47 protein-coding genes (1 of these 47 running past the window's edge) are annotated in these 57,671 nt (G+C 44.2%); 20 read left to right on the top strand and 27 right to left on the bottom strand.

The features are described 5' to 3' along the window. Positions 1–343 carry the 3' portion of a glutamate--cysteine ligase gene (gene gshA, locus Q4486_RS12050; RefSeq protein WP_303519589.1) on the top strand. Its footprint begins 1,262 nt before the window's first position, so only the last 343 of its 1,605 coding nucleotides appear in the window; its start codon lies off the left edge, out of view; the stop codon is at positions 341–343. 71 nt (positions 344–414) lie between these two features. Here the strand turns inward: gshA and fliL are convergent, their stop codons facing one another. Further along, positions 415–819: a flagellar basal body-associated protein FliL gene (gene fliL, locus Q4486_RS12045; RefSeq protein ID WP_067863081.1), complete on the bottom strand. Its 405-nt coding sequence runs from the start codon at positions 817–819 to the stop codon at positions 415–417. Between the two features lie 263 nt (positions 820–1,082). Between fliL and rsd the strand changes: the two genes are divergently transcribed. Together rsd and Q4486_RS12035 are read left to right on the top strand one after the other, a co-directional pair. Then, the gene (gene rsd / locus Q4486_RS12040) at positions 1,083–1,556 is read left to right on the top strand and encodes a sigma D regulator (RefSeq protein WP_303418193.1); all 474 of its coding nucleotides are present in this window, start codon (positions 1,083–1,085) and stop codon (positions 1,554–1,556) included. Positions 1,557–1,566: 10 nt separating this feature from the next. Beyond that, a complete protein-coding gene (locus Q4486_RS12035; RefSeq protein ID WP_303519586.1) occupies positions 1,567–2,544 on the top strand; it encodes a WD40 repeat domain-containing protein in 978 nt (325 codons plus the stop codon). Between the two features lie 86 nt (positions 2,545–2,630). Here the strand turns inward: Q4486_RS12035 and Q4486_RS12030 are convergent, their stop codons facing one another. Both Q4486_RS12030 and Q4486_RS12025 read right to left on the bottom strand, forming a co-directional pair. Beyond that, on the bottom strand, positions 2,631–3,344 hold the full coding sequence (locus Q4486_RS12030) for an FKBP-type peptidyl-prolyl cis-trans isomerase (RefSeq protein WP_303418197.1): 714 nt from the start codon (positions 3,342–3,344) through the stop codon (positions 2,631–2,633). 174 nt (positions 3,345–3,518) lie between these two features. Next, positions 3,519–4,001, bottom strand: a complete 483-nt coding sequence (locus Q4486_RS12025; protein ID WP_303519584.1) for a TIGR02444 family protein — start codon at positions 3,999–4,001, stop codon at positions 3,519–3,521. A gap of 22 nt (positions 4,002–4,023) precedes the next feature. Here Q4486_RS12025 and Q4486_RS12020 point away from each other — a divergent pair, with 22 nt between their 5' ends. Beyond that, positions 4,024–5,964 (top strand): ATP-binding cassette domain-containing protein, encoded by a 1,941-nt coding sequence (locus Q4486_RS12020; protein WP_303519625.1) that lies wholly within the window; start codon positions 4,024–4,026, stop codon positions 5,962–5,964. 54 nt (positions 5,965–6,018) lie between these two features. Here the strand turns inward: Q4486_RS12020 and Q4486_RS12015 are convergent, their stop codons facing one another. After that, positions 6,019–7,326 (bottom strand): HDOD domain-containing protein, encoded by a 1,308-nt coding sequence (locus tag Q4486_RS12015; protein ID WP_303418201.1) that lies wholly within the window; start codon positions 7,324–7,326, stop codon positions 6,019–6,021. A 122-nt stretch (positions 7,327–7,448) separates the two neighbouring features. On the opposite strand from Q4486_RS12015, the gene ggt reads away from it, so the two are divergent. Beyond that, the gene (gene ggt, locus Q4486_RS12010; protein ID WP_303519583.1) at positions 7,449–9,200 is read left to right on the top strand and encodes a gamma-glutamyltransferase; all 1,752 of its coding nucleotides are present in this window, start codon (positions 7,449–7,451) and stop codon (positions 9,198–9,200) included. A 12-nt stretch (positions 9,201–9,212) separates the two neighbouring features. Here the strand turns inward: ggt and Q4486_RS12005 are convergent, their stop codons facing one another. From Q4486_RS12005 to gmk, 3 genes are all read right to left on the bottom strand, one after another. After that, positions 9,213–11,348 carry a bifunctional (p)ppGpp synthetase/guanosine-3',5'-bis(diphosphate) 3'-pyrophosphohydrolase gene (locus Q4486_RS12005; protein WP_303418205.1) on the bottom strand — a complete coding sequence of 712 codons (2,136 nt, stop codon included), beginning with the start codon at positions 11,346–11,348 and terminating at the stop codon, positions 9,213–9,215. A gap of 125 nt (positions 11,349–11,473) precedes the next feature. Continuing rightward, entirely contained in the window at positions 11,474–11,686 is a 213-nt protein-coding gene (gene rpoZ / locus Q4486_RS12000) for a DNA-directed RNA polymerase subunit omega (RefSeq protein ID WP_303418208.1), read from the bottom strand. Between the two features lie 62 nt (positions 11,687–11,748). Continuing rightward, positions 11,749–12,363, bottom strand: coding sequence for a guanylate kinase (gene gmk / locus Q4486_RS11995; RefSeq protein WP_303418210.1), 615 nt, complete (start codon positions 12,361–12,363; stop codon positions 11,749–11,751). 252 nt (positions 12,364–12,615) lie between these two features. Between gmk and Q4486_RS11990 the strand changes: the two genes are divergently transcribed. From Q4486_RS11990 to Q4486_RS11950, 9 genes are all read left to right on the top strand, one after another. Beyond that, complete coding sequence (locus Q4486_RS11990; protein WP_303519582.1) at positions 12,616–14,001, top strand: peptidoglycan DD-metalloendopeptidase family protein; 1,386 nt, start codon at positions 12,616–12,618, stop codon at positions 13,999–14,001. Positions 14,002–14,240: 239 nt separating this feature from the next. Beyond that, positions 14,241–14,444, top strand: a complete 204-nt coding sequence (locus Q4486_RS11985; protein WP_303418213.1) for a hypothetical protein — start codon at positions 14,241–14,243, stop codon at positions 14,442–14,444. Positions 14,445–14,561: 117 nt separating this feature from the next. Then, on the top strand, positions 14,562–15,350 hold the full coding sequence (locus Q4486_RS11980) for a putative hydro-lyase (protein WP_067863122.1): 789 nt from the start codon (positions 14,562–14,564) through the stop codon (positions 15,348–15,350). Positions 15,351–15,363: 13 nt separating this feature from the next. Then, positions 15,364–16,098 carry a 5-oxoprolinase subunit PxpA gene (locus tag Q4486_RS11975; protein ID WP_303418216.1) on the top strand — a complete coding sequence of 245 codons (735 nt, stop codon included), beginning with the start codon at positions 15,364–15,366 and terminating at the stop codon, positions 16,096–16,098. Then, positions 16,095–16,772: a 5-oxoprolinase subunit PxpB gene (gene pxpB / locus Q4486_RS11970; protein ID WP_303519581.1), complete on the top strand. Its 678-nt coding sequence runs from the start codon at positions 16,095–16,097 to the stop codon at positions 16,770–16,772. The genes Q4486_RS11975 and pxpB overlap by 4 nt, the downstream gene beginning before the upstream one ends. After that, positions 16,769–17,710, top strand: a complete 942-nt coding sequence (locus Q4486_RS11965; protein WP_303519579.1) for a biotin-dependent carboxyltransferase family protein — start codon at positions 16,769–16,771, stop codon at positions 17,708–17,710. The genes pxpB and Q4486_RS11965 overlap by 4 nt, the downstream gene beginning before the upstream one ends. 67 nt (positions 17,711–17,777) lie before the next feature. Beyond that, positions 17,778–18,629: a DUF4392 domain-containing protein gene (locus tag Q4486_RS11960; RefSeq protein WP_303418221.1), complete on the top strand. Its 852-nt coding sequence runs from the start codon at positions 17,778–17,780 to the stop codon at positions 18,627–18,629. Between the two features lie 121 nt (positions 18,630–18,750). Beyond that, the gene (locus Q4486_RS11955; protein ID WP_303418223.1) at positions 18,751–19,632 is read left to right on the top strand and encodes a LysR family transcriptional regulator; all 882 of its coding nucleotides are present in this window, start codon (positions 18,751–18,753) and stop codon (positions 19,630–19,632) included. A gap of 361 nt (positions 19,633–19,993) precedes the next feature. Then, a complete protein-coding gene (locus Q4486_RS11950; RefSeq protein WP_303519577.1) occupies positions 19,994–20,857 on the top strand; it encodes an aminotransferase class IV in 864 nt (287 codons plus the stop codon). Between the two features lie 199 nt (positions 20,858–21,056). Here the strand turns inward: Q4486_RS11950 and Q4486_RS11945 are convergent, their stop codons facing one another. Then, complete coding sequence (locus Q4486_RS11945) at positions 21,057–25,061, bottom strand: OmpA family protein (RefSeq protein WP_303519576.1); 4,005 nt, start codon at positions 25,059–25,061, stop codon at positions 21,057–21,059. Continuing rightward, positions 25,058–32,824, bottom strand: a complete 7,767-nt coding sequence (locus Q4486_RS11940; RefSeq protein WP_303519575.1) for an SdrD B-like domain-containing protein — start codon at positions 32,822–32,824, stop codon at positions 25,058–25,060. Before Q4486_RS11940 ends, Q4486_RS11945 begins: the two co-directional genes overlap by 4 nt. A gap of 1,342 nt (positions 32,825–34,166) precedes the next feature. Between Q4486_RS11940 and Q4486_RS11935 the strand changes: the two genes are divergently transcribed. The 4 genes from Q4486_RS11935 (at position 34,167) to Q4486_RS11920 (ending at position 39,640) form a co-directional block, all read left to right on the top strand. Continuing rightward, entirely contained in the window at positions 34,167–34,472 is a 306-nt protein-coding gene (locus tag Q4486_RS11935) for a helix-turn-helix domain-containing protein (protein WP_071178140.1), read from the top strand. Then, complete coding sequence (locus tag Q4486_RS11930) at positions 34,469–35,719, top strand: type II toxin-antitoxin system HipA family toxin (protein ID WP_303519573.1); 1,251 nt, start codon at positions 34,469–34,471, stop codon at positions 35,717–35,719. The genes Q4486_RS11935 and Q4486_RS11930 overlap by 4 nt, the downstream gene beginning before the upstream one ends. Positions 35,720–36,155: 436 nt before the next feature. Beyond that, complete coding sequence (locus tag Q4486_RS11925) at positions 36,156–36,488, top strand: MarR family transcriptional regulator (RefSeq protein ID WP_303519572.1); 333 nt, start codon at positions 36,156–36,158, stop codon at positions 36,486–36,488. Positions 36,489–36,499: 11 nt separating this feature from the next. Next, on the top strand, positions 36,500–39,640 hold the full coding sequence (locus tag Q4486_RS11920; protein ID WP_303519571.1) for a DUF3427 domain-containing protein: 3,141 nt from the start codon (positions 36,500–36,502) through the stop codon (positions 39,638–39,640). Positions 39,641–39,841: 201 nt separating this feature from the next. Here the strand turns inward: Q4486_RS11920 and Q4486_RS11915 are convergent, their stop codons facing one another. Then, positions 39,842–40,705, bottom strand: a complete 864-nt coding sequence (locus tag Q4486_RS11915) for a YicC/YloC family endoribonuclease (RefSeq protein ID WP_303519569.1) — start codon at positions 40,703–40,705, stop codon at positions 39,842–39,844. Positions 40,706–40,807: 102 nt separating this feature from the next. On the opposite strand from Q4486_RS11915, the gene rph reads away from it, so the two are divergent. Next, positions 40,808–41,578: a ribonuclease PH gene (gene rph / locus Q4486_RS11910; RefSeq protein WP_067863210.1), complete on the top strand. Its 771-nt coding sequence runs from the start codon at positions 40,808–40,810 to the stop codon at positions 41,576–41,578. 61 nt (positions 41,579–41,639) lie between these two features. On the opposite strand, the gene Q4486_RS11905 is transcribed toward rph, so the two are convergent. Next, the gene (locus Q4486_RS11905; RefSeq protein ID WP_303418262.1) at positions 41,640–42,410 is read right to left on the bottom strand and encodes an exodeoxyribonuclease III; all 771 of its coding nucleotides are present in this window, start codon (positions 42,408–42,410) and stop codon (positions 41,640–41,642) included. A gap of 185 nt (positions 42,411–42,595) precedes the next feature. Between Q4486_RS11905 and pyrE the strand changes: the two genes are divergently transcribed. Further along, positions 42,596–43,243 (top strand): orotate phosphoribosyltransferase, encoded by a 648-nt coding sequence (pyrE, locus tag Q4486_RS11900; protein WP_303519567.1) that lies wholly within the window; start codon positions 42,596–42,598, stop codon positions 43,241–43,243. Between the two features lie 28 nt (positions 43,244–43,271). Here the strand turns inward: pyrE and Q4486_RS11895 are convergent, their stop codons facing one another. The 16 genes from Q4486_RS11895 to fabI all read right to left on the bottom strand — a co-directional run bounded on the left by Q4486_RS11895 (position 43,272) and on the right by fabI (position 57,470). Then, a complete protein-coding gene (locus tag Q4486_RS11895; protein ID WP_303418265.1) occupies positions 43,272–43,751 on the bottom strand; it encodes a hypothetical protein in 480 nt (159 codons plus the stop codon). Further along, complete coding sequence (locus Q4486_RS11890) at positions 43,741–44,634, bottom strand: type II secretion system protein J (RefSeq protein ID WP_303519566.1); 894 nt, start codon at positions 44,632–44,634, stop codon at positions 43,741–43,743. The genes Q4486_RS11895 and Q4486_RS11890 overlap by 11 nt, the downstream gene beginning before the upstream one ends. Next, entirely contained in the window at positions 44,634–45,170 is a 537-nt protein-coding gene (locus tag Q4486_RS11885) for a prepilin-type N-terminal cleavage/methylation domain-containing protein (RefSeq protein ID WP_303418268.1), read from the bottom strand. The genes Q4486_RS11890 and Q4486_RS11885 overlap by 1 nt, the downstream gene beginning before the upstream one ends. Further along, on the bottom strand, positions 45,151–45,771 hold the full coding sequence (locus Q4486_RS11880; protein ID WP_303519565.1) for a Tfp pilus assembly protein FimT/FimU: 621 nt from the start codon (positions 45,769–45,771) through the stop codon (positions 45,151–45,153). Before Q4486_RS11880 ends, Q4486_RS11885 begins: the two co-directional genes overlap by 20 nt. Before the next feature lie 23 nt (positions 45,772–45,794). After that, the gene (locus tag Q4486_RS11875; RefSeq protein ID WP_303519563.1) at positions 45,795–46,316 is read right to left on the bottom strand and encodes a type II secretion system protein; all 522 of its coding nucleotides are present in this window, start codon (positions 46,314–46,316) and stop codon (positions 45,795–45,797) included. A 71-nt stretch (positions 46,317–46,387) separates the two neighbouring features. After that, positions 46,388–46,927, bottom strand: coding sequence for a prepilin-type N-terminal cleavage/methylation domain-containing protein (locus Q4486_RS11870; RefSeq protein WP_303519562.1), 540 nt, complete (start codon positions 46,925–46,927; stop codon positions 46,388–46,390). Then, on the bottom strand, positions 46,920–48,152 hold the full coding sequence (locus Q4486_RS11865; RefSeq protein ID WP_303519560.1) for a type II secretion system F family protein: 1,233 nt from the start codon (positions 48,150–48,152) through the stop codon (positions 46,920–46,922). Before Q4486_RS11865 ends, Q4486_RS11870 begins: the two co-directional genes overlap by 8 nt. A 16-nt stretch (positions 48,153–48,168) precedes the next feature. After that, positions 48,169–49,947, bottom strand: a complete 1,779-nt coding sequence (locus Q4486_RS11860; RefSeq protein WP_303519559.1) for a GspE/PulE family protein — start codon at positions 49,945–49,947, stop codon at positions 48,169–48,171. A 14-nt stretch (positions 49,948–49,961) separates the two neighbouring features. Beyond that, the gene (locus tag Q4486_RS11855; protein WP_303519558.1) at positions 49,962–51,434 is read right to left on the bottom strand and encodes a lipopolysaccharide assembly protein LapB; all 1,473 of its coding nucleotides are present in this window, start codon (positions 51,432–51,434) and stop codon (positions 49,962–49,964) included. Further along, the gene (locus Q4486_RS11850) at positions 51,431–52,333 is read right to left on the bottom strand and encodes an ExeA family protein (protein WP_303519557.1); all 903 of its coding nucleotides are present in this window, start codon (positions 52,331–52,333) and stop codon (positions 51,431–51,433) included. The genes Q4486_RS11855 and Q4486_RS11850 overlap by 4 nt, the downstream gene beginning before the upstream one ends. Positions 52,334–52,346: 13 nt before the next feature. Beyond that, positions 52,347–53,924, bottom strand: coding sequence for a pilus (MSHA type) biogenesis protein MshL (gene mshL / locus Q4486_RS11845; protein WP_303418284.1), 1,578 nt, complete (start codon positions 53,922–53,924; stop codon positions 52,347–52,349). Between the two features lie 12 nt (positions 53,925–53,936). Continuing rightward, positions 53,937–54,275, bottom strand: coding sequence for a hypothetical protein (locus Q4486_RS11840; protein ID WP_303418286.1), 339 nt, complete (start codon positions 54,273–54,275; stop codon positions 53,937–53,939). Beyond that, the gene (gene gspM / locus Q4486_RS11835; RefSeq protein WP_303519556.1) at positions 54,268–54,930 is read right to left on the bottom strand and encodes a type II secretion system protein GspM; all 663 of its coding nucleotides are present in this window, start codon (positions 54,928–54,930) and stop codon (positions 54,268–54,270) included. Before gspM ends, Q4486_RS11840 begins: the two co-directional genes overlap by 8 nt. Next, positions 54,923–55,522 carry a hypothetical protein gene (locus Q4486_RS11830; RefSeq protein WP_303418290.1) on the bottom strand — a complete coding sequence of 200 codons (600 nt, stop codon included), beginning with the start codon at positions 55,520–55,522 and terminating at the stop codon, positions 54,923–54,925. Before Q4486_RS11830 ends, gspM begins: the two co-directional genes overlap by 8 nt. Continuing rightward, positions 55,519–56,397: a pilus assembly protein PilM gene (gene pilM / locus Q4486_RS11825; protein ID WP_303519555.1), complete on the bottom strand. Its 879-nt coding sequence runs from the start codon at positions 56,395–56,397 to the stop codon at positions 55,519–55,521. The genes Q4486_RS11830 and pilM overlap by 4 nt, the downstream gene beginning before the upstream one ends. Before the next feature lie 302 nt (positions 56,398–56,699). After that, the gene (gene fabI, locus Q4486_RS11820) at positions 56,700–57,470 is read right to left on the bottom strand and encodes an enoyl-ACP reductase FabI (protein WP_303418293.1); all 771 of its coding nucleotides are present in this window, start codon (positions 57,468–57,470) and stop codon (positions 56,700–56,702) included. Positions 57,471–57,671: the final 201 nt, after the last annotated feature.

The following is a 57,671-nucleotide window of genomic DNA, read 5'->3' as shown; positions in this document are numbered from 1 at the left end:
ATTGCTAGAGATGCAACAAACAGCCGCTCTATTGGATGAAGCTTACGGAAGTACGAACTACGTCCAATCAGTACAAGAGCAACAAAAGAAATTAGACAATCCAGAACTCACTCCTTCAGCACAAGTGCTAAAAGTAATGCGTGAGCAAAACCTAAGTCATAGCGAATTTGTTATGCAACAAGCCAAATTGCATAAACAAACGCTCTTATCTGACCTTATTGATCAGAACATGGAAGTTAAACTGAGAGATATGCAAGGTGACTCTCTGCAAGAACAGCGTGAGATTGAAGCAACTGACAGCCAAGATTTCGATAGTTACTTAGCTGAATACATGTCAAATTAAGGGGCTATATCTTGGAATAAAAAAATGCAGGCTTAGCCTGCATTTTTTATTCTAACGAACAATATATAAGCTTACTGAACAACAAAGCTGGTAAAAAACAGGTCAGACACAAAGCTCTCGCTTTCTTCTGCAATAAGAACATCCTGTACGACTTTCAACGCTTTTTTAGCCAATATATTTTGTGCTTCAATCGTCCCAACTGTTTCATCATTTTGAGAACTTAACAAAAAGACCAAATCATTTCTGATTTGCGGCATGTGAGCATTAACCGCATGGTGTGCCGATTCACTCGAAACTTGAATTGTTACTTCGCATTTAAGAAAACGAGGTTTACCTACACCATCCAAGTTCGTTGTGAATGACTTCAATTCGATATAGTTCACATAATCTTCAACTGTTTTCTCTGTATCACCTTCAGCCCAAGCCAACTGCACAGAAAAAACCAATACCATTAATAAAGCCAGTCGTTTAAACATTTATCGCCCCGTAAAATCCAACAATATTCCGAGTATAACCCGCTCAGGTAATGCCCAACAGCCGCTCTGGAGAATATTTTCACTCAAGTACAGAAAAATAGCACTGGAACATGAAGCGACTCAATAAAAATGCGTTTTTCAGACAACGGCTGTTGCGCCTTGAAACAGCTTAGGAATATGATGGTTAAACCAAAGAGCGAAAGTATTGTTACAAACTTATTCTTATATGACTGCCTAAATTAAAGGCAGCAAAGGAGCGCATAATGTTAGAAAAATGTAAGAGCGCTAAGGAACGTTGGGGCGGTGTCAGCGAAATTATTGATAATTGGTTAGAGGGACGGCAGCGATTGATCAGCCTATTTGTCCATCTACCTGAACAACCAATCGATGATGAACTCAATCTACGTGTTCAAACCTTCTGCCAAGTAATGATGGATTACCTCTCATCTGGACACTTTGAAGTTTATGAACAGCTACTACTTGAAGGCAGTGACTTCGCTGACGGTAGTTTAGAAGAGGGTCAAGAACTCTTACCTAAAATTCAGGTAAGTACGGATATTGCCCTAGACTTCAATGATGATTTTTCGACTTTATCTGAGCCAACCGTACAGACAATCAGAGAGTTCTCTGAGAATTTATCTAAACTCGGTGAAGCATTAGAGGAACGTTTTGAGCTAGAAGATAAGATGATCGCTGTACTGCATACTTCTCATCGAGATGCGGTAGTGACTGAGTAAGGATTAAATCATGCAGCCTGTCGTAAAATCTGTTCTAGTCGCTAGTGGTTTACTCGTCCTTGCAGGGTGTGACAGCGGCGATGCACCCTCAGCATGGAAAGAGTACGCCCTCCGAGGGGCGTACACGGCAAGCATATCCACAGAAGGAACCTACAGCGTGATCGGCTCATTCGATCACGGTGGAAGTTTATGGAAACTCGACAACCACGAGCGTCTCTACAATTGGAATCATCGGGCGAATACACCTTCTATTATTGCGGCGACCGCCTTCTCTCCTGAAGAGAGCTATGCCGCCACAGCGGACCAACAGAATCTTGTTCTTTGGAGCCTAAGCACAGGTCAGGCAGAAGGGTTCTGGAGCTCTCCAGCCGAAATCATGCAAATGGATCTATCACCCAATGGCAATTATGCTCTTTTAGGATTAGCTAACCATACTGCCGTTTATTTTGATGTAAAAAGAGGTGGGGTTAAACGAACATTTCGCCATGATGCAAGAGTAAGGAGCGTCGATCTAAGTGATGATGGTTCTTTAGCATTAACGGGATCAGACGCTTACAAAGTCAAACTCTGGAGTGTTGAAACTGGCGAACTACTACAAGAGTTAACCTTAGGAAATGTAGTCGATACCGTTGCTCTTTCACCTAATAAAAAAACCGCCTTTAGTTCAGGTAGTTTGGATAAAGCGATTATCTGGGATATTGATTCAGGTAATGAAATTCATACCCTGAGCAACATCGCTAGTTTTTCTCAAAAGAGAATCAGCTATCTCAGTGCCCGTTTTTCCCCTGACAGCCAGCAACTACTCACAGGCACCGCCTCAGGTTTAGTGCAATTATGGGATGTAAACACTGGGGAAGAGTTAAAAAGCTGGAGAGTTCACCGCAGAGACGCCTACGGCCCAGTGCAAGCTGGAGTCTATGCCGTTGGCTTTGGCCAAGGAAAATATTATGCCCTTGCCTCTAATGGCATAATGAACGAACTGAAATAACGGTTCAATAAAAACACCGCGCACTGCATAACAAAAAAGGCCGCAAACAATGTTGCGGCCTTTTTTATCTATCCAAAAAGAAGAGCTTACTTAGCTTCTTCTGTTGCTTCTTCAGCTTTCGGATTAATTTCAAGTAACTCAACTTCAAAGATCAGCGTTTCGTTCGGTCCAATTGCACCGCCCATACCACCGGGTCCATAAGCAAGTTCAGATGGAATAACTAAGCGTGCTTTACCACCCTCTTTAATAAGCTGTAGACCTTCAGTCCAGCCTGGGATAACACCATTCAGAGGGAAAGAAACGGGCTCATTACGGGAATAAGAGCTATCAAACTCAGTTCCATCAATCAACGTACCACGGTAATGAACTTTTACTATATCTTCAGCCGTTGGCGTTTTACCTTTACCTGCCGTTAGTTCTTGATACTGCAAACCAGACTTAGTTGTTACAACGCCTTTCTTTTTACCGTTCTCAGCTAGGTATTTTGTACCTTTATCTAGATTATCTTGGCTTAGCTGATCAAATTTCTTTTTCTGTTCTGCAACTTGACGCTCTTGGAAGGCTTTCATAACCTCTCCAACTTGATCAGGTGTCAGCTGTGGCTCTTCACCAGCATAAGTCGTTTTAGCTGCAGCGATGAAGGTATCAAAATCAAGATCAGAAATTGTTTTAAGTTGCTCGCCTACCATTAACCCAACACTGTAGCTAACTTTCTGCTCTTCAGTTTCTAGTTCTACTGCTGTAACAGCTGGAGAGATTAACGCGGCACTAAGAGCAACCGCTAATAAAGTTTGTTTCATCTGTTCTTATCCTTATTTATTATTCACTGGAAGTCCGTATTTATAGGCGACTTCCTAATAATCAAAACCATTCAAGGGCCAATGCAAACGTATTTCCAGTCCACTTCTGTGATGCTTAGTCCACGATTAAACCGCAAAGTTCACTCGCAAACCACCCCAAACAGCCCCATTTATTCATAAGTAGTGATTTAGTGCTGATAAAATAGGTCCAATTGCTAATTCAAGTTCAGGACTCACTTCAACATTTGCTGTTGCTATATAAGACTCAAGATTATTTCGGACTAAAGAGCGCGAGCCTTTAGACTGCATATAGACTCTCTTTTGCTGATATAACATAGCGAATTCAACCTGCTCACAGGCAAGTTCAGCTTGTTTCAATTTATCATAACATTCAGCTAATGCTCCACAATCTGCCTTCCGCTCTCGCACACGAAAGCGGATATCCCTCAATGCACCTGCGACCTCAAATTGCCACTGATCAGCATCATCACTTACACCAACCTCCGTTTTTTCACCTTGGCAGCCACACCAAACGGCATAAATAACCCGATTAATGCTCAAGCCAAATTGATCTTGTAGTAACAAACAAGCCGATTCAATACCGGGCTGTTGATAAAAATTGAGCGCAAAGTCCCATAGATCGTTTTTCAATTGCATCTGTATGTTAAAATCCGCCGCCATGATTCAATTACAAAAAGTAAGCTTACAACGCGGCCATAACATTTTGCTAGAGCAGGCCGATTTAACACTACATCCTGGCTGGAAAGTAGGGCTTGTGGGTGCCAATGGTGCAGGTAAAACCTCGCTATTCAAACTGATTCTAGGGGAACTCCACTGCGATAGTGGTGATTTAGAGCTACCAGGGGGATTACGTATGTCCCATATGGCTCAAGAAGTCCCTACATCCAATAGGTCAGCGCTTGAGTATGTGTTAGACGGTGATATTGAACTGCGTAAAGTCCAAAACCAATTAGCCCTCGCGGAACAAGAGCATCAACATGCCCGTATTGGCGAGTTACATGCAGAGCTAGACAATCTTGATGGTTATACAGCTGAATCTCGCGCAGCACAGCTACTGTCTGGACTTGGCTTTAGCCATACCGATATTACCCGCGGCGTAAAAGAGTTCTCAGGGGGTTGGAGAATCCGTTTAAATCTAGCTCAGGCTCTGATGTGTCCCTCCGACCTTTTGCTGCTAGATGAACCCACCAACCATTTAGACCTAGATGCCACAATCTGGCTAGAACAGTGGCTTCGACAGTACCCTGGGATGCTTATTCTTATCTCCCATGACCGCGACTTTCTGGATAATGTTGTCACTCATATTACCCATGTAGAACAGAAGAAGTTGCTGCTATATAAAGGCGGATACTCAGCGTTTGAACGCCAACGAGCAGAGCGCTTAGCCCAACAACAAGCGGCCTTCGTTAAACAGCAGCAGCGCATTAGCGAAGTAGAAGATTTTGTCCGCCGTTTTCGTGCAAAAGCGACAAAAGCAAAACAAGCACAAAGCCGTATAAAAGAGCTAGAGCGCATGGAGAAGATTGCACCTGCGCACATTGATAGTCCTTTCAGTTTTCAGTTTTGCTCTTCTGATAAGATGTCCTCACCCTTGCTCACATTATCCGATGCTGAATGTGGATATGATGGAAAAACCGTACTCAACAAAAGTTCGCTTTCTCTAACACCGGGAACACGTATTGGCCTGCTTGGCCCTAATGGCGCGGGCAAATCCACCTTAGTTAAAACCTTGGTTGGTGACTTAGCGCTCTGCAATGGGGAACGTCAGGAGAGTGATAATTTACAAATAGGCTATTTTGCCCAACATCAGCTTGAAGCTTTAGATATGGCGGCATCCCCTCTACTCCATATCAAACGGATAACGCCCAATGCTTCAGAACAAGAGATCCGTAACTTTTTGGGCTCCTTTGGTTTTATAGGCGACCGAGCATTGGAGCCTGTACAGAATTTCTCCGGCGGTGAAAAAGCACGGGTTGCCCTCTCTATGATCGCGTGGCAAAAGCCTAATCTATTATTAATGGATGAGCCTACCAACCATCTCGATCTTGAAGTTCGCCACGCGCTCACACTCGCCCTGCAATCATTTGAAGGGGTACTCATTTTAGTCTCCCATGATCGCCACCTACTTCGTAATACTGTTGACGAGTTCTTATTGGTCGCTAATGGACAAGTATCAGAATTTAAAGGTGATTTAGATGATTATCAAAACTGGCTATTAGAACAGAAACGCCAAGAACAAAAAGCTGAAGCCGATGCCTTCTCTAGCGCAAAAACGGACGAGAAAAAATCTCTCTCAGCAACTGAACGAAAAGAGCAAAAACGCTTAGCCGCGGAACGTAGAAATCAGCTGCGACCTATCAAGAAACGAATTGAAAAACTCGACGCTGATATGGAGAAACAACACGAACAGTTAACAGCAATAGAAGCGGCGCTCAGTGAAAGCTCAATCTACGAAGCGGTAAATAAAGACAAACTGAAAGAGTTGCTGCAGCAACAAGCCAGTTTAAAACAACAAGCAGAAATAACAGAACTTGAGTGGATAGAACAACAAGAAGCGCTGGAAAGTTTAGAAGAAGAGCTCAGCGAATTGGAAAAATAACACTCACAGCCACGGGCATCGTTTATGCGATACCCAGGCTGTAGTCCAGCAAGCCTAATCACCCAAGATTTCAGTTAACTCTTTGATATTATTTTCATTACTCATTAGTTCCTGCAGCGTCTCAGCCACTTCCTCTTCATTTAAACCCAGCTCTTGGTACAACTCATCAGGTATCTTACTTACAGGCCCATCACTCAGTCCCTGCTGTCGAAGTAAACGATTGGAGAGATAAAGCAGTTTAGCGTATTGCTCATGCTCCCCTTTGTACTCTAGATTATTTTGCTGCCTAATCGCGACAGTTACAGGCTCGGGAAGATCCCAACTCGCCAACAACCAGCTGCCAATTTGCTCTCGAGTAACACTCAAAATCTGCTGCTCTATCGCATCTAAAGCAAAGTGCGGATTAGCCTCAATATAACGGGAAAGCAATGAAAAGTGAGGGGGAAAAAGGTGAGCCAACACTAGATAGCCAAAATTATGCAATAACGCAGAAAGATAAACTAAACCCGGTAGTGGGCGACTATCATTCGCCGTCATCAATCGACAAAGCTTTTCCGCAAGGCTGGCATTATAGACCGCTTGCATCCAGTAAGGTGTTGCACCACGAGGCAGATCATCAGGGAGTTTAAGCATCTGCCCCATCGCCGTACCTAGAGCCATATTAATCACAAGATCAAAGCCCAGCACACGAATAACCGCATCATCAATAGAGTGCACATCGCCCGGCGCAGCATAATAAGGTGATGCAGCCCAACTCATAACCTGAGCCGATAAGCTTGGATCCAGCTTAACCACCGGTACAAGCTCTTTCACACCCGCTTCTGGATCTGAGCGTAACATAATGATTTTTTTAACGGTTGGCGGTAGAGATGGCAAACCTAAAGTATCTTCAAGGCGCTGCTGAATACGTAGAACAGTAAAACGCTCCACAGCCTTAGAGATCACAGCGGTATCATTACCTTCCGGCTGAATCTCTGTAATCTGATCCAACGTCAGTCCCAACTCTAAACGCTGACCCATTTCCAACTGCTCAGCGATAGCAATAAAACTTAATCCAGAATGGGGTTCAATTAGCTCCAGTTGCTCATGCTGCAAGCATTCTGAGGCGATAAATAACTTCAATGAAAGCAGTTTGGCTTGCCCATCAGGGAAATTCAATGCATCTTGGCTAAAGTATCGGCTCGCATCTTCACCTTTAACCGGCTGGAGTTGGCGCCCGGTTTTTTTCCAAATCGCAACAAGGTTAAGTAGCGAATTAGCAGGTAATATAGCTAACGCTTTCCCTTCAGCATCATGCAATAACACTAATCGGAACTGCGGTAGTTCACCGCGATTTTCCAGAACGCATACACCTACTGACAATTTCCTTTCTCCAAATGCTAGTCTTGGCTTAATGTTAAGGGTAGATTATTAGTAACACTTTTAGAAAGCAAAACTCTTGATCAATTATTCACTTATTAAGTGCGATTTTTACCATTTTAACTATGAACTTACCGCATATACATCGGATTGTACTATTTTTTCTTCTATTTCCACTTTCAATCGCTTATGCAGTTGAGGAAGACCTAGCACCTGAAAATAGCACAGGACTTCAAAAAAGCATTATTTCAAGTGAATATAATTCCCTTGTTGTCACAGCTAATCCCCTCGCAACAAAAGCGGGTTTACATATACTCCAACAGGGTGGTACTGCGGCAGATGCAGCCGTTGCCATTCAGGCAATGCTCACCTTGGTTGAGCCGCAATCCTCAGGCATTGGAGGGGGAGCCTTTCTATTATATTGGGATCAAACAACCGAAAAGCTAATCGCATTAGATGGCAGGGAAACCGCCCCTCTCGCGGCTGATTCACAACTATTCTATCGTAACAAGCAACCTATGCGCTGGGTTGATGCCCTTGTAGGTGGGCGCTCTGTTGGTACACCTGGTGTACTGAAAATGCTGGAGTTAACACAATCTAAGTATGGTAAGCGGCCATGGAAAACCTTGTTCAATGATGCGATTCATCGATCAAAAGAAGGCTTTAAAATAAGCCCTCGCCTGCACAAACTAATCGCCAGCGGTATAAACCCAGGCTTAAATAGATACCCTGAAGCACGAGAGTATTTTTATTTAAAAGATGGCTCGCCATTACCTACCGGCTTTGTTCGTAAAAACCCAGCGCTGGCCGATAGCCTTGAATTGATTGCCCAGCAAGGGAGCTCAGTCTTTTATCAAGGCACTATAGGCACCAAAATCGTCAGTCAGGTTCAAAACGCAACAGATAATCCCGGCTTACTCAGTACCGCTGACCTAAAGCAGTATCAAGCGATTGAGCGCGCCCCCATCTGCTTACCCTACCAAGGGTACAAAGTTTGTGGCTTTCCGCCCCCTACATCCGGCGGTGTAACGGTCTTACAGATATTAAAGCTGCTAGAGCATACAAACTACTCAGCACTCGCACCTGACAGTTCAAACGCGAAGCACCTATTTACACAAGCCTCACGTCTCGCCTTTGCTGACCGTGGTCGTTATTTAGCTGATAGTGATTTTGTTGATGTGCCGGTATCCAACCTATTAAATGAAAACTATATTCAGCAACGTGCCCAGTTGATCAATCCAAAAAAAGATACTGGCACCTTAGCACCTGGGCGCCCCCAAGGAGTTAAGACTGCGTGGCAGGATGACCAATCACCAGAGCTTCCCTCCACCAGCCATTTTGTCGTTGTAGATCAATGGGGAAATGCCGCCTCTATGACAAGCAGTATAGAGATGGCGTTTGGCTCTACGCTCATGGCAGGGGGGTTTTTACTCAATAATCAGTTGACCGATTTCTCATTTACTCCTGAAAAACAAGGTCGCCTAATTGCCAATAGGGTTCAACCGGGTAAACGACCACGTAGCTCCATGTCACCTTTTATGGTGTTTGATTCGGAGGGGAAACTATATGCTGCGGTTGGCTCACCCGGCGGGAGCCGTATCATTAGTTATGTTGCAGAAAGCTTATTAATGATGCTGAATACAGAGCTACCTCTGCAGCAAGCAATCAACACACCACACGTAAGTAACCGTAACGGCATTACAGAATTAGAAGCAGGAACTACAGCGGTACAGCTGGAGGAGCCGCTAAGTCAAATGGGACATGAAATTAAAATTCGTGATCTAAACAGTGGATTACACGCATTTCGCCGTACAGATAGCGGGAAATGGGAAAGTGGTGTTGATAATCGAAGGGAGGGGTTAGCCTTGGGCCAGTAACTATAATGCGCGCTATTCCCGCGCAATCCGGTTAACGCTCTTCAAGTTACGCAATTTTTTCATCACACGGGCCAGATGAATACGATCAGTCACAGTTACTTCTATATGCACATTAGCTAGCGGCCCTTCATGATCTCCTATATCAATGGCTACAACATCCGCACCCGCACTTGCAGCGGTTGTTGCGAGTTCAGCAATAATACCTCGATGAGACTCAACCTCAGTCTTCAAGTTAACGCTAAACTCTTCCTCTAGCTTATCGGACCATTCAAGGTAGATACATTTTTCTGGATCATCACGTAGATAGCCAATATTCCGGCAATCTGTTTGATGAATCACTAACCCTCGACCTGTACTAATATGGCCGATGATTTTATCGCCAGGAATCGGCAAACAACATTTCGCATATTGCAGCACCATACCCTCTGTCCCTTTAATGGACATTGGTTTTTGGTTACGTAAGCGCTCACTTCCCGCTTCATCACCGCTCGCAGGCTGCTCAGGACGCAGACGTCGCGCTACCACATACGCCATACGGTTACCTAAACCAATATCTTCGAGCAGATCATCTAGATTCGCAAGCTCAGCTTCATGCAGCAGGTCACGCAATTTAAACGGATCTATATCGTTAACCGAAGTGCCATAATTAGCTAAGAATTGATTTAATAAGCGTTGCCCAAGCTCGACTGATTCATGTCGCTGCTGGTTTTTCAGATAGTGTCGAATCGCTGTGCGCGCTTTGCCAGTTACAACAAAGTTTAACCATGCCATATTCGGCTGTGCGCTAGGCGTCGTAATCACCTCGACCGTTTGACCATTCTCCAAAGGTTGGGACAAAGGAGCCAAACGACGATTAATACGACAAGAGACACAGGAGTTACCTACATCGGTATGTACCGCGTAAGCAAAATCAACAGCCGTAGCACCACTCGGTAACTCCATTATCTTACCTAAAGGCGTAAAGATATAAACCTCATCGGGAAAGAGATCAGTCTTAACACTATCGATAAACTCCATAGAGTTGCCCGCACTTTGGTGCATCTCCAATAAACCTTTAACCCACTTGCGAGCACGTTTATAGGAACCTAAAGCGCTTTCTGAAGCATCACTGCCATCATCATTTTTATAATGGCTATGTTCAGCGATCCCTTGGCTCGCGACCACGTCCATCTCATGGGTGCGGATCTGCACTTCGATCGTAATATCTCGCGCACCAAACAGGTCTGTATGCAAAGACTGGTAGCCGTTTGCTTTAGGAATCGCTATATAATCTTTAAAACGTCCGTGTACAGGCTTATATAAGTTATGCACTGCACCTAAAGCTCGATAGCAATCATCAACGCTCTCCGTGACAATACGAAAAGCAAACACATCCATTATTTCTGAAAAAGATTTACGCTGCGCTTTCATCTTAGAATAGATGCTATAAAGGTGCTTCTCTCGTCCTGTGACGGTGCCGCTTAAGCCTTCTTTCTCTAACCGTTTTTCAATCGTTTCCTGAATGGAACTAATAATATCTTTACGCTGCCCTCGCGCCTGAACAACAGCACGACGTATATATTTAGCACGCATTGGATAATGGGACTGGAACGCCAAATCCTCTAGCTCGACCTGAACATCACGCATACCTAAACGGGCAGCAATCGGTGCATAAATATCTAAAGTTTCACGGGCAATACGGCGCTGTTTATGGGGTGGCATTGCCCCCAAGGTACGCATATTGTGGAGACGGTCGGCTAACTTAACCAAAATAACACGAATATCTTCCGCCATGGCCAAGACCATCTTTTGGAAGTTACTCGCTTGCGCTTCGGCTTTAGTTTCAAATTCAAGGTGGGTTAGCTTAGAGACGCCATCAACAATATCAGCCACTGATTTACCAAACTGTGACTCGATACCTTCATAGCTGATATCTGTATCTTCAATAACATCATGCAACATCGCCGCCATCAAACTCTGATGGTCCATGCGCAGCTCTGCCAAGACATTAGCAGCAGCCAATGGGTGGGTTACATATGGTTCACCACTTTTACGTTTTTGGCCATCGTGCGCCTGTTCTGCGTAAAAATAGGAACGACGCACCTGTTGGATCTGCATTGGATCCAAATAATCGCTTAAGCGTTGTGATAGTGCGTCTATTGTTTGCATTGCCTCTCCAAACTACCTGCGTTCATACAGAAATAATGCCGTAATAACGCCACTAGGAAAAGTCTTTAATAACGAAAACGCCCTGATAAATCAGGGCGTTTGAAAAGAATGTCAGAACCGAGCGATTAATCGCGTTCGATTTCATCCAAAATAGAGCGACCGATATGACCTTCAGCGATTTCGCGCAGCGCCACAACAGTAGGCTTATCATTTTCCCAATCGATTTTAGCTTCTTTACCGCCAGTAGCCAGCTGACGTGCGCGCTTAGCAGCAACCATTACTAACTGGAAACGGTTGTCTACATTTTCCAGGCAATCTTCAACTGTAACTCGTGCCATCGGTAAAACCTCGAAAATTTTGAGTGTATTGAAAGACCGCGTAGTGTACCGCTAGATCTATATTATGACAAGAGACTTACAAGCAAATCGTGGCAATGATCTTTCTGTCGTTCGATTTTCATACGTTGAGATAAAAAGATGCCGTGTAACTCTTTCAAAGCGGTCTCAAAGTCATCATTGATAACTAAATAATCATATTCAGGATAATGGCTCATTTCACTTGCCGCTTCAGACATACGTAAGCCAATAACCTCCTCACTATCCGTACCACGTCCTTTCAAACGCTGCTCTAAAACTTCACGCGAAGGCGGTAGAATAAAAATTGATAAGCAATCAGGCATCAAACGTCGAATCTGTTGTGCTCCCTGCCAATCGATTTCTAAAATAACATCCTTGCCTTGCGCTAACTGAGTCTCAACCCAGCGCTGAGATGTACCATATTTGTTAGTAAATACTTCAGCAAACTCAAGAAAATCAGCATCCTCAATCATCTGATTGAATTGCGTCATAGAAACAAAATTATAATCAACGCCATCGACCTCACCAGGTCGCATATCCCGCGTGGTATGAGAAACCGATACAACAATCTCACTATCTTGTTCCAACATCGCTTTTACTAAACTAGTTTTGCCCGCACCAGAAGGGGCAGAAACAACATACAAGGTGCCTTTAGCCATTAGATCATCTACCCTAATCAATCAGATATTATTGAATATTAGCCATTACCGACATATCTATTCATGCAAATTAGCAAGATAAACTACCCTATTATTTCGCTTAAATAGATCTAAAAAATTACATTAATTATTATTTTATCACTAAAAGAGTGACCACGCGCAGAGTTACAGTGAGCAAATACGGGCCTTTCAGCCATTAATCATATATGATTAAAATAATATAATTCTAATTTTTAGTATGATGGTAAATTAATGCGCTGGATCTCATCCTCAGCAAATTTTGTTACAGCACTGCCTAAGATCCACCGTAAAGCGCTGGCATTTTTAGCTGTACTGTTACTAATAGCACTCCTTCTTCCCTCTTCGAATAGCTCGGTTAGCACCCCGTTATCACTAGATCATCTGATAGATACTGATGCGCCTCTATTCGAAACACCCACACTAAGTATCCGCCAATTAAAAGCACCTTGGGCTTTTGACTCAGTGCCCGAAAACGAAACCTTATTGGTGCCTGCGGCCGGTCTGCGTAATAGCTATCAGTATATTGTGCGAAAAGGCGATACCTTAAGTAGTATTTTTGAGCGCCTACAGCTGCCGCAAAAAACCATGTATCAGCTTTTAGAGGCCGACCTTAACGTCTTAGCCTTAGATAATTTAAAACCTGGCCATACCTTAGTCTTTGAAAAGCAGGACCAGCTGCTACAACGTTTAGAATTACAATTTAGCCTTGCTCACAAAGTAGTCTATCAACGTAAAGAAGGCGACGGCTTTGAATTTAATGAAGTCCAGCTTGAAGGCGATTGGAAACAGCAACTGATAAGCGGCGAAATTCTTTATAGCTTCACGGGCTCAGGCAAACAAGCGGGTCTAAGCCAATGGGAAGCGCAAACCATCACCGAGCTACTCAAACAGCGTGTTGATTTCCGCCGCGACATCCAGCGCGGAGATAAATTTGAAGTACTACTCTCACGCCAATATGTAGACAATGAAGCGACGGGCGATAATAAAATTGAGGCGATTCGTATTAAAAATCGTCGCCATGAGATCAATGCCTTCCTGTTTGAAGATAACTACTACGATGAGAAAGGACGTAACCTTGAGAAAGCATTCCAACGTTACCCATTCAATGGAAAATACCGCCTTTCCTCTAGTTTCAACCCCAAACGACGCCACCCGATTACAGGCTTAATTAGACCTCATAATGGTACTGATTTCGCGATGGGCGTAGGCTCTCCCGTTGTAAGTATTGGCGATGGTATCGTATCTCGCGTAGTTCGCCATAAATACGCTGGACTCTATATTGAGATCCAACATGGGCAAAGTTATAAAACACGCTACTTACATTTAAGTAAATCTTATGTAGTGAAAGGGCAAAGAGTTAAACGTGGAGAACGCATTGCGAAATCAGGTAACACCGGCCGTTCAACAGGCGCGCACCTACACTTTGAACTACATGTAAATGGCCGCCCAGTTAATGCGATGACCGCAAAAATACCTATTGCAGTTTCACTTCAAGGTAAGAAAAAAGAGGCCTTCCAGCGCCAGCTAAAAGATTATTTAGCAAGAATAGAAACCGCGCAAAATCAGCAGGTAGCCCAAGCTAAGCAAAACGCTCAAAAAACAGAATCAACCCTGTAATAAAGACCGTTGAACACAGCCGAACACAGATAGATCGCCCAAAAATCATAAAAGCGCTCTATCCTGTGTTCACGGCAACAATCCCTCAATTTAGTACATCCCCTTATTCGCTCTAATAACAAATGCCACTTGATAAATTTTTTCTATCACAGCTAGGATCAATTATTGATTAGACGCTTACTCTCCTTTCAGCCATGATGACTATTAAGTCTGCGTTAAAAGGAAAAGGCCTAAGCAAAATGAGTGATAAGAAAAATAGCACAATACCACTGGATCAGTTTCTGGATATCCGCCATGTTGATGAAATAATGAAAGCGGATGAAAACAGTTGGTGGGTACAGCGCCGCTCTATAGGCGTAAACGGCAAGCTCAGCAGCCAATCACGTATTGTATTTTTTGCTCATACCCAAGCCGCCGCCGAACAATGGATAAGAACGCAATAAGAATCTATCCTTAATCTCGCACTACCGATCCGCTTAATAAGGGGTTCATCGCTGCAAACTTCCGCGGATAGATAACTGAAAACTATAGATTCCAGCTCACCATATATAGGGTTAGATATGACATCAGATAAAACGCCTTTACAGATTCGCCAGATGATTCGTCACGGTGAACATAATGCAAATACCTCTGGTCTAGCTCAAGGTTTCGTACAGGGTAACTTGGCCATTATGCCGCAAGACTGGGCTAATGATTTTTTAAGATTTTGCCAACTAAATCCTAAACCTTGTCCTATTGTTGGCATGTCTAACAAGCCCGGTGACTTTATGCTGCCAGATCTAGGTGAAGATTTAGATATTCGCCGCGATGTACCTAAATATCGTATCTATGAAAATGGCCAACTCACACAAGAACTTAATGATGTATCAGAGGTTTGGCGCGATGATCTTGTTACTTTTGTGCTAGGTTGCTCCTTTTCTTTTGAGGAAGCGCTGATAGCCGACGGGCTAGAGATCAGAAACATTACAGAAGGCGTCAATGTGCCTATGTATCGAACCAATATTGAATGCCGACCTGCGGGACGCTTCAGTGGATCAACCGTCGTTAGCATGCGCCCAATGAAAGCTGCCGATGCGATTCGCGCAGTCCAAATTTGTACCCGTTTCCCCTCTGTTCACGGTGCGCCACTCCATTTAGGTGATCCATCTCAGATTGGTATCACTGATATCAACCAACCAGATTTTGGCGATGCTGTCACAATTAAAGAGGACGAACTGCCTGTTTTCTGGGCCTGCGGAGTGACACCTCAGGTCGCTATAGAGCAAGCAAAACCGCCCTTCTGTATTACACACAGCCCCGGTCATATGATCATTACTGATCTACCCAATTCTCGTTTAGCTATTCTTTAATAAGGAGCGGTCTATGTCATTACGCTTAAATTGTGATCTGGGTGAAAGCTTTGGCTCTTGGAAGATGGGCTTAGATGAAGCGGTCATGCCTCATATTGATCAAGCAAATATAGCCTGCGGATTTCACGCAGGTGATCCGTTAGTAATGCAAAAAACATTGGAATTAGCTAAACAAAATAAAGTCACTGTTGGGGCTCATCCTGGCTACCCCGATTTAGTCGGTTTTGGTCGTCGCAGTATTAAAGCCAGCAGCGCTGAATTAAAAGCTATGCTGACCTATCAGATATCGGCGATGGATGGGATGGCTAAATCCGTAGGCTTAACCTTGGAATACGTTAAACCCCACGGTGCAATGTATAACGATATGATGGCTGATAAATCGGTTCGTGAGATTGTTATGCAAACCATTGCAGATTACCACCAGCCGCTGATATTAATGTTACAAAGCACTCCTGAGGCAGAACAGCATCAACAGGAAGCCGATGCTATAGACATCAAACTCTGGTTTGAGATCTTTGCCGACCGCTGTTATGACGACGATGGCAAATTACTCGCACGCAGCCGCGAAGGTGCAGTCCACAATAAAGAAAAAATGCTCGAGCAAGTAAAACAGCTAAAAGAGACAAGTACAGTCACTACTGTCAGCGGAAACCGACTTAAGCTTCGAGCCGATACACTCTGCGTCCACGGTGACAATATGGATGGCATTAATGCGATCCAACAGATCCGCGAGCTAATTAGATCATGAGAATTGAAATTGCTGGTGAAAATGCCCTGATCATCTATTTTGGTGAACAGACAGACCCCGCAACCTCGGCCAAAGTGCAGCAAGCCGTTACCATCTTAGAAAAGGAACTGGCCGAGCAGCTGATTGATATGGTGCCATCCTACGCATCACTCTTAGTGATCTACGATATGCTCAAGTGTGATCATTTAGAAGTGCGTAGCAAATTACGCAAACTCCTTGACCAGCTAGAAGAAAGCAGCGCTATATCTGGAAAAATAGTGACCTTACCGGCGTACTACAGCACAGAATCAGGCCCCGACTTAGAGGCATTAGCAACACGGACTCAACTCAGTATCGAAGAGGTTATAAAGATCCACAGCGATATGGAATACCGAGTTTATGCTATAGGTTTTGCACCAGGATTTGCTTATCTAGGAGAAGTTGATCCACGTATTGCTGCACCACGTCTATCTACACCTCGCCAGAAAGTACCAAAAGGTGCTGTTGCTATCGCCGATCAGCAAACTGCTGTCTACCCGGCGGTGTCACCGGGTGGATGGAATTTAATCGGCCTTTGTCCAACGCCTATGTTTGACCCCAAAGCCGAACCGACAATGCCTGTCCAAGTGGGTGATAGAGTTAAATTTGAACCTATTAACCGTGAACAGTTTATCGCGTTAGGAGGCCAACTATGAGTGGTTTTAAAGTACTTCAGCCCGGCCTCCTTACACTTATTCAAGATGCGGGGCGTTTTGGCCACCACCGTATTGGGCTAACAACCGGCGGCCCTTTAGATGCACAAGCCTTCAAATGGGCTAATCGTCTATTGGGAAATGCATTAAATAGCACCCTACTTGAAGTCAGTATCGGCGGGCTCGTACTAGAATCAGAAGTCGACACCCATTTAGTCGTTACTGGCGCTGAAATGCCGCTGAAGATCAACGGGGTGGAACAAGACCGTTGGCATGCCCATCACATACACCAAGGAGACCGCATCGAGCTTGGCTTTTCTACTCAAGGGGCTAGAGCCTATTTAGCTGTCACTAATGGCTTTAACGTAGAACACAGTTTTTCCAGTAGCTCGACCGTCTCCCGCGAAGGCATTGGCGGGCTGAATGGCGGAAAACTACAGCAGGGTGATTATCTACGCTGCGAACCTGACACTCAAGGTCAAGCATTTCGCTTAGCTGAGCATCATCGCCCAAATTACACCGATAATATAAGCCTACGTGTTATTACTGGCTATCAAGAACAAGCCTTCAGCGATCTTGATAAAAGTATGTTTTTTAGCAGCGAATATGAAGTAACTAATCGGGCAGACCGTATGGGCTATCGCCTTTCAGGCCCGGAAATAAAAGCATCAATGGATGGTATTTTATCGGAAGGGATCTGCCATGGCGCTATTCAAATTCCAGCCGATGGCCAGCCAATAGTACTGCTTAATGATCGCCAGACTATTGGCGGTTACCCCAAAATAGGCTCAATGATCTCCCTTGATACCGCCCGCTTAGCGCAGCAATTACCAGGCTCTACCGTCTCATTTGAAGAGATCAGTATTGATGAAGCCCATAACTTACACTGCCTTGCCCACGTAAAATTTGAACGAACAACACCCGAAAACATAGGCAAGTAGTACGTTAAGAGACGAATACGCGTTCGCAGCCTAGCTGCGGGTCAACATAATTTTGGAAACAAAACCTATGCAGAACAACTCGATCAACGAAGCAGTATTAAGCAAACAAATTGAAGATCTATTAGTTGCGCGTAATCTACGTGGAATGAAAACAATACAGCCAGCACTGGCCAGCGGCTACTATCTGCGTGCCGCTCGCACACTCAACAAATGTAAAGGCCATGTATTGATTGGCACAGGCTTTCCGGTTGTTGATACCTTCGAAACCGATGGTCCTGTAGGAGCGATCGCCCTTTACCAAGCATTAGAAGCCTTAGGTGCTACCCCCGTTATTGTTTGTGGCCCTCCCGTATCCCAAGCACTAATGGACAATTACCGTATACACGAGATCAGTGTCGGTGAGCATCAAGAGCGTACGCTAGAAGCTTTCAAAGCTTTATATAACTACAACCCTGACGCAGTATTATCAATTGAACGTCCGGGACAGGCGGAAGATGGCGAATACTACAATATGCGCGGTGAAAGCATCAGCGATCGCACAGCCTGCTTTGATACCTTCGTCCGTAATGCAAAATGCCCAACAATAGGCATTGGCGATGGCGGTAACGAGATCGGCATGGGCAATATTCAAGAAGCCCTGAAAGAGCTCGATATTATGGCATCCGCCACAAAAGTAGATGAACTGCTTATTGCCGACGTCTCTAACTGGGGCGCATACGGAATTATCACGTTTCTAAGCCTCTGGAACGACAAAGACCTACTTAATGATATTAAACCTATCGAGATTCTGAAATACCTATCAAAACTAGGTAGTGTCGATGGCGTCACCCGTGAAAACGAGCTAACCGAAGATGGTTTACCCGTTTCCGAAGGAGACAGCATTATTGCCGAGCTCCGCAGGTTAATCGGGTATAACTAAAAATCCCCTGCCATCTCGCGCCATTTAATAAAAAACCACTTACACGTGGTTTTTTATTACCCTAGATTGGCTGAACGTACTTCGTTATAGTGGATAGTTTCCCGTTAATGAGATGCGCTCGATGCGTCTAAGAAACCTAAATACTTTTGTTAAAGTCGCAAGACTCGGTAGTTTTCATGCTGCTGCTCAACAACTCCATGCGACTCAGCCCACAATCTCTGCTCGAATCAATTCACTCGAAGATGAATTAGGCGTACAACTTTTTATCCGCGATCAACGGGGCACTCACCTCTCTCCACGCGGTGTACAACTACTTCCTTATGCAGAAAAGATTCTCGCTATCAGCCAAGAGATGAAGGAGCAGGTCAGCGAAGAGAACCCTCAACGAGGTACATTACGGATCGGCATTACCGATACCCTCTCGTACCTGTGGCTATCTGACTTACTTAAGCACTGGCAAAAGCAATATCCACTTATATCGTTTGAGCTTATTAGTGATGTCACTACAACACTAACTAAGCAACTAGAAGAGTATCAGCTCGACTTAGCACTAACCGTCTCCAACCTTACTCCCCACCCAAAACTGGTAAGCGAACCCTTATGCAGTTATCCACAGCACTGGGTTGCCTCACCCAATCACCCAAATATTGATAAAATAACCACTATCGCCGACCTTACTCGCTACTCAATTCTTAGCTTTCCCCGCAATACTCGCCCATGGGAATATATGCAGCAGCTATTTGCACCTTACAAGGACGACCCACTGCTTTTTCATACCTGTAGCTCAGTAATAAATCTATTATCCTTAGCTCAACAAGCTATTGGGGTTGCTCTACTTCCTGAGCCTGTTATCAAAGACTCCTTAGCGCAGGGATCACTTATAAAACTCGACATCGGACAACGCCCCCCCGATTTAGGTTTTAGCTGCCATTGGCGTTTAGATGACGATCGAATTTTGCCTAAACTATTAGCCGACAGCAGTCGTGAAATCATTACCGGCTAACGCCTTAAAAATTGATCATCAACAGCACGCACCTTAATGATCAGCTAAATAAACTGCTATTTAATAAAAAAACAGATAAAAAACCTTTATTTTAAAACCAGAAAAGAATATTTCCTTATTTTTATTGAGGTATTGAAAGAAATAAACTTTTACTAGAAACTTCGCACCCTACTGCTTCAGCCTAAAGATCGGCCCTGCTGTTCTGTCGATACGTAAAAATCAACAGACTCACTAAACACATTCCAGTGATGTGTGACTAAACAAAGCCGACTAATGCTATGCCCTTTTATATACAACGCTATACTTAGTAAACGACTAGAAGCAGAAAACCCATAAGCATATAAGTGGAAGGAACGTTAGTATGAGCATTTCATACCTGAATGGCGAATATCAGCCCCTGTCAGAAGCACGAATTTCTCCTCTCGATCGAGGCTTTTTATTCGGCGACGGCATTTATGAAGTTATCCCATACTATGCTGGGAAATCTGTAGGCTTAATGCCCCACATCGAACGTATGATCAATGGCCTTGCCGCGATTGAGATCAAATGCACAAAAACAGCGGAGGAGTGGAAAACTCTTCTGGATGATCTTGTTGCACGCAACAGCGACTTAGCAACTAATCTAGGCGTCTATGTTCATATCTCACGCGGAACCGACGTAAAGCGTTACCACGCCTACCCAGAAAATGTTGAGCCGACGGTCTTTGCTTTCACATTCCCAATCAAAGACCCTGAGCCTGTAGATCGCGCTAAAGTAACTCAATACAGCATGATCAGCACTGAAGATCTTCGCTGGCAGCGTTGTCACATTAAATCGACTGCGCTGCTAGGTAACGTGATTCATTTCCAAGAAGGCTACTCGTCCGGAAACGATGAAGCCCTACTCTACAACGCCAACGGTGAATTGACAGAAGGCAGCTCATGCAACGCCTTTATCGTAAAAGATGGCGTCGTCATCACACCGATTCAGGACAACCAAATCCTACCGGGTATTACCCGTCGTATTATTTTGGACAGCCTAAGAGCTGACGGCTCGCTAAAAGTAGAAGAGCGTGTTGTGACAATGGACGAAGTGCGCAATGCAGACGAGCTATGGATTACTAGCTCATCTAAAGAGATCGCACCCGTAACTAAACTTGACGGCAAACCGGTAGGCAACGGTGAAGTGGGCGAAGTTTGGGAAAAAGCGTTCCAGATCTATACTGATACGAAATATGATTTCTAAAGAGTAGGCATCATCTATCGTAAAAAAACGCATCCAATGGATGCGTTTTTTTTTGTAGAGAACTTAATTAAGCACTGTAGCTAAGGCGAAGATAAATCTATTCTGTGATAAGCCAAGAGAGAATAGACTCCCGCTCGCCTAAAGCGACGCGCAAGAGACTATCCATATCCTAAAACTAACTCTGAGTGCATGCCATCACTTAGTATTTACCCACTAGATTGATAAACCAACCTTTGGCGTCATAATCCAAGTCAGTAAGATCATCAGTGAACTCAGTCGCATTGTAACCAACACCAATTTTGGTATTTTCATTCACATGTCGGTATATAGCACCTAAGAAACCATCACGGGAGTCATCCGCTGCATTCTCCGTACGACGCCTCCACTCTAAGGCCATATCCCACTCTTTAACGACATGGAAATCACTACGAATTATCACTAAATCACCTTCACTTGAGAACCAATCAGCACTGTCATCACGGCTATAACGTAACTCACCTAAACGGTAAGCGTATTTACCCCCCACAGTCCATTTAGGAGTCAGATCATAGGTTGCATCGACCGCAAACACCTGACTACGCTGTGCATAATCAACCGTTCCACTTTCAGAAGGCGTAAGTTGCTCTGGCGCAGCAAGATCATACAAATAGGTATATTTAAATAGCAGATTCAGCTCATCATTATCTACTGGACGATAAGCATAACCCCATGAACTTTCAATGTATTCGCCATCGAACTCATCTCCTCGACTTGAATTACTGTAAGACAGGTCTAGCTGTGCGATAGCCTTCCAATCATCATTAATATCCGTTGAGTAGTTATTACGCATTAACCAAGTAGTACGCTCTTCGGTCAAGCTTTCATCTTCACGATACTCCAACGCTCCGGCGTATCTATGATCATCCCCTTTGTAACTCAGGCTACCGGTTACTGCCACACGTTCTATTTCGCTAGTAGTTTCCTCATTCAACTTACCATGCTCTAACGATACACCGTAATGCCACTTTTCCGACGGCGTATAATCGACACCGTAAGCTTGCATTAAGCCTGGCTGATCACCTGTCTGTAATCGACCTTCTGCGTAAACCGACGTGTCATGGGTAATCTTAGAGCGAACACCACTAACAAGCTGCCCGTTGCGACTACGATTACCATTCTCCAAATCGTCCGAGTCTTGTGAATAATTGAGGTATAGACTAGTACGATCTGACCATTGGTAGTTAACACCTAGCTTGGCACCAACCCCTTGGTTACCCGTAGATATTTCTCCATTTGCCGTCGCCTTTTCAGTCAGCTGACGTTCGGTTCCAACCCCTATGCGGTTGTTCTTACCACGTTCCTGATCTCGCTGAACCGTTCCCTGAATAAAGCCCCAGTTAGTGGTTTCCGGATCGTCACTATGAATAAGTTTTACTGCGATATCGTCACGACTACCTTCATCAACACTACTGCCTGATTGCGAGTCATGTCGGAGACCAATCCCCATATCCCAAGATTCATCAAGACTGACAATATGACTAATTTCAGCGACTTGTTTATCGTTGTTCCCATCGGTTTTAATTTCGTCATACTCAAATGCGATTTTCGAATCATCATTTAGGTCAGTAGCATAACGCGCACCAGTTTTCAGTGTATCTGTATCAGTCAAACGCCCAGGCGCTGAGAAGCCCGCCTCACGCGACTCAATATAAAAACTCCCTTCCCCTGATGCATTTTCATCCCCAGTAAGATCTGCCATAGAAAAGGAGCCATCAATACGACCCGCATTGGCAGAACCACCACTTTGCATTTTCTCGGCGTAAATAAAACCGCCATCATCTGAAATAAACTCGCTAAAGCCATTACCATGAGTATTAGCTATTTCAATATTCAACTGCGTGCTATCGGACTGACGATAAGTGAAGTCTAATCCCCTTAGCTCTTGCTTTTCACCGTTCTGGTCTTGATTACTTACAGTCAAACCAAGTTCAACATTATCGTTGAGCCAATGACTTACTCGACCATAAGTTGCCATATCGGATAAGTCCGTAGTACCCGGTGTATATTCATAATTAACGACCAAGTAAACCGGATTTCCCGCAAGGCTCCCCGCTTGTACTAAACCTGAATTAGTCGCTGTGGACGACAAGGGCTCACTTAATAAAATACGACCTTGAATTGCATCAATATCGTAATCATTACCTTCCGTCAGCGTAGTGTTTGACAACACCTCACCGGAATCTTTATCACGAATTTCAAGACTAACCAGTTCACTCCCGGTCGTAATGTCCTGATGTCGAAGGAAATAGACCGAACCACCTGTGCCACGATAATCCTCGCGCGCCGCCAAAGTACCGGGTTCAGCTACAAACACACGAACTTGAGTGGCATTCTCGTTATGAGCGACCTGCGCTTCACTGTTATAGTGCAGTTGAGCACCATAGAGCGCACGATCCACCTGACTAAGCTGGGTATCTTTTTGAGATTCTTTAAAATTACCCCAGAGGATATGAGAGCGTTCATCTTCCACTTTTACATAAAGCTTACCTTGTGTCGGTGCATCTTCATGTAATGACGATCCATCACCAAACGTTGGCCAATGACGAGAGGTATCCAAGCGACGCAATAAAGCGCGAGAATTTTTTTCATCAAAGTTAGATAGCAGTTGACTCAACTCTTCCTCACCAGTATCGGCACTAGCGGTCAATCGGTAACGTTCGTTTAATGGTCCCTTAGCATAAAAGGCCAAACGACCATCCACATAGGTTTTACCATCTTTATAATGTGGATTGTCTTCGTTAAGTAACTCAGCGGCTCCCGTGGTTTTATTTTGCCCTAAGGTTAAATCAGCAAAGCCGACGATGAACCAGTCATCTTGGTTCAATTCAAGGTTGCGATAATAACGCTGCTGTTCGTCCCCTTTAGCAGTAAGCACCTCAACGCGATGATAACCTTTTGGCAAGATCTGCTGAGCAACCGCTTTACCTTTATTATCAACCGGAACGGGCGAACCAAAAACAAACAAGGAGTGTTCATCCAACTCTTTTACGTTTACCGTCACCATACCGCCACTGACAGGGATTTTTTCCTCCCTCAGACGACTTTCACCATAACCAGCAAACTGTACACTTTGAGCATCTTCCGATGTCGGTTCTGACATTACCCAGATAGGTAACAATTCCGTTTCGTCATAACGCTGTTGATGGTCATAAACCCTCAACTGATAATAAAACTTATTCGTTTTAGTCAGGGTGTTTTTCCACTGGCCCTGCAGTTGTTGGTTTAAGGGTACTGTAGCAACCAGTTTCCCTCGTTTGTCCAAAATTCTAACTTCTGCTTTCTTCACCCAAAAAAGATAGTTGCTATAACCTTGAAACTCGAGGGTTTGTGAAGGCCCTATACGCCTTGTTTGGGTACTGATGTTCAAACGTTTATGTAGATTACGGCTGTCATACTGAATTTGAATCGCATTATCAGCTAATTGAACATCCTGACAGCGCTGCTGGTCTGCGACCTGAGCCGCTTCGCCCCCAGTCGGCTGACCATCAATACTTATCTGTAAATCTGACGTTGGTTGCCCTGATCGTTCACAAATAAAAGGCTCAATAACCTGCACCGGACGTGACCATACGGTAAAGGTCACTCGACGGTTTTGCGCCATACCTTCTGCCGTTCTATTAGTAGCAATGGGAGCTGAATCGCCTTGGCTCTGAGCACTAATCTGAGTATCCGTTAAGCCGAGCTGTCGCTGCAATAATTCGGCCACCGCTTTTGCTCGGTACAGACCCAACTCATAGTTATCCTTGAAGTATTGTCTCGACCTTGCCGATAAACGCTGGCTATCGGTATGACCAACAACTTCAATACGGACAATATCCTGTCCACGTAATGTTGAAACTAATTGTTCTAATGGCCCAAGATCCGTCGGGTTAACTTGAGCTAGTCCCGACGCAAAATGAAAGCGAAGGTTACTGGACTCAACCTGAACATTATCTTTCGATTGTCCCTGCTGTTCAGCCGTTTGCTCTTCCACACCCCAAAGTGTGTACGTTTTAGCAACTAACTGCTGCTCTTGATTGTTTTCGTAACCATGAATAAAAACTTGGTTATCATCATCCATCGCCCCGCGATCCGCAGACACCGTTTTATCATTATCCGACCACACCAATGAGGAACTACAAATTGCACTTAAACCGAAGCTTAAAAGAGATATTTTCTTATTCATGACTGTGCCTCCACTGACAGTACAGGCTCGATCATTTCAATCTCGATATTTAGGTCATATCCTGGTTTATCTAGCCTTTTCCATAATTCTTCCCACAATGTTTTTATGTGGTTACTAACCTGACTTGCACGAGCAGAAGCGTCACTTTCATCTTCTTGCTGACCTCGTTGATAACCTATACGAAGGACTGCGGGCTGTTGCTGTAAAATCTCCAATAATTGGTCAAGTTTCTCATGATGTTTGTCTGCGATCTCGTCGCCTTCAAACATGCGCTGATTAATATCTAACCGCACAACTCGATGCAGACTGGCACCAAAGTTAAGCTTACTGATCTTACCTTGAGTAAGACGAATCACTCGGGGATTCTCGGTAGTAACTCGGTACCCTGAAGGCAAGGTCTGAGGGTCTAATTTTAAAATGAAATTACTACCCTTCAATTCATCAGGCACCGCCGCACAAGCGATGTGATACCGACCATGCTTATCCGTTGTAATAAGCTCGCCATTGACGGTGGCAACACGCACCCCAGGCAGACCCGGCTCACCCTTATCTTGATAGCCATTAGTATTTTGATCATCAAACACTTTGCCAATAATATCGCTACACTCGAACGTAGGGTCCGGCACTAACTGTACGGTAGCAGTCGCTACATTTGAGGCCCGATTATTCTCGATAGAAGCCCAGGCCTGGTTGACATATTCACCATCGCTAACCCCTGTGCCGGGTACTAATAGCAAAGTAATTGTATGAGACTCACCCGCATTAAAATCTATATTGCTCCACGTCAGCGCACGCCCCTCGACCACAGGTTCTGACGCCACCCCATCAATACGGGATGAGCCTGCAACATACTTGAAACCGGGCGGGGTTTGGTCAATTAACTCAACATCCTCAAGCCCCACAGCATAAGTATTGATGGCCTGAATAGTGTATGGAATCAATTCACCTTGGCTTACTGCATCTTTCGCGGCAGTTTTAACCATATTGATTGCACCGCCCAAGACCGGATCCAAGGGAATATGATTATTCAGCACGTTGCCCGAAGGTAACCCAGGATCTAAAACAAAAGAGAAAAAGTATTGTGTACTATTCGCCCCTGCTGCGAACCCAGCTGATGTTGCAGGACAAGCATTAGCATCATGTACCGCTGCACTAGAAACCGGTGCTGTATTATTGTTTTGTACTAATGCAGGATTTGGCGCTGCACCAACCGATGGCGTATTAGTACAAGCAGGAATAAAGATCGACTCTCCGGCCAGATAACCGCTAGGTGATGTCACTGAAAGCGTATAAGTTCCAGCAGGCGCCCCCCCATTGAGCAGGAATTGGTACAGACCAAGATTGGATGTCGTTTGCGACAGATTACTGCTACCACCAATAAGGTGAGTATCCGCATCAAAACCGGCAGGGCCGCTAAGCGTAACGACAGCCCCTTCAACCGGTTGACGACTGATCGCGTCATAAACCACACCACTCGGATCTACAGGTAAACTCTGTTCCTCAACCGTCTCACCTGCAAGCAAGGTCATATTACTTAAAGTAAAGCCTGTATTATCTGCCCCAGCAGGATTCGCGTTATCGTCATCAACACCTGGGGTAAAAACAGCACCGCTTTCATTAGGCACAGGCTGGCCCAAATTATTACCTGTGCTTGGCTCTTGGAATTCAACTTCATAACCACTACCCGGTGAAATATTAGTAAAGCTATAACTGCCATCACTGCCAGTCGTTGTAGTGGCCACGGTTTCACCATTGCGTTTTAACAAAACCTTCCAGTTTTCGAAATGAGATTCACCCACATCACGAATACGGTCATGGTTATCGTCACGCCAAACATGGCCACTAACACTCGCACCGGCATTAATCGCGGCAGGGTCCACATCCGTATTATTACCTTGCAAATGACTCGGTTCATTTCCACCACTAACGACTGATTCAGCATTTAGCACTTGGCCTTCCAAGCCACTACCAACACTGACATCAATAAAAATATCTTCTCCACTGCCGCCAGACGTGATCTCTGTGCTACTAGTACAAGTCACCTCTTGACCCGCGATAGAACAATTCCAATCACCATTCGATCGTGTCCCTGTAGGAGTAATTCCCGCAGGAATAGTAGTGACAACAGTCACTACGCCATTACTATCTGCATCACCAATATTAGATGGGGAGACGGTGTAATAATCATTGGATGAACCCGCAGCCAAATCAGCTGGACTATGGGTTAACTCCACTGTTAAATCGACAACGCCCGAAGGTAGCTCCGCAAAATAGTTATCCCCCGATACTTTGCTCGTATCAGAAATAGTGACATTCGAAATACTACTAGGTGTGGTTGCTGTATTAGTGGCCGTACCGCCCCCGCTTCCTGCGGTAGTAATGCCATTCGTTGTATCTGCTGGCTGATCCGGCTGAGTCAGGGTGTAGCTCCCTGCTGGAAGATCATCAAAAGTAAAATTACCTTCATTATCCGTCGTGGTAGTTTCATTAACGGGGTTGCCGTTAATATCAGTACCGGTCAAGTTGATAGTTTGGCCATTGATGCCATTATCACTACTATTGGGTGAACCATTGTTGTCGTAATCAACAAACACCTTGCCCGAGATACGTCCACTATCAGGAATTTCAGCAAAGTTATTATCTGAAACTGTCGTATTCGGCGGCAGAACGATTGTGCTAATCTGGCTTGGCACTGCCGTTATAGCTGAAACTGATCCGGTCGTACCTCCATTACTTACCGTACCTGCCGTCGTGATGCCATTAGCCGTACTATCCGGCTGATTGGGTTGCCGAATACTGTATGTGCCGGGCGCTAAATCAGTAAACTCATAAAAACCTTCACTATCTGTAGTTGTACTGGCAATAACATTATCACCACTGTCCAACAACTCGATCGTTTCACCGATCAGTCCAGTATCCGCGCCATTTTTAATGCCGTTATTATTTTCATCCTTAAACACATAACCGCTTAAGGTTGAAGGCACTACTTCAGCGAAATTATTACCTGTAGCACCACTAACTTCAGCAGAACCACCATCATCATTAAGTACGATACCCGTGATCTGGCTCGTTATATTAGTAGGGTTAGCAGCGGAACCAGCAGTACCAGTACTACCGTTATTGGCAACAATGTCTCCGGCACTGGCAATACCATTTTGCGTACCTGTTGGCTGCCCTGTTTGGCACACTGAATAAGTGCCAGCAGGTAATGAGCCAAAGAGATAATTACCCGAGGAGTCGGTTGTCGCAGGATTACTAACACCCGCAATCGCCACCAAGGCACCGCTACAGGAAGCACCTGATATCAGCGAAACCTCAGCGCCGGCTAACGGCGTATCTGTAGCGGTATATATGCCGTCTGGTGTGACATCATTATCCTGAAAAATTCGACCACTGATATAACCTAGCGCACTAACAAACAGACTGCTGTTCGTGGGTGACGGATTGCTACCAGCCGACGTTTCTAAAGCTCCTGCTGGGATATTATTGACGTGCTCACCTGCAGCAGTAGCCGTGACGTCAACACTAATTGAACAACCCCCTGCTGGAATACTGGCCCCATTGGCGTAACTTACCGAATTAGCACCGGCATTCGCCGTTACTGACGCTAAGGTACAATCAGTACTCAAATTAGGTGTTGTAGCAACAAGCATCGCCCCTGGAGAAGTTGGTAACTCATCCGTAAATATGGAGCTTAACGTAATAGCGCTGCTATTTTCGTTAGTGAAATTAATAGTAAGTGTTGATACTCCCCCACTCGGAATAACAGCAGGGTTAAACTCTTTTAATACCGCCGGTGGCGTTGCAATAATAAGCTCTGCTGCTGTGCCCTCTTCATTGCTCACCCCTTCGTTCGTAGTAATTTCACTAGAATCTATATCATTGACATAACTGCCTGATACGTTACTAATAACATCAACACTAACTGTACAGCTGCTGGTCGCACCCAAAGTGGCTCCCGATAATTGCACGCTGGTACCAGCAGCGGTGGCATTCACAGCGCCATCGATACAGGTTGTCGATGCATTCGGGGTTGGCGCTATAGTGACACCACTAGGTAAGGCATCCACTAAATTCATACCGCTAACCGCTTCATCATTCGGGTTCTCGATATAAATAGTCATGGTCGCTGGCGTACCAGCTAAAGTAGTAGCTGAATCAGTTGTAAACCCAGCGGGGTTACCAGCATCCAACGTCTGGTCCTTAAACGCCACATGAGTAACTAGAGGTTCTTTGGCGAACAGTTCTGCAGAGGCAGGTTCTTCGTTTGTTGCTGATGAGCCCCCTGACGTCGCAACAACGGCACCAGCAGGGATAGTGTTTACGTAGGTTCCACCTGTATTAGTAGTAACATCTATTTCCAAATAACAGGTTGAAACTGTTGTCCCAACCGTTCCAGCTAGGCTACCACTCGTCAACGAAACCGAATTACTGCTGTAGTTCACCACGCCCCCCAAACAGCTTGTTTGAGGATTAGGGCTTGCAGGAACGGTAACGTTTGCAGGCAACGTATCAGTAACAGAAACCTCGTTGATACTGAGAGGCGTGGCATTGTGAAGAGTTACGCGTAAGCGGCTACGCTCACCCGGCTCAATGACGGCAGGAGTAAACTCTTTAGTCACGCCAATATTGCTTTGCGTTGTTAAACTAGTGGTAGCGGCACCATTATTCGTGAGCCCTTGATCCGTGACCACCGCTCCCACAGGAATAATATTAGTAATACCACCCACCGTTTTCGCGGTAATATTCACACTGAAAGTACAACTACCATTGGCGGGTAAAGAAACGCCACTAATGGCGACAGATTCTCCACCACTTTCTGCACTCAATACACCATTAGGGCAATCAGTAGTTAACCCTGGTGTAGTAGCGACAACCATACCGTTTGCCGCAGACCCCGATAGACCGTCTACAGTAAAATAGTCAACCACCTTTAGACCCGTAGTCTCCGCCGTACCATTGGTTAAAGTGACCGTTAATTGACTCTCTTGACCAGGAAAAGCCAATGTACTTGGGTTAGTGGTTTTGGCTACAGCAATATTAGTCGCCGCAACGAAAGTTAAGGTTGCATTCACCGCGGTCGTATTGCGAATTCCACCATCGGCGGTAATATCGCCTGCAGCGAGCGTATTGATCCAATTGCTGCTGCCTGTAGCAACAACATCAAAAAGAACATCACATGAACCATTACCAGCGATATTAGCACCGGTAAAACTGATAGATGAATCGCCTGGGTTTGCTGAGCTAAAAGAGGAACTACCCGCACAAGTGGTGTACGCATTAACTGGATTTGCAAGCGTCATACCGCTCGGCAAATTATCCACCAGCGAGGCATTAGTGAGCTGAGTATCGCTCGTATTATTTAAAGTAATACGAACGGTGCTTGTTCCACCAGAACTAATAGCACTAGGCGAGAACTCTTTATTGGCACTTAAAGCGCTCAAATAGGTTAATGTTGCCGTATCTGTATCAAAAGGATCCAGAGTATCTGTTACACCATTAGCAAAGGTTTGGGTGCCTGCAACTTGTGCTGTATTCGGATAAACACCGGCTGGGCCAATAACATCAACACTCAAACTACAACTACCCGATGCGCCTGTACCTGTATCTTCTCGGGCAGGAACGATTGCACCATTCATAGATACTGATGTTGCACCTGGTGTAGCAGTGATAGTAGCAGGGCCACAGGTACTAGAAGCATTCGCTGGACTGGCAACTTGAAGCTGCCCACTACCATCCGTAGGGAAAGTATCGGACAAGGAAACGTTCGTGAGAGGGTTAGCCGAAATATTTGATATTATGAACGTTAGTGTTGTAATTGTACCTTCTGAAAGGGTCTGATTTTGAGTTCCATCAAAACGTTTTGTCGCTGACGCAACTGTTGTTTCAACCGCAGTAGAACCTGATGAGCTCGTACTACTCTGATTACAATTAGCGCCTGCGTTATAACAAACATCACCGGCCTCAAGCGTATTTTGTGTCGATGAACCATCCACCGCTGCACTATCGGTCATCGCCCAGAAAGTCACACTACATTGACCCGGTGTATTCTCGTCAGTACGTGTAGGAAGTGTCCCGATTACAAAGTCAGCGTCGGTGTCCCCAAGAGCACTATTAACTGTCAGTCCAGAACAACCGGTACCCGATAATATCGGGGTAAAATTGTTACTTCCTATAGTCCCCGCCAAGAACGTCATACCCGCAGGCAAGGAATCCTTAATAGTGACATTATTGATATTTGAATTAGTAAAATTCTGCGTAGTAATGGTGTATTTAACAGGACTTCCCGGAGCCGCTTTTGTTGGCGAGGCTGATTTCAACACCCGTAAATCGTCTGCGACTAAAATTGAAGCTGAACGGGTACGGCTGACAATTGCAGGATCACCAACATCCACCGCTCCTTCAGGGATCAGGTTTGTGTAAGTGATCGGTACACCCGCACTGGCGACCGTGCCCACAAACTCCACCGTAATAGAACAAGATCCACCCGCAGGGATGACCCCACCTGTTAGCTTAATACCTGTATCGTTATCAATGGCAGTAACTGCGCCGCCACTACAAGTTGTTAACTGGTTAGAAACTCTTAACCCGGAGGTGTTGTCGTTATCAACCCCATCGATCGGTGAATCCTCGAATTCATTGACAGTAAGATCAGTGTTTCCCGAGTTAGTCAGCGTAATAGTAAAGGAATCTGTTTGGTTGTTAGATAAGCTACTATGGGCAAATGATTTATTAACATTAAGCGGGGAAATAACTGTAATATCTGCCGTCGCATTAGATTGCGCAGGAAGACCAATATCATTGGAAAAATCGGTACTACGGTTGATAGTATTAGTTTGAGCACCGGTTGTGTAATCGCCATCGGTAGTAGCAGCTTCTATATCAACAGTGATCGTGCACAGGCCATTACTGCCACCAGATTTGGCGGGAATCGTACCTGTAACCGTTATACTGCCATCCCCAGAATTTGGGCTAAATGTTGGCGACGCACCGCCATTATTGCAACTGGCCGTCGCATTAGGGACTGCTGCCACCTTGATGATGGCATTACCCCCTAACATTGGGAAGGTATCAGTAATGCTGAAGCCTTCAAGGTCGACAGGGTTAGTATTGCGTAGCTCAACGGTTAAGGTCTCGGGATCACCACCGAGAACGATATTGGATGATGAAAAGCTTTTTACAATCGAAGGCTTTGTTAACGCGCTAACATTAATACTTTGACTCACTGTACCCGTATTAGCGACGGCTCCTCCATCATTACCGGTCACAGCACCATCAGCAATTTCGTAAGCGTATGTTGCACTACTACCCGAAGATGTACCCGCCGTTACAGGGACCAAAATGGTACAGGTTCCATCAACACCATTTGACCTTGCAGGAATAACCCCGCCACTTAAATTGATCGCTTGCGAGTCAGTAGTCGCAGTCAAAACACCACTACCCACCAGAGTTGTAGGTCCTGAAGGGTCATAACAGCTATAAGTCGCCAACTCACTGATTTTTAAACCATTCGGCAAAGTACCAGGCAATGAGGTATTAAATTCAACATTACTTACCTGAGCCCCAGCATTACTGTTAGCCAAAGTGATTTCAATAATGGTTACTTCACCTGGATAAATCCCCGTCGGCTCACCACTTTTTAGTGTGACCGACGCACCCAAAGCCGCTACAGCCTGAGAAGGCAGTACAGGTAGGACAGAGATGAACAGAACGCCAGCGAACCTGGCTAGTCGATTGATAGAAAAATGCTTTGAGAAATTCACGACAGTCCCTTATTTAACTAAATATTTAGTCCGTAAAACGAGCTCTAACTTCGTACCGATAATAATCCTCGGCACTTTTTTAATAGTTATTTGAAAGTAACGATTGCCTGTCATATCAAACAGACGCTTTAATTTTTATATTTCATACTCTTATTACTCATCAGTGCGACTAACCGGTTTACATTGAAAGTCCGTCTATTTTTCAGCTGAGAGGGAGATGTCGTCCAATATTAAGCCCGCTATTTAACCCACCTGATATATGGCTGATTGATCAAGATCAGCGCCCCACAAAAACCCCTTAAAAAATAAGGGAAATGATGATCGCCGATAGCTCCTGAACGGAAGATGAATGCCTTTCACATATTCGATCAAAAAGTGTGCGCCATTCACTCAAGGAGTTTGACTCATAAAGCTGTATATTCTTGCCTAATAAAATCAATGAGTTAAAAAACTTGCGCTGACAGCACAAGTTTCAAAAATGATTAAAACGCTTTACATCGTAAGCAAAGAGGTAGTTTTTCGGTGTTACCCATACACAGTTAAATGAACAATATTTTGAGGGGAAAATTTATACGGGTACTGGCTTTAATTTATAAATAAGAGGGAGGAGATGAAGTAAAAAATGAATCAGTTACCGAAAAGAAACCGTTCAAAAGTGCTTATTTCTCACCGCTCCCCTTGGCTTTTACTGAATGTTAGTGATACTTCTTGGCTATTGAGTGTGTAAAAACAGTGCAGTTTTCACACTGCGGTTCGGGGTAAAAAATAGCAGTGTTGAAAGGCTTTATCGGGCACGATTTCCGTCAACATAGCTTGGCCATTTTTTTACTGGTTCTATGCGATAGTGGTTAGTCAGTAGGAAACTCACCTAACCTGAAATGGACATTATCGTGTCTATTTTAATAAAAATAAGCTCAATATGGATACTATGGTATCCAATATTGATAAATCAGAGTATCGAATATCAAGTATCAAGGTCTACAGATTATTACCTTTGAAGTCACTTTGTGTAGACCTCTAACCGCTACATTTTCCCGTTCAGTAAAATACACAGATGAGTACCTACCTTGCATCCCACACTTTTACGCGCAGAAAAGTGTGGGATTTTACATTTTTATGCGCATAAAAGTGTAATTTGATGGTCTTTGGCATTCAGGGATTCACATTTTCGCCTTGGCCAACGCGCAAACTAAACCTAAAAATAGGATATAAATCCAATTATATTTAGTAAAGTGGGAATATAGTCCCATATGTAAATTGTTGGAGTTGCTTGGGATTCAAAGTTGGACTATATTCCCATTAACGGTTAAATAGTGGGAATATAGTCCCTTTGGTTGGTGATATGGCTAAGCGTGACTTACACAATGTGCTGTTTCCAAAGCAGCGCAAAATCCTGACGCAGTTTGGTGAAGACTTGCTGTTGGCGATGAAAAGACGTGGTTTTACCAAAAAGCTGCTGTGTGAACGTACTGGTTTTGACCATAAAACCGTGAACAAAGTCTTCGCAGGTGATCCGGGCGTTGCCATAGGCACTTACTTAAAGGTGATGGCCGTTCTTGGCATGGAAAGCAACTTTGCAGAAATGGCCGCTCATGATGAAGTGGGTATCAAGCTGCAAAACATAAAATTGCTGGAAGGTTCAAGATGAGCCGTGAAATCGTCGAAGTCTATGCCGACTGGCAGCCAATTGAGGCGCCTTTGCTAATAGGACAGCTGACTTACAGCGATTCAAGCCGAGGTGGCGTGTTTAGTTTTGCCTACGATAAAGCATTTTTAACTTCAGCCTATCGTTTACAAATTGATCCCATCCTGACCCTCCACTCCGGTGAACTCTACAACGATGAAGCCAATAAAAACTTTCGTGCATTTCTTGATTCATCGCCTGATAGATGGGGGCGTATTTTAATGCAGCGGCGTGCGGCCATTGAAGCGCGCAAAGGCATTCGAGCAACAAGTCGATTAAACGAGCTAGATTACCTGCTGGGCGTACATGACGCTTACCGGATGGGTGGTATTCGATTTAAGCGAACAGGCTCGGCTGCGTTCTTAGATGACAACGCTGAGTTTGCTGCGCCGCCAATGGCTTCTTTGCGAGAGCTAGAGCACGCAGCAATGCAGCTTGAAAAAGACGATAACATCGACAGTGACGAGTATTACCGCTGGTTGAAAATGCTGATTTCTCCAGGCTCATCATTAGGCGGTGCAAGGCCCAAGGCTTGTGTGACAGACGAACAAGGCCACTTGTGGATTGCCAAGTTTCCCAATCTAAATGACACCCATGACGTGGGCGCGTGGGAGATGGTCTGCTATGAATTGGCGCTGGCGGCAGGTGTTGACATGTTTCCAAGTGAGATTAGGCAGTTTTCCTCTGGGCATCATACCTTTTTAACCAAACGGTTTGACCGCGACGGTGAAAAGCGGCTGCATTTTTCATCGGCCATGACACAGCTTCAATACTATGATGGTGAACAATCTCAAGGTGCCAGCTACTTAGAGATTGCTGAATTTATTTCCAATTCTGGTGCACAAACCGAAGCTGATTTAGCACAGTTATGGCGACGTATCGTGTTTAATATTGCGGTGTCCAACACGGATGATCACCTGCGTAACCATGGGTTTTTATTAACAAAGAATGGCTGGAAGTTATCACCCGCTTATGATTTAAACCCGATAGTGGGTAAGCATGGCCTGCATCTGAATATTACCGATGCAGACAACGCTTTAGACTACCAGCTAGCCTTTGATGTGAAAGACTTCTTCCGACTTTCGCAAACCCAAGCCATGCAAATTTACGATGAAGTATTAATGGCGGTTAAGCAGTGGCAAACTGTTGCTAAGCAGCTAGGGGTCAGCCGAGCAGAGCAAGCCATGAAAGAATCGGCGTTTAACGTTTAATGAGTCAGTGAAACACTATTTCATTTTTGGTTGGATAATGAAGTTATAGTTTCACGTTCATTCTTTGCCTCACACTCCATGTGTTGTAACACGCCACTTACCTCTTGGGCTTTTGGGGCAGTTTGTTAGCAATACCCTCAGAAAGCTGCACGATCTGGGCATTTATCTGCCTACTGCGTCCGTTTAACTCCTAATAATGGTCATGCAAACTCCTAGCTGCACTTAACAGATCAGTGAGGAAATAAAGAATGACCCCAGCCACTCAGCTACAACAGTAACAAACCAAAGTCGCCAGCAACGCTTTTTCGTTTACCCTATATGGACATTAAAACCAGAAAATAAACTTGCTCGATTATCAACGGCTGATAAGATGTGTCGCTTATCTATCTGTATACCTTTGTAACGTATTACTAAGCTTTTGAGAAATAAACAGAATATGAAAAACGTCAAACAATCGCGTTGCGTAATAGGCATTAAAGGTCAAACGCCCGACCCTGATTACCCTGTCGATATTTGGTTTGACTCACTTAAATCGGTTGCCAATGTGCTATCAAAAGAAAACCAGCACCTATTAAAAGTGATTGCAGAACAACAACCGCAGTCGGTAACTGAACTGGCTAGGCTCACGGGACGAGCAGTGAGTAATGTATCGAGAACACTGAAAACACTAGGCAAGTACAACTTAGTTGAAATGCGCAAGTCACAAAATGGGTTAGCGGTAAAACTGCAATATCAATCGATGCTGCTGTTAATCCAGCCACTAGAATAAAAGGGACTTTTATGCAACAAATAGGAATTTATGAACAGCTAATAACACAGCTCATTGCTAGTCGAATTGACCGTGAGCGATTCTTTGTAGGTGAACGAGAGCTCAATAGCAGTGAAGCATCGACTTGGTTATCTCGTTTCCTCTCGCACATTATTGAACACGCCATTGATTCCATTCCAGCCGCTGATGATCGATTGCAACAACAAATTGCTTTGTCTAATCAGCTGTTACTATGGTTAAAAACACAAATTCAAGATAAGGATTTTATCGAAGACAATTTGCTTGTTAGCCAAGGTAAAATTCTGACCGCACTCTATGAGCTCGAAAATCCGGTCTCAGCCGATTTTAAAAATTACATTAAGGACATTTCCCCCCTAACTGGTTTAACGCAAAGTGAGCTGTTTTGTGGTAGCAATGCCGGTTTGTCCCTTGAATCTGAATTAAAAAGAGAGATTCTATCCGCGGATACCATTTATTGGTTGGTGTCGTTTATTAAGTGGGCGGGGATACGGATTTTTCGCAAAGAGCTAGAAGAATTTACCTCAAGCGGCCGCGAGCTAAAAATAATTACCACGTCATATATGGGGGCGACTGATGCCAAAGCCGTGGAGTATTTGGCCAGTTTGCCCAATACCCAAGTGAAGCTGAGCTACAACACTGAGCGTGAACGTTTACATGCTAAGAGCTATTTATTTTTGCGCAACACCGGCTATCACACTGGCTACATAGGCTCGTCTAACCTGTCGCGTTCCGCACTAACCAATGGCTTAGAGTGGAATTTAAAAATCACTTCGCAAGAAATTCCACACATTATCAATAAGTCGTTGAGTACCTTTGAAACCTATTGGGCTTCTAATGATTTTGAGCATTTTAGTGATGATGCAAAATGTAGCGAAAAACTCAAAAAAGCGTTGAGCCAGCAGCGCGGTGATTATGAGGCCAGCCCAACGCATTTCTTTGATATCTCGCCGTTTCCTCACCAAAGTGACATATTGGAACAACTGGCCGTTGAGCGCAGTGTGCACCAGCGCTTTCGCAATTTAGTGGTTGCGGCAACCGGTACAGGGAAAACCCTGATTTCCGCCTTTGATTTTGCGCGTTTTATTAAACAAAAACCGCAAGCCACTTTTTTATTTGTGGCACACCGCGAAGAAATATTACAACAAGCCAGAGCGGCGTATCGTGGTGTATTGCGCAACGGCGCTTTTGGTGAACTTTGGGTGGGTGGGCATACGCCAGAGCACTACCGTCAATTGTTTGTGTCTATTCAAACGCTGAACAATCAGCTTGCTCAGCTTAACCTGACGGCTGACTATTATGACTACATTGTGATTGATGAGGTGCACCATATTGCCGCATCAAGCTATCGCCCACTGCTTGCGCATTTTTCACCGGTTATATTACTCGGCCTTACTGCCACACCAGAGCGCCATGATGGGGGGGATATTTTAGCGGATTTTGGCGGTGTGATTGCGGCAGAAATTCGCTTGCCCGAAGCGATTAACCGTCGCCATCTTTGCCCCTTTCAGTATTTTGGTATAGATGATGATACCGACCTGCGCAAGATCCCTTGGAGTCGTGGGCGTTATGATATCGCGCAGCTCACTAATCTTTATACTCATAACCAAGCGCGTTTCGATAAAATACTACTGAGTTTGCAGGAGATCGTCACCGACATAAGTCAAATGAAAGCCTTGGCGTTTTGTGTCAGTCGTGATCATGCTCAATATATGGCGCACCAGTTATTGTTGAAGGGCGTTAACGCAGATATGTTGACCAGTGATAACAGCCATGAGCGGCAACAAAAGCAACAAGCTATTCGATCTGGCAGCATCAATGTGCTCTGTGTGGTCGATATCTTCAACGAAGGTGTCGATATTCCCGAAGTCGATACCTTACTGTTTTTACGACCGACAGAAAGTTTAACCATTTTCTTGCAACAGCTTGGCCGTGGTTTGCGCTTAGCCGAAGGCAAAGAATGTTGTACCGTGTTGGATTTTGTTGGCAATTCACGTCCTGAATATGATTTTGCCAATAAATTTAGAGCTCTAGTCGGTAAAAGTCATCGCGCGATCACTGATGAAATAAAGCAAGGCTTCCCTCATGCGCCACTGGGTTGCCGCATTGAATTAAGCAAGCGCACGCAAGAAATGGTGCTCAGCAATATTCGCCAAGCTTCGTTAACCTTAAAGCGTTTAGTTGCGATGATCCGGCAGTATCCAGAGCATTCCACACTGCCGTTAACGCTGGCGAATTTCTTAACTCTAAACCCTCATATCGACTTGAATGAACTTTATAAGCGAGGCAGCTGGTCGCAGCTGGTTCAGCAAGCCAAAGATGAAATCAACGAAAATACGTTTGGTGAAAATCTGCTGAACATATTTAGAAAGGCCATCCATAATCGAATTTTGACCTGTGATGATTATGCCTATTTAAGTTTTTTAAAACAGCTTTGCCAAACTCAATTTATGCTTAACGGCGGCAGCCATCGTTATGCCTTAATGTGCCATTATGATTTTTGGCAGACAACGGGGCCTGAATGTGGATTCGATTCCATTGATCAGAGCTTAGCGAAACTAAATTCTTGTGAATTAAAAGCAGAATTATTGGATGTCTTAAATTGGCAACTAGCAAAAACCAAGCATGAGCAACCAACAATGCAGGCCTTGCCTGAAGTTTCATTAAAGTTGCATGCTCGCTATGCGCGTGAGCAAATATTGGTGGCATTTGGTGCGACTACGTTTGACCGGCAGCCATCTTCAAGAGAAGGCCTATTTAATATCAAAGAGCAGAATATCGAATTACTGTTTGTTACCTTAGATAAAAACGAAAAGCAGTTCTCGCCAACCACTATGTATCATGATTACGCGATTAATGAGCAGCTTTTCCATTGGCAGTCACAAAATAGCGCTCGGCCAGACAAAGGGCGTGGTTTGGAATACATTCAGCATCAAAAAATGGGCAAGCGTTTATTCTTGTTTGTACGTGAGCAAACCAAAGATGAATACGGCCGAACCATGGGCTTTGTTAATTATGGTGAAGTGGAATACGTATCGCATACAGGCTCACAACCGATGAGCATTACTTGGAAGTTAAAAGAGCCGATGCCTCACTTTATGTGGCAGCAGGCGGCTAAGTTGGCTGTGGGGTAACTATCATGGATGGTTCTAAAGTTTCTGAAATAATGGAGGAGGCAAAAATAGCTGGCACCACTTAAACAGCAGCAGATAACGGACAACTGCAAACCGATTTGGACGGGAAAAATAAAAAAAGCCCTGTATTTTCAATGCTCTTCACAAGGTAATACGGGGCTTTTAAGACATTCTTGGACGGGTAACTTTCTACCAAGAAACCTATTCGATGTTTTGAATCTGCTCTCGCATCTGTTCAATAAGCACTTTAAGTTCAACTGCGCATTGGGTAGTGCTGGCGACAATTGATTTTGAGGAGAGTGTGTTCGCTTCCCGGTTAAGCTCCTGCATAAGGAAGTCTAAACGGCGGCCGACGGGCCCCTTCTGTTTTAAAACACGGCGCACTTCTTGAACATGGGTGTCTAAACGATCCATCTCTTCGTCTACGTCAGCTTTTTGCGCCAGTAATGCAATCTCTTGCTCTAACCTACCTTCATCTAGGTCAGCTTTTAGTTCAGCAAGGCGCTGGGCTAAGTTTTCTCGCTGATTTTGCAGGATTTTAGGCATGCTTTCGCGCACTTCTGCCACTATAGCGCTAATCGCGTCTAACCGTTGATTGATTAATGTCGCGAGCTCGACACCTTCACGCCCTCGCCCTTCCAGCATGTCATCCAGCGCTTTAGTAAAAAGTGCTTTTGCTGAGTTTTTAACGAGATCCATATCTAATTTGGTGTCTTGTAGAACGCCAGGCCAACGTAATAACTCTAAAGCGTCTAAAGGTTGGTGATTCTCAACCATCGCTTGTAACGACTCAGCGGCCTGAATAACTTCTTGAGCATAAGGTTTATTAACCACAAGTTGTTGCTCTGTGGCTTCAGGATTAAATCGCAGCGTACATTCAACTTTGCCACGACTCAGTGCTTTTCGCAGCGTTTCGCGTAAGAAGCCCTCCAGTTCTTTTAGGTTATCGGGCAAACGCAAGTGAGGTTCTAGGTAACGATGGTTAACTGATCTGATCTCCCAACTAAGGGAACCCCATTCATGCTCGGCTTCCTGTCGAGCAAAAGCTGTCATGCTGCGTGTCATATGATCCATTCTCGATTAAAATGCGTTATTGAATACAATTGTAACAGTCTGGCACCGCTCTGCCACGCCATGACTGACTAGAAAATTGATTAAAGGACCGGCATGACTTCATCTATATCAGAACAACTGCAAAATCTTGGTATCAGCAAGCATCGTCCAAGTGGACGTGAAAACGATCAGATGCGTGAGGTTAAGATCACACGTAACTTCACTATGCATGCGGAAGGCTCTGTATTAGTTGAGTTCGGCAATACCAAGGTCCTTTGTACAGCAACAGTTGAGCGTGGTGTACCGCGTTTTTTACGTGGTTCTGGCCAAGGCTGGGTGACTGCTGAATATGGTATGTTGCCCCGTGCAACCACCAGCCGTACAGGCCGTGAAGCGGCTCGCGGTAAGCAGAGTGGCCGTACGGTTGAGATTCAACGCCTGATTGGTCGTTCTTTACGTGCGGCACTGAACCTTAAGAAGATGGGCGAAAACACAATTACAATCGATTGTGATGTATTACAGGCAGACGGTGGCACACGTACGGCATCGATCACGGGTGCTTTTGTAGCCTTACAGGATGCGATTAATGTGTTGAAAAAAGATAAGCATGGCGCGATGAAGGGCGACCCCGTTGTTCAGGCTATTGCTGCTGTGTCTGTAGGCATCTATGACGGTGAGGCGGTGCTGGATTTAGATTACGCTGAGGATAGTAAAGCAGAAACCGATATGAATGTTGTTATGACAAGCAAAGGCGGCTTTATTGAGGTTCAGGGAACCGCCGAGGGTGCGCCTTATTCTCAGGAAGAGTTGAATGCAATGCTTGATCTCGCCCGCAAAGGGATTAATGAGTTAGTCGAAGCGCAAAAGATAGCATTAGCTGAATAGCCTTTCGTTAGCGCACAAAAAAAGGAGCGATTAAGCTCCTTTTTTTAATTGTGCTACGCCGTTAGCCAATATCATAATCAATAATAATCGGCGCGTGTTCGCTAAATGATTGATCCCGATAGATCCGTGCGTTTTTGACTGTTTTACGCAGATTAGCCGTAGTAATCTGATAATCTAAACGCGCACCTTCATTAAGCTTACGAGCACGATTGTAACCAGGCCACCAGCTGAATTGGCGCTCTGCTTTGTTTATCTGACGGAACGCATCCACATAACCCATCTCATCAAAAATATCAGCCATCCAATCACGCTCAACTTGTAAAAAGCCGGAAACAGTTTGGTTGGCATACCAGTTACTTAGATCTACGGTTTTATGGGCAATATTTGTCGTGCCACAGAAGATAAATTCGCGGCGTTTACGTAAGGTTTTACTCAAATGCCCTAAAAATTCGACCATAAAGGCTTCTTTTTCTTGCTGAGCTTCTTCGCTCTTCAAACCTGAAGGGATAAAAAAAGAAGAAACACTTACATGTTCAAAGTCCGCCTGGATAAAACGGCCATGTTGGTCGCATAACTCAAAGCCTAAACCGGTCATGATCGCTTTAGGTATCTCACGAGTGTAGATCGCAACGCCGCTATAGCCATCTTCCCAAGCATCAAAGAAATAGGAGTGATAGCCTTCCGGATGGTAGCGCTCATCATCGAGCTGATATTCTTTTGCTCGCAAATCCTGCAAGCAAATAACATCAGCGTCCTGTTGGACCATCCAATCGAAGAAGCCGTTTTCTGCAGCCTGTTCAATACCTTGAGCATTGAAGGTGATGACGCGCATAGAGTGTGTTCCTGTCTGAAAGCAGACCAATAGCAAATTAGTATTATTTTTAATCTGAAGGTCGAATTGTATAGCGAAGTGAACAAAAATGAAATTTTTTGCTGCATATCAGAACAATGGAGCCGAAGGCCGCTCGCTGGTAGAATAGCGCCTGCCTATTTACCCCCTATTCATCGGAGATTGCTATGCAGGATTATCAGCGTGAGTTTATTGAGTTTGCTATTGAACAGAACGTGCTACGCTTTGGCGAATTCACGCTTAAATCCGGCCGTACAAGCCCTTACTTTTTTAATGCCGGATTATTTAATACTGGTAGCGCACTCGCTAAATTGGGCCGTTTTTATGCCCAAGCGATTAAAAACTCGGGTGTCTCTTTCGATGTGTTATTAGGCCCTGCATACAAAGGGATCCCTCTAGCGACAACAACAGCGGTTGCCTTAGCAGATCATCATGGTGAAGACGTTCCCTACGTATTTAATCGTAAAGAAGCTAAAACCCATGGTGAAGGCGGCAGCTTAGTAGGTGCAGCTCTCGAAGGCGGTGTCATGATCATTGATGATGTTATTACTGCAGGTACCGCAATTCGTGAAGTAATGACGATTATTGATCAAGCAGGCGCAACACCGGCGGGGGTTGTAATCGCACTTAACCGTCAGGAAAAAGGTAAAGGCGAATTGTCCGCGATCCAAGAGGTCGAACGAGATTACAATATGCCTGTTATCAGTATCGTGAGTTTAGGTGATCTTATCGATTACTTAACGGAAAAAGGTGATAAAGCGGAAGAGCTTGCGTCGATCCGTAAATATCGTGACGAATATGGTATAGAAGCTTAAAGAGTAATGACCTGAGTTAGAGCGGCGTTTATTGAGCCGCTCTAATGACTACACGCCTAGATGCACCATCTAAGCCATCCCCTCCACAAAACCCCGTACTATCTATAGTCCAGAACTGCCCGACAGATGAGCTCACCGTATAGTAATAAACTTCAGCGTAGCAATCTTTAAGACCCGTGACAGAAAAACGTGAGTTGGACGTTGGCCCTGGCCAATAATCCCAGTTTGTGGGCATGCTCCCAACAGCGGCAGAAGCAGTACAACCTGATACCCCATGTTCTAAACAGGTTAACTCTAACTCTATTCCTGTCTGAGCGGCTGTAATAGCTCTAGCGCCCAAAAACTCCTGTGCAGTAACATTCTGACCTATAGAAAAAAATCGTGTCATACCGGCGATAATGACCGCTAAGATGGTAATAACAAAAATGGCAGAGATGAGCCCTAATCCCTTTTGGGACTGCCGAGACACGCTCGCCTTCCAGCCGATTTTCTTCGTATTAAGGTACATTTTTCACCTGCACCTCAAATTGGATACGGATACTTTCTTGTGTATTGTCTGCAACGGATAACTGTTGGTTTTGAACAAAAAGGTCAAATAATACGATGCCATTACGCAGTAACGTTGCTTCACTGTATTTAAACGGAGTACTTCCCGACGGTGCAATTACATCGCTTGCCAATAATCCTCTTTGTGGCTCAGCGAGGTCTGCGAATAACGTAGCGCCATCAGGCTGATTAATCGCATAAGTATAGTTACTTGCTGCCACTCCCTGAAAACGATATAGATCAGTTCCAACAACACAAAAACTCACCGGTTCATCCACTATAAAATAACGTTTAGAGGGAGAATCGGTTGGAAACGCATGTGTAGAGGTTAAGAGGACATCAACCGTACCAGATGCAGATTCTAAAGCACTACTGGCACTCATCGGTGGTGAAATAATAGACCAACTATCTAAATCGTAAATGGGGTTTGATGTGCGAGTCGGCTCATCCCCATTATTTGTATCTATAGGGTACACCGCAATACGCCCTTGAGCAGGCTCCAGCGCAAACGGAACAGAAACAAAGCTACTCATTGCTGAAGAGGCCGATAAAGGTATAGATATATAACGGGAGGCCGCAAGCGAAGGGATAAACTCAATACAGCTTCCCTCATCATTAACCCGAAGACTATTGGGCAATGCATTTCTAATCTCTCTTGCCATCCGTTCAACTGCAACCCTTACCGCCGATGACAACTGATCACGCCGCGTTAGATCCGCATAACCTTGCATGCTTGATGTAATAAAGCCCACGGTAACAAGAGAGATAATACCTAGCAATGTAATAACAACGATCAGCTCAATCAATGTAAAGCCTTGCTGTTTATTACTTCTACACAGTCCCATTAATAATTCCCCCGTAATGCACTAAATTGCACAGGGTTTTGGCCTGTGTTTTTAGGGGGAGTCACCGTCACTACAATCTGCTTCACCAGCTCATGATTACTCGCTGAAAAATAGCTATCGCCTGCATACTGCACCTGCACACTGACTTGATAACCGTTATAAGATTGAATACCTCCGGTTGTCACTAGAGAATTAAATAAACCAACAGCGTTTTCTGTTAAGCCATGATAATCGTCAACATCATCAAATGTTTCCCGTGTTTCACTAGCATCGGGACCAAAACCGCCCTCAGCCGTACAGGGATCACAAAGAGGGCTGCCGCCTGTAGGCGTTAATTCGTCATAACGGCGGGATAAAATCTCTTCTAAATAGGCTTGCCCAAGGTACGATACTCTCGTCTGCCACATCACATCAGAACTATGTCGTGCGATATTACCCCACCCCGCTATCGCAGCCGTTAAAGCAACACCAATAATAACAATGGTGATAACGACCTCTACCAGAGAAAAACCTTTTTCAGCGACAGGTCGATGCATAATTATAACCCGTCAAAGAGAGACAAAAATCGCCACTGCGATCACTAAACTGCAAACTACTATCCACTGAGTTCGCGGCATTTGGGAAAGAACTTTCGCTAGTTAGGACGACTCCGCTTTTAACACTAACCATATCGCCTAACTGATTGTACAAAATCACTAGATTATCACCCGTAGAGAGTGAGCCAAGTAGGCTTCCCCCTGCATCCATTGACACAGAATAAGACAAACTAATATCACCAGGAATGGATGCATTAAGCTGCGGCGGCGATATATCTAGAGGAGGAATGCCGTCATTAGTATCGGCATCAATCACTAAGCTAATCTGCCATTCATCAAGGGAGGGACGTCCTAAAACCCAATATACCGATGATGCGTGCTGAGCTAAGGCTGTTTTTTGAGCCAACCTCAAAGAACCGAGGATAGAGCTGCGAAGGGAGGACTCTTGGTAACTAGATACATTACCAATACGCGGAATGGCAACGGCTGAAAGAACGCCCAATAGAATAATTACAACAATAATCTCAACCAGCGTGAAACCACGCTGGCGAGATTGAGAGCAGCTATATCTAACTGAAGAAGATAAATGTTCACCGCTCATTTGCGTCACATCTGAGTTAACAATTACTCGTCAGCACCGTTAACAGTTACGTTACCCGACTCTGCATCGTACACAATCTCACGATCATCACCTGAAGGTGCGGCTTGGCGATAAGTAAACGTACACTCAGTACCACTCCCAGACTCAGCTTGATAATCAACGCCCGGCACAACAGATGGATCGGCATCAGACGCAACAGGTCGACTGCCTTGTAAAACATTATTCCAGATATCAACACAAGCTCCATTACCACCGATTGTAGAACCTGCGCCTGAAGCCCCAACAGGATAACCAGAGCCATTAATCGCTACAGCAGCCGAACCATCTAATTGAACATTAGCCCCGGAACCTGCATTTTCAACCACAGCTTTAGCTTTAGCTAAAGCTATACCGGCGGCAAAACCACCCGCAGCGCCTTTAACCGCTGCATTATGTGCATCGTCAGTTACATTAATAAAACGAGGTAGTGCAACCGCTGCCAAAATGCCTAACAGGGCAATGACGACTACCAACTCAATGATTGTAAAACCCGTTTGCTTTTTCATGGAACCCTCTGCCACTAGATATTAAATTGTAATTGATTGATTTTTAACAAACTACAGATGACTTGTATAGATCAGCCATCGCTATCAACTTGCCAAGTAAAGCTATATAGAGGCCTTAAAATCACCTCTGTTGCTAGCCCTTGTTCATGACGCCCATGTTGAAACTTTACTGTTAATTGAAACGGTAAAAGGTCCTTTTGTTGAAAGTCATTTTTTAAGTGCTCACTTCGTTTAACTTTATATACAAGCCAATGCTTATCCGAAACAAAGTACCAACGCTCGCTCTGAGCAACCAACAACTCATTATAGTCTAATTCACCCACATAATTTGTAGGTTTGTATGAAATAAGTGAGATAGGGTTACTCTTTTCCAACTCCTGACCTGAAACATACTGCTGCTCTGCAAACCAGTATGCCACCTTTAATGTGACTTGTGCCTGAATATTATTACGAACCCCCTCAAAGGATACACGCTCAACATCTTCGGCTAACCGCTCTAGCTTGATATAAGCTACTGCCATTAAAATCGAAATAACTAAAAGTGAAATCACTAGCTCTAGCAGCGAAAAACCTTTTTGCCGAAATCTCAATTGAGCATCACGATTAACCATTAATTGTAGTACTCAACTCCCACAACGGTAAGAACACACCCAGTGCTAACACTAGTACCATTCCACCAATAGCCACAATCAAAATAGGTTCGATCGCACTGGTAAGATTTTTAAGATCATACTCCACTTCCTGCTCATAGAAGCCTGCAGCCTCTTCAAGCATCTCATCAACTCGACCGGTTTCTTCACCCACCGCCAGCATCTGCATGACTAACGGGCTAAACATACCTGTTTGATGTGCGGTTTGAGTAAACGACTCACCTCGTTCAATCCCTTGACGCATGCCGGAAACTTTCTGACCTATATAACGATTGCCAACAGCTTTAGAGACAATAGATAAGCCTTGTTCTATTGGCACACCCGCTTTCAAAACAATACTAAAAGTGCGAGAGAAGCGTCCCAAGATAACTCTATAGAATATCGACCCAACAATAGGAAACTTGAGTTTTCGTCGATCCCAAGCCATATGGCCAGACTCTGTTTTTCGCCAACGATAGAAAGCAATATAAAGCAGAACGCCGCCGCCAACGATCGCCCACCACCAATCGACGGTAAAGTCGGACACCGTAATTAATGCCTGTGTTTGCCAAGGCATATCACCGCCAAAACTAACAAAAACAGATTTAAAGGCAGGAATAACAAACACGTTGATAATCCCTATAGCGATAGAGATCGCAACAAGAACAAAGATAGGATAGCGAGTCGCTTGCTTTACATTTTGAACGGTCTGACGCTCTAACTCCAGATACGCAGCCATCTGCCTAAAAGACTCATCCAGTTGGCCTGTATTTTCGCCTACATGGATCATACTTATATAGAGTTCACTGAATATTTTCGGGTACTTAGCCAAAGCAGAAGAAAGTGCGTTCCCTCTCTCCAACTCATCTGCCAAGCCACCCAAAGTTTCCTCTAAAAGTGGATTATTAACTGTATTAGCTAATCCTCGCATCGCTCGTGTAATGGGGACACCAGCCTTAGTTAAGCTAAACATTTGACGGCTAAACATGATTAGCTCATCAATACTAATCTTTTGAAACAACTGAAAGTTCAGCTCTTTGCTGCCCGTTGGTGATTGCTTCTTCGCTGCGACGGCTTCATTGATGGTTATCGGGATAATGCCATCAACAGATAGCTGTGATGCGGCCATAGCCGCCGTGCCCGCCTCAATATTGCCGGAGACTTCCTCACCTTCTCTGTTTCTGCCTCGATAACTATAAGTTGCCATCTAATTCTTTACCCAGTTACTCAAGCTCTAAACCACCGACATCCATTGAGCCAAGCTCAATTGAGGCATCAGGTGCGTCGAGATAAATAGATTCGTCCAACTGTTCTGTTACACGGAACACTTCATCTAATGAAGTAACCCCAGCTATAGCTAATTCCAATGCGCTATAAGCTAAAGGCTTATAATGTGGATCTGTTTTAGCAGCAATGGTGAAACCCGCGCTATCATTGCGGCGTAGAGCATCAGCCATATTTTCGTTTATTTCTAATAACTCAAATATACCGGTACGCCCCTTGTAGCCCGTATTATTACAATAAGTACAGCCGCGGCCTTTTTGTAGGCTGATATTATCTAAACCTAGCTCCTCTTGGCGCATATCCAACCATAATCTTTCTGAATCAGTCGGCTGATAATCGTGCGAGCAGTTTTCACAGATTTTGCGTACCAAACGCTGCGCTAAAATCCCATTCAATGCAGACGCAACCAAATACCCTTCGATACCAATATCAGTTAAACGCATAGCACTAGATACGGCATCATTAGTATGTAACGTGGACAGGACAAAGTGCCCTGTCATCGCTGCACGCAGGGCAATATCAGCGGTTTCTTTATCTCGAATCTCCCCGACTAAAAGAATATCCGGATCCTGACGCAAGGTGGCACGTAGTACAGTGGAAAAGTCTAAACCTATATTGGGATGAACCTGCACTTGGTTTACTCGAGGTAAACGATATTCCACTGGGTCTTCTACGGTAATAATCTTCTTCTGATGGCTATTTAGCTCATTAAGCGCACCATATAAAGTTGTGGTTTTACCACTACCTGTAGGGCCTGTAACAAGTAAAAGGCCATGGGGCTCGTGAATCATTCTACGGAGCCGATGTAACATATCATTAGGTAATCCAGCTTTTTCTAGCCCTATAATCCCACCGGACTGATCAAGCAAACGCATTACAACCGATTCACCAAACTGAATAGGTAAGGTAGAGATACGTACATCAACACTATGCCCTTTCACACTAATATTGAAACGACCATCTTGAGGCAAACGTTTCTCTGATATATTTAATGAGGCCATTAGCTTTAAACGCAGTACAAGCGCTGAGGCTATACGTTTCTCTTTCATAACATGCTCATGGAGCACACCATCAATACGCTGCCGAATACGTAGCACCGTTTCATCCGGTTCAATATGTATATCTGAGGCGCCAACCTGAACCGCATCTTCAAATAAACTTTTCAGCAGTTTAACAACAGGAACATCAACCTCATCGGTTGCAGTTAATGCTGCTAGATCAAAGGCGTCATCGGCGATCTCATCATTTAGCTGATCGGCCAGATCTTCAATATCACTCGTTTTACGATAGAGTAGATCCATAGATTGCAGTAACTGGGCTTCAGAAACGACTGCAATTTCGATAGGTTTAGGGAGCACTCTTTGCAATTCATCAAACGCAAAGATATCCATTGGGTCAGACATCCCAACGAGAAAATGATCAACATCTTCCTTTAATACGAGCGCTCTAAAGCGCCGGGCCTGAGTTTCAGGTAAACGTAATACGTCTTCCTGATTAAATGAGTAATGCGTTAGCTCAACCAGAGGAATATTCAACTGCTGGGATAGAAAATCAAGAAACTGCTGTTCCTTTACATACCCCATAGATACTAGTGTCTTACCCAATTTCTGACGCGTCTGTTTCTGCTTATCCAACGCATCAATTAATTGAGCTTCCGACAGAACACCGTTCTGAACTAGTAAGTCACCAATACGGATTTTCATCTTGGGTGCGCCCATGCCGCCCCTTCCTCCTAACGACCCGCCAGCGCTTGAATACGCTGACTGGCATAACTTTTCAAACGACTATCAATCGTCGGTATCTGTAAGGCACTCTGATAAGCATTACGAGCATCAGCATAACGCTTTACTTGTTCCAGCGCATAACCCATTCCAATCCACCATCGTGGAATGCTGTTATTCAATTGCAATAACTGAAAGTAAATCCGTGCTGACTCATCCGGTTTGCCATCTTGCTGGTAAGCACTTGCCAACAACTCATGGTACTCTTGATCAGTTTCTAGCAACGGGAAATCAGCACTAAGCAGATCAACTGATTGAGACGATTTATTCTCAGCCATCCATATACGTGCCTGTAATTTCTTTAAATCACTATTATATGGATGTAGGTCGCGACTTTTCCCTATCAACATTTGAGCTGAAGCGGTTTCACCTTTAGACAACAGTAAAGTTGCTAGCAGCACTCTAGATTGTTCAGCTTTAGATGGTTCTTGAGCTATCGCCTTAGTTAATAAGCTCTCAGCCTCATCCAATTTACCTTCATTAATCATCCGCCGTGCACGCTTAGCAAATTGACGATCTGTTAATGCATTGGACGACTTAGTAACCGGCTTTGAAACAACGGGCTTGGTAGTCAAAAACTCTTCAGCAAGATTAACCTGTAGCTCAGCAGAAGATCGAATACTGTCCTTTTCGCTGTCTACACTAATAACGGTTAAGGGCGTCGCTATAGTTGATACGCCAATATCAGTAACCTCAACCGTCTCAACATCAGATGGATCATTAATAACGAGAGCCGCTTCATCAGGTATTACACCGAGAATAAGTGTTGTCGGTGAGGTTTGAACACGAAAAGAAAACTGGCTTTTTCTATTGGTCGTTAATGTTAACAAGGTTCGGTTTCTATCCGGTTCAGCCTCAATATCTAAGCGCTTAATATAATTATTTGTTATAGAAGGAAGCGTCGTTCTTAAAACAGCATCATCAATAGCAATCACGATGCTATTATCTTTCTGATTTAAAACTTGGATATCAGCATCGCCATCAAGCCTCACAACTAAATCACCACCAAAATCAGCGCCCGCCCATTTAATATCATTAATAGAAACGAGGCCTGCATTTTTCGGAGCGGGGATGACAGAGAGCGGCTCATCTGTAGCCGAGGAGCCCTGTAAGCGCTCCCCAGCACTTAATTCGCTAAGTTCTGAGTCTTGCTGTTCCTCGCTGTCTGTAGCATCGAGAGATGCCGTAGATAAGCCCTTAGTGTCAGCATAGGTTTGAGTTTTTTGTATCTGATGCCACAACAACCAGCAGGTTGTAAGTACTGCAACTAGGCCGATCAGCCACAACGTAATTCGAGGTGCTTTACTACCTGTCTCTTCTTCAACATATTGAGCGGCTTTAACAGCTGACTGCTGTCCAGGAACCTGCGTAGCGCTTTCATTACGCTGCTCTAAGTCCCTTAGCATGTCATTAACCAAACTCATTGATTAACCCCTATATACACAAGATAAAGCGTTACTAGGAGTAGACAGCTAATAGCGCCCCATAAAAGAGGTCGATTATCCTTTGTCTTTACAATACCTTGTGTATCCTCGATAGCGCGTGCCACATGAGAGCTTTCTACTTTTAAAGCGCCCTTGCCATACGCAACCATCAACGCTTTATGCGCTAGAATATTGATAAGTCGAGGCGTACCAGCCGAAGCTTTAGCTATTTTACGTGAAGCCTCTTTCTTAAAAAGAGAGAGTCCAGTAAAGCCTGCTTTTTGTACCCGTTGTTCTATATAGTGCTCTACAGCTTCATTATCCAGATGACTCAGTTCATAACTAAACGTGATTCGTTGTAATAACTGCCGTAAGGACTTTTGCCCTAACAATTCGTCAAGCTCAGGCTGTCCAAAAAGCACCACTTGAAACAACTTAGTCGTTTCTGTTTCAAGGTTGGTTAACAGCCTTAAAGCCTCTATCGTTTCTTCAGGGATAGCTTGTGCTTCATCAACTAGTAGCACGACTTTACGTTTACTTTGCGCCAATTCTACAAGGCGCTGATTAATCGCATTAAGAAGATCAAAATCTTCAAGCCCATTAACATCTAGCCCTATCTCTTGGGCAAAACTTTTACGAAACTCATAAGGACTTAAATAGGGGTTAGGTATATATGCCGTTACATATTCATCATTGTCTAACGCATTAAGCAGTTTGCGACACAACAGCGTTTTACCTGTACCAACTTCACCTACGACTTTAACAAAACCATCCCCACCGGCCAGAGCCACTAACATTAAATTAAGGGCTTCATGATGAGTCGGCATATTCAAAAAGAAATGCGTATTAGGTGTAAGCGTAAAAGGTAACTCACTTAAACCAAAGTGATCCGTGTACATCCATTAGCCTCAGCTACTGTGCAGGGGTAGCCTGCAAATTTTTAAACGAACGAAGACTACGTTTAAGTTCGTCTTGCAAATTATCATGATTAGCTAACACGGGACGCAACATAATAACTAGCTCAGTTTTACTTCCTGCTTGGCGCTTCTGCTTAAATAAACTGCCAATACCAGGTAGATCGCTCAAACCCGGCGCATTAGCCTCAGTATCACTATCAGTCGATTTCATTAATCCACCGATAACAATAACCTGTCCACTTTCAGCTCTTACAATACTGTCCGATTCTCGGATGGAGCTTAATGCAAGTGGGATATTAAAATCATCAGATCCAACACTAATCTGTTTTTGCTGATCCACAACTTCTGAAACGGTTGGATGGATATGTAGAACAATATCGCCATCTGCACTAATCTGAGGAGTCACATCTAAAGCGATACCGGAGAAAAACGGTGTTAGTTCAATACTAGGAGAGGTTGTTGTGCTCGTGCCGGTCGTTGTTGTATTTTCAACATCCGTTACGAAGAACTCATCTGTACCCACTTTGATAACTGCTTTTTGGTTATTCACCGTTGAAACTCGAGGGCTAGACAGCACCTGAACATCACCTTGGCTTCCTAAAAGCTCAATCACTGAAGTGAAATCACCTAAGCTTAAATCAGCTTTAAATATTCCGCCTATATCATCATTATTAGTTAGGGTTTCTGACGATAAACTAAACAAGGCCGTTTTTCCTGTACCTGGTTCAGCCAGCGCGGTCCAGTTAACACCTGCTTGGAAGCCATTATTTAAGGTTACTTCTAATATTTTTGCCTCAATAACAACTTGGCGATGCAAAATAAGTTCAGCTTGTGCAAGATAATCTCTCACCGTTGCTAATTCGCTTGGTAAAGCACGCACAACAACAACCCCCGTTTGAGGCGTGACAACCACTTTACGACCTTCTCCAGAAATGATCGTATTTAAGGTGCTTTGTAAATTCCCCCAGAAGTTAGTCGATGTCTTCGTACTAATTCGTGTTCCTATAACCTCATCCGCACTCGAATTATCACCCGACGAACTCACTGAGCCTGCACTAACTTGTGTATCTGAACTTCCTTGACGATCTATATCAAGATAGTTTATCTGAAAGATCTGAGTTTGAAGTGAAGCAGGCATCACCTGATATAAATTACCACTACGGGTGTATTCATAACCATATACCCGTTGAATAGCGTTCATCACTTCATCTACGGAAACATCTTTTAATTCTACCGAAATAGCGCCTCCCACATCTTGATGAACAATCATGTTATAAGGTGTCCCCTGGACTAAGCCCATAAAAAAGTCTCTTGCGGGTAGCGCCTCGGCAGTAATATCAAACCGTTCTTCCGAAGATGAAGCCGATGCACCTAGATTTAACGGGGGCAACAAAGCAATCGGAGCCGATGGAGGCGCAGGTATTTCCCGCTGCTGCTCATTAACCGCAATGGCTTCTTCAATAGCAGCAACACCGTCCTGCTGAGTTGTTGAACCAGCAATGGGCGAGATCCCCTGACAGCCACTCAAAAACAGTAAACAAACAAGGATGTGGATATTGAAAATATATTTCATAACTAATTAGACCTATTTCCCACTCTTTACTTTACTGAATCCTTCCCGCTCAGATAAAGAGATCAATTGTTGCTTATTTCCAATATCAAGCATGACACCTTCACGACTAATCGATAAAACCGTAGCGCTATCAACTAAATCTCCCACTTCTACACGTTGGCCATTCACAACAGCCGTATTTTTTTTCTTGCCTGTCACTAGAGAACTAACTTTATAAACAGGGGCTACCCGCTTAGCTGGCGACAGATGATACATCCCCGCTGCCGGACGAGTCGGGTCAGCAGGCAACCGCTCAGCTAAAACTGAAGAGGAGCAGATACAGAAAGACAAACCGATAACCAACTTATGCACCTAACCACCTCGCTTCAGAGCTTAAGGTATGCACTCTTATTTTTACTTTTGCCGCTGGATATTCATCTACGGCATAATTCAAAGTATCCCAAAAGAAAACGCCATCTAATTGCTCAATCTTTTGTAGATAATCATATATACCCTGATAGCTGCCTTGTAACTCAATCTCAAAAGGGTGCGCATAAATCACAGCGGAAGGGGCAGACGATTCGGCTTTTGTCTTCTCATTATTCCCGCCTAACTCTAGAGTCTCGACAGCTAAACTTTTAGCACTGAGCAAAGAAACGCCTTGTTCATCTTTTAAAACATCTTTAAGCATACTTAACATTTGATCAGGAGAGACTAAATTGGTCGCCGCACGCTTAATATCAGCATTCGCATTTGTAAGTTCTAGGCGTAAACGCCTCAGCTCTTCACGCACAGCAATGTTAGGATCTACAGGTTCTTTAGCCCTTAACAGATCCAATACCTGTTTTTGGCTCGCCATCTCAACTTGGAGATCTGCGGACTTTGCATGCTGATGTTGAAGGCTAATAATGCTCGGTTCAATTAACAGAATGTAAATAAGTACAACAGGAATAACCACCGCAGAAATAATTACTAACCATCGCTCTCGCGAACTCAGTGCATCCCACTTTTGGGCAGCCTTATTCATAGGCACGTAACTCCGCAGTCGCTTTAAATAGGACACCCGATTCACCCGATTCTAAATCAAGCTCACCAATACTTAGGCCTTGAAACACTTCAGTGCGAGATACTGCTTCTAACATAACAGGAACCGCTGGAGCCTCCACTGCACCGCCATATGCGCTAAAACGATGTTGCGTATTATCTAATTGAAATTCAATTAACCAGCTATCAGGCTGTGATGCCTCAGCTAAAGCGTAGAGGTAAGAGGAGAAGCTAGTCCCATGACTCGGCTGAATACGATATAACAAGCTTTTAAGCTGCTGCCTTGATGCGATTTCACTTTGTATACGTTGTTTCTCAACAATCAGTTCAGCATTCGCTTCTTTTAGTGAAAAACGTGCCTGTTCAGTATTAACTGCTGCTTCCAATTGTTTCTGATCGCTTATTAAAGCTTCTAGCTGGGCTTGTTGGTAATTTGTATAAACTGTCAATGCTAGACCTACAACTAAAAACAGAACAACGATAGTCCCAACTAGAGTTAAGCTACCACTATAGCTCAGTGGATCGAATTTCTGTTTAGATTTATTAGGGTTGTAGAGATTAACTCGTTGTTTCATATAACCCCTTCCACCCCTAAGTTTTCACTTCTTAATGCTGCAGCAACCGCGATCGTTGTCCATTGTTGTAGATCATCAGACAATTCAATTGAACTGGAGATAAGGTTGTTAAGATTTAATGAATGAATATCAAGATGTAAGTTTTGGCGTAACTCGCTCATCAGTGGCGTATCGTCCGACTGAAATGGCAACACCAATAAACGAACACAGGGAGGCTTGCCAACTTGGCTTTCGTAATAATCGAGTGAGCGTTGTAACTCTAACACAGCGGCACCCGCATCAGCGGCACCATCCGTTCGGTTGTAGTGTAAATGACGTGTAAAATAGAGCGAAGCATCCGACAGCAGGTTTATCGAACTACTTTTATCGCCTAAAAAGAATGCAGCTAATCCAGCTTCACTGTCAGCAAGATCTTCAGTAAGGTTCAACAACGCTAATTCAGGAACATCCACAACAACCGGTTCTAAGCCGATGCTTTCACACCATTCAACACGACGATCAATTTCATCCTGTTGGGCAGCAACAGCATACAACATACGTGATCGCCCACGGTAGGCATCATCAGGCAGCTCTATATAATCGATCACTGCTTTTTCAATATCAAAGCTAACTAAGTCTTTAATTTTCCAACGCAGTGCATCTCTAAGCTCTTCATCAGGAACAGATGGACGCTCAACCAAATGAATTTGATAGCTCGATTCAGGCATAACGATAAGTGCTTTACTCCCGTTAAGTCCTTTATCTTTAACTAATTCAGAAAAACGGCTGGACTCACTAAAAGGATTAGATGAAAGGACATGCTCACAGAAAGACAGCTCTGGATGAGAGGCTGTTTGCTTTACATGGGCAAAAGAAACACCTTTCCCAGTAAACACAACTGAGGTTATTCCCCCAGATTTTATCTTCTTTTTAAACAGTGAAAGCAATCTTTTCACTCCTGAGGTGTTTTACTCAAATATAGACCTACAAATCTACCGGTCTTAAACTACTGATACAATCACTTAATTGAAGATTAACGAGAAAGAACTCATTAGAGTGTAATAATCGGCCGATATAGGAATAACTTAAAAGAAAAAGGGTGAATAACCTTAGCTATCGTATTGTTTTGGCAGAAAAATAAAAAACCCAGAGAATCTCTGGGTTCATATTTAATGAAAATAACGGGGGTAAAAAGAGCTTAACCTACAATACAAACACCGTGATCAACATAATGTATTGTTCCTGTCACACCACGAGAGAGATCACTTAAGTAATAAAGCGCAGCTCCCCCAACTTCCTCAGTCGTAGGGAGTAAATGGTCAACCGCTTTATGGCGATTATATTCCAGCATCGCATCAAAATCCTTTATCCCGCCGGCCGCACGAGTCGCTATAGTACCTGGAGAGATGCAATTAACTCGAATATGCTGAGGCCCCAAATCCCGTGCAAGATAACGAGTAGCCGCCTCAAGTGACGCTTTAGCACAACCCATTATATTATAATCACCTGTAGCTAAAGCACTTCCCAAATAAGAGAAGTTAATCAGAGAACCCCCCTCAGTCATTAGCGATTTTGCCATCCCTGCCATTTCGATAAAGGAGTAGCAAGAAACATCCATCGCCTGCAAAAAGCCTTCCCGTGAACATTCAGAGATCGGTGCATGTAGATCTTCCAGAGGACAAAAAGCTAAAGAATGGATAACACCATCTAAAGAACCCCATTGGCGCTCAATTTCTGAAAATACAGCAGACATATCTCCAGGTACTGTCACATCTAGAGGCATAAAGATACTCGCCTCAAGTTCATCTGCAAGAGGTTGGACAAAACGTTTAGCTTTATCATTCAAGTAGGTTATTGCCAGCTCTGCACCATGCTCTTTAAGCTTTTTAGCACAACCATATGCAATACTTTTATCGTTGGCTATGCCAACAATAAGAACCTTTTTTCCCGCCATTAATAAGTCAGACATGAGAGTTCTCTGCAAAATAAATTAATACTAACGGTTATTACCGCACATGCACAATACAGAGTGATGACAATTAGATATAAAACAAGAAAAACAAACTTAATCGGAGTTCACTTACCTAAGCCCTAGACGCAAAAAACCCCGGCTACGTAGTAACCGGGGTTTCTCTAAATAAATGCTTGGCGATGACCTACTCTCACATGG

This window comes from Neptuniibacter sp. 2_MG-2023 (assembly GCF_030547495.1).
Taxonomy (GTDB): Bacteria; Pseudomonadota; Gammaproteobacteria; order Pseudomonadales; family Balneatricaceae; genus Neptuniibacter.
This window is presented reverse-complemented; position numbering and strand designations above follow the sequence as displayed.

Coding starts and splice junctions, on each gene's coding strand:
- rsd (WP_303418193.1), top strand. CDS start 1,083: ATGTTAGAAAAATGTAAGAGCGCTAAGGAACGTTGGGGCGGTGTCAGC.
- fliL (WP_067863081.1), bottom strand. CDS start 819: ATGTTTAAACGACTGGCTTTATTAATGGTATTGGTTTTTTCTGTGCAG.
- Q4486_RS11920 (WP_303519571.1), top strand. CDS start 36,500: ATGCAACAAATAGGAATTTATGAACAGCTAATAACACAGCTCATTGCT.
- Q4486_RS11950 (WP_303519577.1), top strand. CDS start 19,994: ATGAGCATTTCATACCTGAATGGCGAATATCAGCCCCTGTCAGAAGCA.
- Q4486_RS11880 (WP_303519565.1), bottom strand. CDS start 45,771: ATGAGCGGTGAACATTTATCTTCTTCAGTTAGATATAGCTGCTCTCAA.
- Q4486_RS12035 (WP_303519586.1), top strand. CDS start 1,567: ATGCAGCCTGTCGTAAAATCTGTTCTAGTCGCTAGTGGTTTACTCGTC.
- Q4486_RS11985 (WP_303418213.1), top strand. CDS start 14,241: ATGAGTGATAAGAAAAATAGCACAATACCACTGGATCAGTTTCTGGAT.
- rph (WP_067863210.1), top strand. CDS start 40,808: ATGACTTCATCTATATCAGAACAACTGCAAAATCTTGGTATCAGCAAG.
- pyrE (WP_303519567.1), top strand. CDS start 42,596: ATGCAGGATTATCAGCGTGAGTTTATTGAGTTTGCTATTGAACAGAAC.
- Q4486_RS11960 (WP_303418221.1), top strand. CDS start 17,778: ATGCAGAACAACTCGATCAACGAAGCAGTATTAAGCAAACAAATTGAA.
- Q4486_RS11865 (WP_303519560.1), bottom strand. CDS start 48,152: ATGGCAACTTATAGTTATCGAGGCAGAAACAGAGAAGGTGAGGAAGTC.
- Q4486_RS11945 (WP_303519576.1), bottom strand. CDS start 25,061: ATGAATAAGAAAATATCTCTTTTAAGCTTCGGTTTAAGTGCAATTTGT.
- Q4486_RS11855 (WP_303519558.1), bottom strand. CDS start 51,434: ATGAGTTTGGTTAATGACATGCTAAGGGACTTAGAGCAGCGTAATGAA.
- Q4486_RS11975 (WP_303418216.1), top strand. CDS start 15,364: ATGTCATTACGCTTAAATTGTGATCTGGGTGAAAGCTTTGGCTCTTGG.
- rpoZ (WP_303418208.1), bottom strand. CDS start 11,686: ATGGCACGAGTTACAGTTGAAGATTGCCTGGAAAATGTAGACAACCGT.
- ggt (WP_303519583.1), top strand. CDS start 7,449: ATGAACTTACCGCATATACATCGGATTGTACTATTTTTTCTTCTATTT.
- Q4486_RS12030 (WP_303418197.1), bottom strand. CDS start 3,344: ATGAAACAAACTTTATTAGCGGTTGCTCTTAGTGCCGCGTTAATCTCT.
- Q4486_RS11895 (WP_303418265.1), bottom strand. CDS start 43,751: ATGTACCTTAATACGAAGAAAATCGGCTGGAAGGCGAGCGTGTCTCGG.
- gmk (WP_303418210.1), bottom strand. CDS start 12,363: ATGGCTAAAGGCACCTTGTATGTTGTTTCTGCCCCTTCTGGTGCGGGC.
- Q4486_RS11890 (WP_303519566.1), bottom strand. CDS start 44,634: ATGGGACTGTGTAGAAGTAATAAACAGCAAGGCTTTACATTGATTGAG.
- fabI (WP_303418293.1), bottom strand. CDS start 57,470: ATGTCTGACTTATTAATGGCGGGAAAAAAGGTTCTTATTGTTGGCATA.
- Q4486_RS11850 (WP_303519557.1), bottom strand. CDS start 52,333: ATGTACACGGATCACTTTGGTTTAAGTGAGTTACCTTTTACGCTTACA.
- mshL (WP_303418284.1), bottom strand. CDS start 53,924: ATGAAATATATTTTCAATATCCACATCCTTGTTTGTTTACTGTTTTTG.
- Q4486_RS11955 (WP_303418223.1), top strand. CDS start 18,751: ATGCGTCTAAGAAACCTAAATACTTTTGTTAAAGTCGCAAGACTCGGT.
- Q4486_RS12025 (WP_303519584.1), bottom strand. CDS start 4,001: ATGCAATTGAAAAACGATCTATGGGACTTTGCGCTCAATTTTTATCAA.
- Q4486_RS11930 (WP_303519573.1), top strand. CDS start 34,469: ATGAGCCGTGAAATCGTCGAAGTCTATGCCGACTGGCAGCCAATTGAG.
- Q4486_RS11935 (WP_071178140.1), top strand. CDS start 34,167: ATGGCTAAGCGTGACTTACACAATGTGCTGTTTCCAAAGCAGCGCAAA.
- Q4486_RS11915 (WP_303519569.1), bottom strand. CDS start 40,705: ATGACACGCAGCATGACAGCTTTTGCTCGACAGGAAGCCGAGCATGAA.
- Q4486_RS11830 (WP_303418290.1), bottom strand. CDS start 55,522: ATGAAACAACGAGTTAATCTCTACAACCCTAATAAATCTAAACAGAAA.
- Q4486_RS11980 (WP_067863122.1), top strand. CDS start 14,562: ATGACATCAGATAAAACGCCTTTACAGATTCGCCAGATGATTCGTCAC.
- Q4486_RS11905 (WP_303418262.1), bottom strand. CDS start 42,410: ATGCGCGTCATCACCTTCAATGCTCAAGGTATTGAACAGGCTGCAGAA.
- Q4486_RS11885 (WP_303418268.1), bottom strand. CDS start 45,170: ATGCATCGACCTGTCGCTGAAAAAGGTTTTTCTCTGGTAGAGGTCGTT.
- Q4486_RS11875 (WP_303519563.1), bottom strand. CDS start 46,316: ATGAAAAAGCAAACGGGTTTTACAATCATTGAGTTGGTAGTCGTCATT.
- pxpB (WP_303519581.1), top strand. CDS start 16,095: ATGAGAATTGAAATTGCTGGTGAAAATGCCCTGATCATCTATTTTGGT.
- Q4486_RS12020 (WP_303519625.1), top strand. CDS start 4,024: ATGATTCAATTACAAAAAGTAAGCTTACAACGCGGCCATAACATTTTG.
- Q4486_RS11925 (WP_303519572.1), top strand. CDS start 36,156: ATGAAAAACGTCAAACAATCGCGTTGCGTAATAGGCATTAAAGGTCAA.
- Q4486_RS11990 (WP_303519582.1), top strand. CDS start 12,616: ATGCGCTGGATCTCATCCTCAGCAAATTTTGTTACAGCACTGCCTAAG.
- Q4486_RS11860 (WP_303519559.1), bottom strand. CDS start 49,947: ATGGGCGCACCCAAGATGAAAATCCGTATTGGTGACTTACTAGTTCAG.
- gspM (WP_303519556.1), bottom strand. CDS start 54,930: ATGAATAAGGCTGCCCAAAAGTGGGATGCACTGAGTTCGCGAGAGCGA.
- Q4486_RS11870 (WP_303519562.1), bottom strand. CDS start 46,927: ATGGTTAATCGTGATGCTCAATTGAGATTTCGGCAAAAAGGTTTTTCG.
- Q4486_RS11965 (WP_303519579.1), top strand. CDS start 16,769: ATGAGTGGTTTTAAAGTACTTCAGCCCGGCCTCCTTACACTTATTCAA.
- Q4486_RS12005 (WP_303418205.1), bottom strand. CDS start 11,348: ATGCAAACAATAGACGCACTATCACAACGCTTAAGCGATTATTTGGAT.